The following is a 55082-nucleotide window of genomic DNA, read 5'->3' on the forward strand; positions in this document are numbered from 1 at the left end:
AGCGGTCCAGATGGCGGCGTTGTGCTGGCAGCCGCGCAGGCAAGCCTTGATGCCTATGTCGAGTCCAGCCACCGCCTGGGCCGCGACATCACCCGATCGGCTCTCTTTGCTGCCCTGCATGTCGAGGGCGTCCAGAATGTCGTCCTGACGTCGCCGGCGGCCGACATCGTCATTTCGCGGACCCAGGCACCCTACTGCACCGGCACGACGGTCAATTACGCGGGGACGGCCGAATGACTTATCCGTCGCTGCTGCCCCCCGGCTCTACCGCGCTGGAAAAGGCCGTGGAACAGGTCGCCGCCGGCCTGCTCGATATCCCGACGCCGATCCGCGACGTCTGGTCGCCCGGCACCTGCCCCATCGGACTGCTGCCCTGGCTCGCCTGGGGCCTGTCCCTCGACAACTGGTCGTCCGATTGGGCCGACGCCATCAAGCGCGAGCGCGTGCGCAAGGCGATTCCGATCGCGCGACAGAAGGGCACCGCCGCATCCGTTCGCGCTGTCGTGCAGAGTTTCGGGGGATCGGTTGCGATCCGCGAATGGTGGCAGATGGTGCCGAAGGCCGATCCGCACACCTTCAGCCTGGTCCTCAACCTTGACCAGAATGGCGCACCGGCATCGGCGGCCTTTGTCGATCAGGTCATCGCCGAAGTCGGCCGCGCCAAGCCGGTGCGCAGCCACTTCACCTTCACCCAGGGCATCACCGCCAAGGCCAGCGTCGGCCTTGTCGCTGCGGTGCGCCCGACCATCTATGCCCGCCTGTCCTGCACGGCGCCGGCGGCCTGACCGGAGGAATCATGGCCCTTACCGCTATCGTCACCAATGCCGGCCGTGCCGCGCTGGTAAATGCCGCCAACACCGGCACCGCGCCAGTCACCATCGCGCAGGTCGGCCTGACCGCAACCGCCGTCGTTCCCGGCGTGGGCATCACGGCCCTGCCCGGTGAATATAAACGCGTGGCCACGATCTCCGGCGATGTCGTGGCGGACGACACCATCCACCTGATCGTCCGCGACGAAAGCGCCGACCTTTTCACCGTCCGCAGCTTCGCCCTCTATCTGGCCGATGGCACCCTGTTTGCCATTTACGGGCAGGCGGACGTTATCTTGGAGAAGTCGGCGCAGGCCATCATGCTGCTCGCGATCGACGTGCAGTTCGCGGACGTCGCTGCCGCCATGCTAACCTTCGGCGACACCAATTTCCTCAACCCGCCCGCCACGACGGAACGGCAGGGCGTTGTGGAACTGGCGACCGTCGCGGAGGCGCAGGCCGGTATCGATGCCCTGCGCGCCCTCACGCCTATTGCCGCCAAAGCCGCAATCCTGGGTTGGCTGCTCGCGCAGGACGGTTCCGGCAGCGGCCTCGACGCCGATCTGCTCGACGGGCAGGACGGCAGCTATTATTCCAACATCCCGCAGCGTCTCGGCTACACGCCCGCAAATCGGGCGGGCGACACCTTCACCGGCAACGTGGCGATCTCCAAAACCGGCAGTCAGGAACTGCATTTTTCGGGTACCGGCAACTACAAGTGGCGGGCCATCGGGACCAATCTTGCGGGAAGTGGCGGCAATTTTCACCTTCAATATACGACGGACAATTTCGGTTCTTCGTTCGTCAGTGGGTTGATGCTGACCCCTGCTGGCATGGCGTCATCGCAGGGGCAGGGCGTCTTTTGGGGCCCGAACAATGATGGCGCGGGTTCGGGCCTCGACGCCGATCTGCTCGATGGGCAGGACGGGAGCTTTTACACGAATATCCCGCAGCGTCTCGGCTTTACCCCTGTCCAGCAAGGCGGTGGCGTCGGGCAGATGGTGAACACCGTCAAGATCGGATGGAGCGGCACGCGCCTCAAAGCGACCGTGGACGTCAGCGATCAGGGGAACTTCGTTTTCGACACGCACATCGCCGATGTCTGGCGCGCGTCCAATGATGGCGCGGGTTCCGGTCTCGATGCCGACCTGCTCGACGGACAGGATAGCGGCTATTACACCAATATCGTCGGTCGCCTCGGATACAGCCCGGCCAATCGCGCGGGCGATACGTTCACCGGCCGCGTCTATCTGGATGCGAAAGCGACTGGATCGTCCGGCATGGCCAATGCAGCGGGCGGTCTCGGTGAAGTCGAGATAAGGGGCAACGGCGTCGGCGCGGCGATGATGACCTTTCACCGTCCCGGCTCCTTCGCAGCCTATCTGGGCATCGATACGGACAATGTCTTGGCCTACGGGGGCTGGAGTCTCGGCGCGACGCGGAACGTAATCTGGCACAGCGGCAATGATGGCTCAGGGTCTGGACTGGACGCCGACCTTGTCGACGGCTGGCATCGCGATAGCATCCGCGACTGGAACAACCTGCTGAACAAGCCTTTCAACTGGTCCGGTCAGGGCGGCCAGCCGCAATGGCTGTGGGGCAGCAACGACGGCAACGCCTACTATGTCTGGAATCCCGCAAATTTCAGCGTCAATTATGCCAATTCGGCGGGTAATGCCGACACCGTCGACGGCTATCACGCATCCGCCCTGCTGCCGACTGGCAATCTTGAAGCCTCCGGCTATTGCCGCCTGCCCAATGGCCTGATTTTGCAGTGGGGAACTGTCACCTGCAACCCTGACTCCTATGGATCGGTGAACTTCCCGATCCAGTTCCCCACGGCCTGCTTCCACATCCATTCGGGCGTGGCAACGGAACTGGGCAACGGGAACGCGCAAGCGAATGGCCCTCTTCCCTACGCAGCGAACCAAAATAGCGCCAGTTTTTGGAATGCCGCTCCACAGGCCACTGCCTGGTGGATGGCTGTCGGCAAATAAGGAGAGTATCGTGCCCCTCTTTTACAGCGCATCCGCTGGTGGATTTCTCGACGATGAGGTCCATGTCAGCATCCCCGAAGATGCACGGCCCGTCGCGGTCGAGGTCCATCGTGACCTGATCGCTGCCGCCTCTAGCGGTTCGATCATAGTGCCGGACAGCAATGGCGATCCGATGGCAGTGCCCCTTCCACCGCCAGGGGCTTCCGAATTGCTGCGCCAGATGCGCACCAGGCGCGACCGTTTGCTGAATGAGTCCGACTTCACGCAGATGCCCGATAGCCCGCTGACCGCTTCGGCGCGCGAGGAATGGCGGGTTTACCGGCAAGCCCTGCGTGACCTTCCCGAAACCGTGGCGGACCTGTCCGCCATCGAGTGGCCTTCCACCCCCTCCAACTGATCGAGGATCATTATGACCGAACTGACGACCAAAATCGGGGCCTTCGAGGCGGAAACGCGCTCGGTGCCTGTCACCTTCGCCAGCGGCGAAATCAAGCACGAACGGCGGGTCAATGCCGTCCTGAAGGACGACGGCAGCTATGATCGGGCCGCTACCAAGGAGCGCGTTGCAGAAGTGGCGCTTGGCGTCGCGCAAAAGATCGGCCTTGGCGTCATCTCCGTGCCGCCGCCGGACCCGGAAATGCCCGCTGTCGAATCGACAGCCGAATAAAGACCGGCGGCGGCTATAAACGCCGCCGCTCCCCCTTTGCGGAGGGGGCTTGGGATGTCCCCACATCTCCAAACCGCGAGCCTGCACTCGCACTCTCAGGGCGGCGCGCCCGCCCGTTTTTGAGTTCCCTCCGTGGCCTAGCCGCGTCGGGACATCTTGCAGGATTTCCTACATGTCTACCCCTTTTGTTCCCGTTCGCCCGGTTTCTCCCGTCGCCGGATATATCGGCGGAAAACGCAACCTTTCCCGGCGGATATGCGCCATCATCGATAGCATCCCGCACAGCAGCTATGCCGAACCCTTCGTGGGCATGGGCGGCATCTTCCTGCGCCGCACGCGTCGCCCGCGCGCCGAAGCGATCAACGATATTTCCGGCGACGTCGTGACGCTGTTCCGCTGCCTTGCGGAGCATTATCCCTATCTGGTCGACATGCTGCGGTTCCGCGTGGCGAGCCGCGCCGAATTTGAGCGGCTGCTGGGGCAGGATCCTGACCGCCTTACGGATCTCCAGCGGGCGGTTCGCTTTCTCTACGTCCAGCGCCTCGCCTTCGGCGGCAAGGTGGCGGGCAGGGGCTTCGGGGTGGATGCGTCCGCACCGGCGCGGTTCGACGTCGGCAAGATCGAGCCGATGCTGGCCGACGTCCATGATCGGCTGCAATCGGTAGTCATCGAGCGCCTGCCCTATTCGGATTTCATCCGTCGTTATGACCGGGCAGGGGCGCTGTTCTATCTCGACCCGCCCTATTGGGCCTGCGAACGCGACTATGGCCCCGGCGTTTTCAGCCGCGCTGATTTCGCCGCGCTGGCCGAGCAGCTGGCTGGGATCAAGGGCCGGTTCCTGATGTCGCTCAATGACAATGAAGGGGTGCGCGAAACCTTCGCCGCCTTCTCGATCGCCGCGATCGACACGACCTACAGTGTCGGCGGCAAGCCCACCAAGGCAGGGGAAGTTCTGATCAGCAATTTCCCGCTGCCCGCGAATGATTGCTAACCGCAACGGCTCCCGCATTCGCCTACTGGCTGCACTCAGCGCCGCCGAAATGAAATCGTCCCGATTGCAGGTGCCGACTGATTTAGTGCGTCTAACGTCATCTTGCTCGGCAAAGGCATTGGATGATTGCGCCTAGCAACTTAAAAGTGCGCCTTCTAAAAAAGGTGCTTGGTGAAAATCAGGATATTGGAGACATTTGATGGCACGAGACAAGCGACCACCTACCTCTCCACTCCGCCAACTCGACTATAAACTCACTACATTAGGCAAGGTTCTGCCGCCATCTGACATGGAGCATCTAATCATAACCGTTGAGGATTTGATTTTCATACGAGGATTAGTGCGCGAGCATGAATTAGATAACCCTCCCGTCTTGAGATCGATCAGCACCCCTTTACGGCGATTACTCCTAGATGGAGACTTGAACAAAGCCGCGAATATCGTCGAATGGCGCGAACAATTCACTGTCAATGCACGCGTCATGAATTACGATGATCCAAATCCATTGGTCATCGTAAATTGTGGAAATTGTCCTTGGGGTGAGGCATATATTCCGTCGATGGGTAGTCTTTTAGGATCGACTACCACCATACAGCGGCAAGATGTGGATTATTCTTTTCACGAAGACGTGCAATTGAGCCTCAATGACTTTCTCAAAACTCTGGCGTTTGTCATCACCGGAACGAAGGTTAAGCGCGCGGAGGTCATTTCCTATATCGCGAACAAGAAGGCTGCTCATGTCAGCCCAAACCGGGACAGACCAGCACATTGGGTACTCGACCATGCATGGCAGGGTCTTAGCGTGACGCGCGTTGACGATAGTGGGCACGCTGAAAGGATAAACACCGTATACCTAGAATTAGCAGGCATCGCGGCTGCCATTGCTGACAGCACGTCGATAGGACGGTTTATCAGTTACTTGGCTGATTGCCTTCAAAGTGCCGAGCCATTTGCGGGAGAGGAAGTCGCCAAAACAGTAAGTATCACCTTGCCTGTTGAACCAACTCGGCTGCGAGATCGAGATAGGTGAGCATTACTACGAAGTGATCATTTCTACCCCGCTCTGCCGTTCAATGTCTGGGCTGTTCGGCAGCAGATATCAGCAATCGCCTGCATTTGTAGAGGCCGCCTCTACAAATGCAGGCCAGCGAAACACAGGAAGCTGCACGCCATGGTCCGCCCATGGCGCAATCTCAAGATCATGAACAGCTGACCGGGCAGGTCATCCAGCTAGGCACCATCGCATCGGTCGACCATGCCAACGCGACCTGCACCGTCGAAACGGGCGACATCACGACCGGCGATCTGCCATGGATCGCCCAACGCGCCGGCGGTGTCCGCAGCTGGTCGCCCCCGACTGTCGGGGAACAGTGCGTCATCCTCTCCCCCGAAGGCGACATGGCAAGCGCCTTTGTCGTGCTGGGCCTCTATTCCGACGCCTGCCCGCCGCCGTCCACCAATCCGGACATCGTCCATCTGGAATTCGCAGACGGCGCGGTCATCGCCTATGACCAGGCCGCGCATGCGCTGGCCGTTACCCTGCCGGATGGTGGGACCGCGACGATCGACGCACCCGGCGGCGCCACCATCAACGGCGATGTGACGATCAACGGCAACGTCAATGTCGCGGGCACCGTGGATGCGTCTGACGACGTCCTGGGCGGCGGCAAGAGCCTCAAGAGCCACAAGCATAGTGGCGTCCAGGCCGGCGGAGCGCAGACGGGAGCGCCCGTCTGATGGCTGGCATGGCGCGCATCAGCGGGGCGGTTCTCGACGGCCTCGACCATATCAGGCAATCGGTGGCCGACATCCTGGGCACGCCGATGGGATCGCGCGTCGGTCGCCGTGAATATGGCTCGCTGCTGCCTGAACTGATCGACCAGCCCATGACGCAGGCGAACATCCTGCGCCTTTACGCTGCGACCGCTGTCGCGCTCTCGCGTTGGGAAAACCGCATCCGCCTGCGCCGCGTCGGCCTGGTCACGGGCGCTCGCCCAGGCTCCGCCACCATCACGATCGATGCGACCCGCACCGACGCCGGCGTCTCCAACGCCCTCGTCCGCCTCTCCATTCCCCTTTCCGTCTAGCCCCCTCTTTCCAACCAAGGAGCCGATCATGGCCTTCAAACATGGGATCACGCTTACCGAAATCAGCGAGGGCGCCCGTACCCTGACCGCTGTTTCCACCGCCATCATCGGCCTGGTCGCGACGGCTGCTGATGCCGACGCCGACACCTTCCCGCTGAACCGCGCCGTCCGCATCACCGATATCGAAACTGCGATCGGCAAGGCGGGGGTCGATGGCACCCTTGCCGTTGCCCTGCGCGCTATTGCGGACCAGGCCCGCCCCGTCGTCATAATCGTCCGCGTCGAGGAAGGCACTGACGCTGCCGGCACCGCCGCCAATGTTATCGGCGCTACTGATGCCGATGGGCAGAAGACCGGCATGCAGGCGTTGCTGGCCGCGCAGGCGCAGCTGGGCGTGAAGCCGAAGATTGTCGGCGCGCCCGGCCTGGAAACCCAGGCGGTCATTGCTGCCTTGGTCGTCATCGCCCAGAAACTGCGCGGCTTTGCCTATGCCCGCCTTGTCGGCGAGACAACGGCCGACGCGATCCTGTTCCGCGCCAATTTCAGCGCGCGCGAACTGATGCTGCTCTATCCCGACTTCCTGGCATTCGATACCGCATCGGCCGCCAACATCGCCAGCTTTGCCGCTGCGCGCGCTATGGGCCTCCGCGCCCGGATCGATGAGGAAGTGGGGCCGCACAAAACCCTATCCAATTACGAGGTCCAGGGCGTCGTCGGTCTGACCAAGGACATCTATTGGGATATCGAGGACGCGAGCAGCGAGGCGGGCCAGCTGAATGCCAAGGAAATCACGGCACTGATCCGCACCGACAGCGGCTATCGCTTCTGGGGCAACCGGACCACGGCGCCGGCGGAAAGCCAGTTCGTCTTCGAAAGCACGACCCGCGTCGCCCAGCTGATCGCGGACACCGTCGTCAACGGTATGATCTGGGCGATCGACAAGCCGATCACGCCGGCGCTTGCCCGCGACATTGTAGAGACGATCAACGGCTTCTTCCTTCAGCTGAAGGCCGCAGGCGTGATCCTGGGCGCCAATGCCCGCTTTGACGAAGCCGGCAACAGCACCGCCAGCCTGAAGGCCGGCAAGCTGCGGATCGACTATGACTTTACGGTCCCGCCGCCGCTGGAAGAGCTCGGTTTCAACCAGCGCATTACCGACAGCTATTTCGCGGACTTCGCGAGCCTGCTGACCGGCAACAGCTGACCGGCCCGCCTCTCTCCCCTCATTTGCATAGGAGCAAGCCATGGGACTGCCCAGCGTCCTCAAGAACATGATGCTTTTCAACGAAGGCCAGAATTACATGGGGGAGGTCAAGACCGTGACCTTGCCCCCGCTCACCCGCAAGATCGAGGAATGGCGCGGCGGCGGCATGCCTGGTGCCATCGGCATCGACATGGGCATGGACGGCTTGCTGGAAATGGCCTCCACCTTCGGCGGTCCCATGCGCGACATCCTGCGCCAGTTTGGCGTCCTGCTGGTCAACGGCGTCTATCTGCGCTGGGTCGGCTTCCACCAGAAGGACGACACCGGCGCGACCGACACGGTCGAGGTGATCGTGCGCGGGCGCCACAACGAAGTCGACATGGGCGACCAAGAAGTGGGCGAGGTCGGCGAATTCAAGGTCACGACCACGCTCGCCTATTTCAAGCTGGTTTGGAATGGCCGCACCGAGATCGAATATGATCCGCTGAACGGCGTCTTCATCGTCAATGGCGTCGACCTGATGGCGCAGCAGCGCGCTTCCCTCGGCATGTTCTGATCCCAACTGCCCGGCGCGTCGCGTCGGGCAACCTCTCTCCCCATCATCACCGGGAATTTCTCATGAGCGACACCAACGCACCCCTGTTCCGCACCGTCACGCTCGACACGCCGATCGAGCGCGGCGAACAGACGATCGCCACCCTCCAGCTGCGCAAGCCCAAGTCGGGCGAACTGCGCGGCCTCTCCCTGGTCGACCTGGGCCAGCTGAAGGTCGATGCCCTGACCAAGCTGCTGCCCCGCATTTCAACCCCGCCCATTTCCGAAGCCGAAGCCAGCAATCTCGACCCGGCGGACCTGCTCGCATGCGGCGCGGAAATCGGTGGTTTTTTGTTGCAGAAGTCGCAGCGCATGGATGCCCTCGATCAGTAGATGACGCGATGGCGGATGTGGCGGTCATCTTTCATTGGCCGCCGCAATCCATGGACGACATGCATCTGTCCGAACTCATGGCCTGGCGCGATCAGGCCGCGAAACGCTCCAAGCCCCCCGAAACACCGAAGACCAAGAAGCGCTGATGGCTGACAAGAACCTTCGATTGCAGGTCATCCTTGAAGGGCTGGACCGCGTTACCGCGCCGCTGAAACAGATCACCGGCGCGTCGGCCACCGCGCGCCGCGACCTGGCGGAAACGCAAAAGCAGCTGAAATCCCTCAACGCCCTGCAAAAGCAGGTCAGCAACTACAAGGTGAAGGAAAGCCGGTTCGCGGACGATACCCGCAACTATGAGGCGGCCCAGCAGCGCGTCGCCGCCCTGCGCGACCAGATCGCCGCGACCGAAGGCCCGACGAAGAAGCTGCGGATGGAATTCGAGAAGGCCGAACGCCATACCGCCCAGCTGGCGGCGCGGCTCGACGCCGGCGGCACCGAACTTCAGCAGCTGTCCGCCAAGCTGTCGGCCGCCGGCATCGACGTCGCGGACCTGGCTGGGCATGAAGGCAGGCTGGCGAACCGCGTCCATGATGCCAACCAGGCCTTGCGCCAGCAGACGGCCCAGCTGGAGAAGGTCGAGCAGGCGAAGCGCAATTCAGAAAAGCTGAACGACATCAGCGGCAAGGCGACGGGCGTTGGCCTGGGCATGATCGCCGCCGGCACCGCCGCCGCTGTCCCGGTCGTCGCCGCGACCAAACAGGCCATGTCCCTCGAAAGCGCGATGGCGGACGTCTCCAAGGTCACCAACATGGCCGCGCCCGCGATCGAACGCATGTCCACCGACTTCCTCGACCTGAGCGAACGCATCCCCATGGCGGCGAACGAACTCGCCACCATCGCCGCCGCTGCGGGCGCCGCCGGCGTCGGCATGGACAAATTCGGCAAGCCCATGCGCGACCAGCGCGAGCAGCTGTTGCAATTCACCAACGACGCGGCCGAAATGGGCGTGGCCTTCGACATGACCGCCGATATCGCCGGCGAGACGATGGCGAAGTGGCGCACCGCCTTCGAACTGCCCCAGGCCGGCGTGGTCGCCCTGGGCGACCGCGTCAACGCCCTGACCAACACCTTCGGCGGTAAGGCGGCGAACGTCACCGACATCATCACCCGCATCGGCCCGCTGGGGAAGGTCGCCGGCCTCGCCGCGCCCCAGATCGCCGCCCTCGGATCGACGCTGGACAGCATCGGCGTCCCCAGCGAGGTCGCCGCCACCGGCATCAAGAACACGATGCTGGCACTGACCAAGGGCAACGCCGCCACCAAATCGCAGATCGCCGCCTATAAGCAGCTGGGCCTTGAAGCCACCGACGTCGGCAAACGGATGCAGACGGACGCCGCCGGCACGATTATCGACGTGATGGAGCGGATCGGCAAGCTGGACGCGGACAAGCAATCGGGCATCCTGACCCAGCTGTTCGGTTCAGAAAGCGTCGCGGCGATCGCGCCGATGCTGACCAACCTCGATGGGCTGAAGCGGCGCCTAGAACTGGTGGGCAACGCCGACGCCGTCGCGGGATCGATGCACGGCGAATTCCTGAACCGCATCGCGACGACCGAAGGTGCGACGGGCCTCGCCACCAACGCCCTATCCGGCCTCAACATCACCATGGGCAAGGCGTTGCTGCCCATCGTCGTCCAGCTGGCCGGCTATGTGAAGTCGGTCGCCAGTTCGATGCGCGGATGGGCGCAGGAACATTCCGTCCTCGCGAAAGGCATCATGATCTTCATGGGCGCTGGCGCGGCGCTGCTGATCCTGCTCGGCGGCCTAGCATTGGGCTTCGCAGCCCTGACCGCCGCCGCCGCGCCGCTGGGCATCGCTCTGGGACCGTTGCTGCTGATCGTTGCCGCCGTGGCGGCCGTCGCGGCTGCGGCCCATCTGATCTATGACAATTGGGGCGCGATCACGGCCTGGTTCTCCGCCCTGTGGGAAAACATCAAGGCCATGGTTGGCGGCGCGATCAATTTCCTGATCGCAGCCTTCCTGAAATTCACGCCATTGGGCCTACTGATCAGCGCCTTCGCACCGGCGCTGGCCTTCCTGCGGTCACTGAATTTCACCGAAATCGGCCGCAATTTGATCCAGGGCCTCATCAACGGCTTCGTTGGCATGCTCGGCGCGCTCAAATCTACCGTCGTCGGCGCCGCCAGTTCGGTAGCCAATTGGTTCAAGGCGAAGCTGGGCATCCATTCGCCCTCGCGCGTCTTCGAAGGCCTGGGCGGCTTCGTCATGGCAGGGCTGGACCAGGGCCTGGCGAATAATACGTCCGGGCCGCTCTCCCGTATCACGCAGCTGTCCGGCAAGATGACCAGCGCGCTCGCCGCCGGCGCCGTCGCGCCCGTCCTGGCCGCCGCTTCCCCTGCGATGGCACAATCCGCCGCGGCTTCCCCCGCGACGGCCGCCGCCGCCGCGCCGGCGACCTACAATATCAACATCACCGCTGGCCCCGGCGCATCCGCCACCGATATCGCCGAAGAGGTTCGCAAGGCCCTCGAAGCGATCGAGCGCGAGCGGCGCGGGCGTGGCTTTGGGGACGACTGATGCACCTGATGGCCCTTGGCATGTTCCTTTTTCAGATCTCGACGCTGGCCTATGACGAACTCCAGCGGAAGACGGACTGGCGTTTCGCGATGGCAAGCCGCGTTGGGACGCGCGACGCCGCTCAGTTCCTGGGTGTGGGCGACGAAACGGTCAGCCTATCCGGTTCGGTCTATGCGGAAATCACCGATGGCACGGTATCGCTCGACACCCTGCGAGAGATGGGCGACGCCGGCGAAGCCTTGCCCCTGGTCAGCGGCGCCGGCATCGTCTTCGGCAATTTCATCATCCGCTCGATCGATGAGCGCCATGCCGTGCTGATGGCCGATGGCCGCGCCCAGCGCATCGACTTCGGTATTGATCTTTGGCGGGTGGATGACCCCGCCACCGCCCAGGCCGCCGAATGACCGACGGGATCATCAATATCCCCGATTGGCGGGTGACGCTGGACGGCAAGGACTTGACCGACAAGATGCGTCCGCGCCTGGTGTCGCTGAGCCTGTCGGAAAAGCGGGGCGACGAAGCCGACCAGCTGGATATCGTGCTGGACGATAGCGACGGCATGCTGGCGATCCCGAAGGAAGGGGCAACCTTGCAAGTCCAGCTGGGCTGGAAACAGGGCCGCGACGTCACCGTGGGCCTGGTCGACAAGGGCAGTTTCAAGGTGGACGATGTCACCCATAGCGGCCCGCCCGATCAGATCAGGATACGCGCCCGCGCCGCCGACTTCACTAGCGCGATCCGGAACCGCCGGGAACAGAGCTGGAAGAATACGACGCTGGGTGCCGTGCTGAAGGATGTCGCGGGACGGAATGGCCTCACGCTGAAGGTGGCGGCCGACCTGGCGTCGATCGCGCTGCCGTCGGTCACGCAGAACCGGGAAAGCGATATCGCCTTCCTGAAGCGCCTGGGCAGCGAAAACGACGCGGTCGCCACCATCAAGGACAAGCATCTGATTTTCGCGCGCAAGGGCGCCGGCACGACCACCAGCGGCAAAGCCTTGCCGACGCTCGACATCAGCCGCCGCGATGGCGACGGCCACAGCTGGTCGCGGCAGAAGCGGGACGGCCAGGAGGGCGTGACGGCAAGCTGGCACGACAAGAAGGGCGCAAAGCGGAAATCCTTCACTGTGGGCAAGGAAGACGGCGCGAAGAAGCTGCGCAAGGTCTATCCCGACGAGGCGTCCGCGAAGCGCGCCGCCGTGGCGGAGCGGGATCGGCTGAAACGGGCGCCGGCCACGCTGGATATGAAATTGGCGCTGGGCCGGCCCGACGCTTTCCCCGAAACGCGGGTGAAGGCATCGGGCTTCAAGGATGAAATCAACGCGACGACCTGGTTGATCGCGGAAGTCACGCATCGCCTCGATAATAGCGGCGGCTATGGCACCGATCTGCGCATGGAGACGGCACCCTGACTTCAGTTCAGAAGGCCGTCTTCCACCAAACGCGCGTAAGCTGCCCTGATAGAATTTTCCTCGAAGGTATTCCGCTTCCGTTCATTCCATCCGCGCATCTCTTCGATGATACGCTCAACAGGGAAGTGCTTCTCATGATGAGCCAGCCAATGAACCGACGACAGCAATTCAAGCCCATAAGGACTTTCATACCCTTGGACCAGTTTACTAAGCTGATCCACAAGTTCGTCTGCGCCATCAGCAGTATATTTCAAGTAATCGTCCGCAACAGCAACGCCAGATGGTGTTACATGTGCCCGACGATCTTCTGTTAGAAAACCGCTGATCATTCCGCTCTTTTCAAAGCTGATCAACGCCTTCTTCAATACGTCGGAATACGGCCCGAATAGATTCCTTTCGAACTTAAGGCCAAAGTTTACGCCAAGCGCTTGGAGAAAATAGACGATCTTCTGAAGTGATATTCTATCAAACGCCCCATCAAAAAACTTTTCCAACTCTGCCAAACTTCGCAAAAGCATGGCCCGTGGATAGGTCATCGAAAGATGCGCTTTGTCGGAATACTCAGGGAGATCAGCTTCTTCTTTGGGCGCGAATATGATGGTTTCGACATCTTCAAGTTCGCCCATCTTCTCCACGATCAGCGGCCGCACGTCGGCCCAATCTAGGCCGCCGTTACCGCAGCCTAGAGGCGGCAATGCGATCGAAGTGATCCCGAACTTCCGGATTTCATCAACGAGCGCTTCAAGGCCGTCCTCTATGTAGGAAAGCTCTGACTTAGCGCGCCAATGCTTCTTCGTCGGGAAATTCACAAGATATCGCGGCCCATCCGTCGCAAACAGCTGATGCGTATCGAAGATCAAGATCGTGCCTGGCTTCAAGCGTTTGCTATCACATGCCTGCTTGTAAACCTTGAAATTTTCAGGCCACCGCTGCTTGAATTCCAGCGCTACGCCCTTGCCCATGACCCCGACGCAATTGACCGTGTTCACCAATGCCTGCACCGGCTCAGCGAACATATCTCCGCTTTTGAAGGTTAGTGACATCAGAAGTAGCACCCAGGCTTGGCATAGACAGGGATGCGCCACCTAGACGCATCGACCTCCTGCTGCAATTGATCTCTCACGGCCACAGACTTAGCAATTATGCAGGCCACATGCGATAGGGGAACGGCACCCCGCACCAGAAATTCGGCCATCCGCTTTTGCGCGCGATTTTGCCGCTCTGGCGGCGAGTCCTTATTCAAAAAATATCGGCAAACGCCGCCATAGCCTATCTCTGGGATGAGCGCGCACATCGGGTCTTCGTCAAAAACATCCCAATGAACGTGCGTTTCTAACTCCGCGAGGTCGATCTTGACGACGGGTATCGGTGCCATGCTGTTCAGCGGAAAATTGCTGAAGCAATATTGCAAGCCGCTGCCAATGAAACTGTCGACACCACAGACGATGAAGGCTCGATCATTGTCATGGGCCATGCCGAGGGGGTCGCCAGTAGGGGAGCGGAGCGGAACATTGCCCCGATAGATGGTGTGGGTGAACGACGTGATCGGTGAGAAGTAAAAGGGAACATAATCGTTCACCACTCCGCCGATCGGGATTTCGAACTCGTTCATGCCGCGCCTGTTGACGATCTCTTGAAAAGAAGCCTGGTGACAAAGCTGCGGGGTAGGATGGTTCTTGGCCCTGATTTCTCCGTCGCGCAAAAACAGCGCTAGGTCTTGCGATTGAACCTGCCGAAAAACGAACCTTGGCACTTTTTCACCTACAGCAAATCAGGTTTTTCTAACGATTGCGACGACGCGGCCCAGCACATGCAGTTCGTTGTCATATGCCAATTCGTCGCGGACATTCTGGTTGTCGCTCATGATTTTGACGGAGCCATCAGCCATCTGACGCAGGCGCTTGACCATCCCGCTGTTGCCATAGGCGCACGCCCAAATTTTGTCCGCAAGGTGCAGCGTCTGTTCGGATGCATCGATCAGCAGGAGGTCACTGTCGAGTATCGTGGGTGCCATCGAGTCCCCTATACCTTGTGCGAAATATAGGTGGTCAGGCGAAGCGCCGGTGTAAATTTTGATCCAATCGCGCGAGAAATGGCGGACCGTTGTCGTGACCGGAACCTCCAACTCGGTTGCACCCATGCCATAGCGCAGGTCGATTTCGCGAACCGGCACCAAGCCAAGCTCACCGGCGATGACGTCAGTTGAAGGAAGGGAGACATAACCTTCAGCAGGATCATCTGTTTCGCCGGTCAAATATGCAGGCGTGGTTTGCAGCGCTTGGGCGATCTGGTGGAGGTGTTTCGATCCCTGCGCGCCGTTCTTGATCAGATGATTGATGCTAGGTTGTTTGATGCCGACGCGCCGCGCTAATTCCGCCTGCGACATGCCCAAAGTCTCAAGCCGGGACCGAATGCGACTGCCAAAATCCATGACGCGACACCCTATAGACTCGTCTATAGACGGAAAGTTAGATTTGTCTATTGACTGACCTATAGATGCGTCTATAGATGGCTCTATGAACAACAAACTCTCCTTATCTCAGATGCTTGCGTTAGCAGTCCAACGCGGGATCGCGCCGTTAGGCAGCGTTACTCTGTCCCCGTTCCAGGCACTTCAGCTTGCTGTTGATCTAGCCGGCGGTCAGTCCGCCATGGGCCGCATCTGCAAAAAGACGCAGCCTACAGTCTGGAAATGGCTTCAGACATCAAAGCGCCTGCCGCCCGAACATGTGCTTGCCGTGGAGGCTGACACTGGCGTCTCCCGCCACCTTCTTCGCCCCGACATTTACCCCCTTTCGCTGCCCACCGAAGGCATCGACCCCGGTGAAGAATGCGGGGGCATCATACCGGCTCTGTCTGTGCCCGTCCCTTGCGATCGGGTCGTCAAATTGCAACGAAAGGACATCGACTGATGCCCGTTATCACCATGCCCGCGCGAATGCGCGCCAAGTCTTTCTCGCATGCCGAACATCTGGAAATCGGTTTGCTCAACGCGCTGTTCGATGCTGGTCATCCGATAAGCGTCACCGATCTGGAAACGAAGCTGCGCTGCACCCGACGCGATCTCTTCCGGGCCATCACCTCCCAATATCGCCACGGCAATATCCGCAAGGGACAGCCCATCGAACTCACCAACTCCGGCCATATCGCCGTAGCAGCTGGACGCCATGCTGGCGCCATAGCGGTGGCGGCATGAACAGGCCCGAATATCGCCTGCGCGGCCAATTTGCTTCCCGTCACACCTACATGGTGCCGGAAGAATTGGCATCGCTGCAGCGCGCCGAACCCGCTTCGGCTCCCCAGCTGCCGTGCTGGTATAGCGTCGCCTTATTCCTGTTCATGAGCAGCGCCACCATCTTCGCCATGTGCGCCATGGGGCGGGCTGGGGCATGACCAAGGTCCGTGCCCCTCTATCCTTTTCCCTCGCCATCACGACGGCCGTCGCCCTCATTGGCTGGGACCAAGCCGCCGCGCTCACGCGCCGCGCCAAGCGCACCGTGCGCCATTGGAGCGAAAGCGACCGCAAGGGGACGCCGACGCTTGACCAGGCCATCGCCCTTGATCGCGCCTATATGGAGGCCGGCGGCGATTTCCCGCCCATTCTGCAAAGCTATGCCCGCCAGCTGGACGTTACGCTGGGCCAGTCCCTGGCCTGTCGCGCGGCGCTTGCCCAGGCAATCACAGATCTATCGAAAGAGACGGCCGACGCCATCGGCAGCAGCATCCCTGTGATGCAGCCAGGTGTCTCCGACACGGCCGTCCATCGCGCCATTGCCGAAACCGAGGACGTCGCCAGCGCCGCGACCCGCCTTCTTGGTCGGCTGAAGTCTTTCGTGAACGGCAATGGAGCCGGTCAGCGAGCAGCAGGGGAAGCATGATGACCAATGGCCGGGGGCCGAAACTCAATAATGGCGGGGGCGCGCCTCGCATGCCGTCGGTGCAATGCCCCGGCTGCGGCGAACGGGCCTTTGCCCGATCGACAACCGGCAAGGCCACGCTGCTCTACCGCGAGGTCTATTATCATTGCCGGAACGTCGAGCGCTGCGGTTGCCAGTTTGTCGTCAGCATGGCGACGCTGCGGGCGACCGTGCCCAGCCGGATGCCGCAACCGCTGGCCCCGCTGCCTATGACCCAATGGCGTCATGCGGACAACGACCGCGCCGCCAATGACGATGGCGGGCCGCCCAGCGAACCCGCCGCCGACGCCATAACCATCTGATCTAGCGGGTCGCACCGCCTCGATCGCCACCCAATCCACCCGGCGGACCCCGCCGCCGGGAACGCCCTTTCCTTGCCTTCGAAAGTCCCATTCTCGCCATGTCCATGCGTGACGATATCCGCCGCGAATTGCTGCCCAGGCTGAAAGCCGATTTCCAGTGGAAGACCGATAAGGGATCGTGGCTGCGTCGTGGCAAGTGCCCCGACTGCGGCGCCTTCGAGGTCTATACGAACGCCGAAAGCCCCTGGGTGCTGAAGTGCAACCGGCAGGAAAAATGCGGGTGGGAAGAGACGGTTCGCGACCGCTATCCCGAAATCTTCGACATCTGGTCGAACCGCTACCAGAAGACGCGAGAGAACCCCCATGCGGCGGCCGACGCCTATCTGACCGACGCCCGCAAGCTCAACCTGATGGGCATGCGCGATGCCTATACGCAGGAGTGGTTTCAGGATCAAAAGCGCGGCATCGGCTCCGCCACCGTGCGTTTCCCGCTCCCCGGTGGCAGCTGGTGGGAACGGCTGATCGATCAGCCTGGCCGTTTCGAGAAGAAGGCCAATTTCGCCTACGGCAAGCCCTACAAGGGGCAGGCGTGGCAACGGCCTGACGTCTCGATCGAGGACATGGCCGATGCGGACAGCATCTGGATTGCCGAAGGCATCTTCAATGCCTGGGCGCTGGAGCAGGCCGGCCAGCGCGCCGTCTCCGCCATGTCGTGCAACAACTATCCCGAAGAATTCCTGAAACGGCTTCGGGCGCATATTGCGACATCGGACAACCCCCTGCGCTCGCCCAGGCTGGTTTTCGCCTATGACGCCGGCGGCGCTGGCACCAGCGCGAGCCGGCAACATGTGAAGCTGGCGAAAGACCAGGGATGGCAGGCGAGCGCCGCCCAGCCCTGCGGCGAAGACGAAACCGGCAAGGTGCTGGATTGGAACGACCTGCTGGGCCTCGAACGGCTGACCGCCGACCATCGCGCCGAATATCTGTGGTTCGGCAAGGTGCTGTTGGCGAAAGACGCCCAGGAAAAGGCCTTCCTGATCTGGGAAAAGCACCGCTGGACCAGCTTCCATTTCACCTTCGGCAACCGGACCTATTGGTGCGCGATCGACGTCGCCGTGGTGCAGGAGAAGATTGACGAATATCGCAAAAGCCGCACCCGCGAACTGAAGGACATCGACGCCAGCGTAGAGGCGGAAATCCGCATGCAGGCCTCGCGCGAGGCCCTGATGGTCGAGGAAATCGCCAACTGCGCCTTCCGCGTCCTCTACCGCCAGCGCGACGACGCCACGGACGAAACCAAATTCTTCCTCAACATATCCTTCCCCAGCGGCAAGCGCCCGTCCGTGAAGGGCGATTTCACCGCCGCCCAACTGCGCAAGGCCTCGAATTTCGAAGACCGCCTCTTCGCCTTCGGTGGCGTCTGGACCGGCAGCGCACACCAGCTGACCCGTATCCTGCAACAGCAGACGCCCGACCTGCCCGACGTCCGCCCGCTGGGCTTCACCGGCTATTGCCGCGACGCGAAGGCCTATGTCTTCGGCCAGTTCGCCGTCTCCGGTGGCCGCGTCTATCGGCCCAACGACAATGAATTTTTCCAAATCGGCAAGCAGGCGCTGAAGCTGGGCACATCCGAACGGCTGCTGGATATCGAATACGACGCGGACCAGCTGGACACCAACTGGCTTGCTGATCTGTGGACCGCCTACGGCCCCAAGGGCATCACCTGCCTGACCTTCTACTTCGCTTCGCTTTTTGCAGAGCAAGTCCGCGGCGAGATGAAATCCTTCCCCTTCCTCGAAATGCATGGCCTGCCAGGCACCGGCAAGACGACCCTGATCGAATTCCTGTGGAAGCTGATGGGCCGCGAGAATTACGAGGGCTTCGACCCCGCCAAGGCAACGCCGGCGGCGATGGCGCGCAACCTGGGCAAGGTCGGCAACCTGCCCGTCGTGCTGATCGAGGGCGACCGCCGCGAGGAAGCCAGCCACGCCCGCAAGTTCGAATGGGAGGAACTTAAGACCGCCTATAACGGGCGCACCGTCCGCGCGCGCGGCGTGAAGAACGGCGGCATGGAGACATTCGAACCGCCTTTCAGGGGCGCGGTCGTCATCGAGCAGAACGAACCCGTCAATGCGAGCCGCGCGGTGCTGGAGCGCATCATGTCGCTCGGCTTCGATATGTCGAACTTCACCAATGAGACGAAGGCGGCGGCCGAACGGCTTGAACAATGGCCCGTCGAAAAGATTTCCGGCTTCATCGTCCATGCCGCCCGCCGCGAACAGGACATCATGGCCCGGTTCCGCCGGGCTTTCGCCCGATATGAAGCCGAACTGCTGGGCATGCCGGCGATCCGCACCAACCGCCTCGCCAAGACCCACGGCCAGCTGCTCGCCTTCCTCGACGCGATCCGCGCGATCGTCCCCATCAATGACAACCAGCAGGCCGAAACCGCCCGCTTCATCGTCCAGATGGCGAGCGACCGTCAGCTGGCCGTCAACAGCGAAGACCCGATCGTCAGCCTCTTCTGGGAGCGGTTCGACTATCTGGAAGAGAACGAAACCAAGGGTGCCAGCACAGGCAGGATCAACCACCATCGTCGCGCGGACGAAGGCCTGATCGCGGTTCGCCTGAACGAAATGGAGGCCCGCTGCGCCGAAAAGCGGCTCCAGCTGCCCACCCATTCCGAACTGATCCGCGCCCTCAAAACCTCGAAATCCCGCCGCTTCATCGAACAGGCGACGGTCAATTCCATCAACGACAACGTCGGCGCCGTCCGCTGCTGGGTCTTCCATGACCCGTCGCGCGCGGTCGCCAAGCACTCCTGACAGCGAAAGGACGATCCATGCGAAACGCTCCCTCTCTTCTTGTCATGCTGGCCGAAACCGAACCGGCGGCCCGCCCCATCGTCATGCCCTGGGAATATGTCGCCATGCGGCGCCGTGCCGCCGGAATGACGATCGAACAGGTGGCAAAGCCATACTGGCGCCGCCCCGAACACCAGGCCGAAGTCGAACGGAATATCCGCGAACTCGAAACCGTTGGCTATCGGATGCAGCGCCATTTCTTCGGCGCCGATATGTCCCGGGCCTATAGCTTCAACCTCGACGTCTATCGCCAGCTTTGCGACACCCCGCCGGATCAGCACCCCCGCCTGTGCCTGGCATGCGGGTGGGATCAGTGGACGACCCAATACGACACCTACGGCGACGACGTCACCTGGTCGGAAGCTGATCCCGACCTTTGCACCCGCTGCGAGCAGCTGGAACGCAAAAAGGTCATCGGCTGATGCGTCGCCCCGTCCCGATCCACGCGATGACGTGCAGCTGCGGCCGATGCCGACCGCTGGCCGAACGCCTCGCTGAAGCCCCGACGCGCGCCCGCGCGGTCATCGCCGCCGGCGCGATCGGCGCCGGCGTCCTCCTCGCCCATTTCGGCCCGCTGATCGTGGCCACCATCACGAACTGAAAGGAATTCCTATGTCCGAAGGCAATGCAGCAACTGAACAACTCCGCCTTTTCATCGAGCGCATCGAGCGTCTGGAAGAAGAAAAGAAGGGCATCGCGGACGACATCAAGGACGTCTACCTGGAAGCGAAAGCCAATGGCTATGACACCAAGGCGATGCGGAGCATCGTCCAGATCCGCAAGCTGGAGCGCCACGCGCGGCTTGAACATGAGTCGATCGTTGACACCTACAAGAACGCTTTGGGGATCGAGTGATGGTCAGGGGCCTGATCCGCACCCTATTCATCATCGCCGCCCTACTGGCGATCCCGTTCATCATCGCCGGCGCTCTCGCGAGCACAAAGGGAGAAAGCCGTTGAATCGCTCGCCGCTGCTGCTGACACCTGCGGAGGCGGCGGAGCGCCTTCATATCAGTGACAAGACCTTGCGCCGACTCCGACAGCAGGGTCATATTCGTTACGTTGCCATCACCGACCGCAAAATCCGTTACCGACCGGAGGATTGCGACGCCTACGTGGCGAACCGCATCCGCGAGGATCATCAATGTCCGTCTACAAGCCGAAAAACTCGACCATCTACCTCTACGACTTCCAACATCGTGGTCGGAGATTTCACGGCTCGACGGGCCAGAAAACGAAGCGCGAGGCGGAAAGGGTAGAAACCCGCAAGCGGGCTGAAGCGGCCCTCGACATCAAACATCGGAAGCCGATCACGATGGACGAGGCCGCCGGCCTATACGAAGCAAAGTTGCGCAAGGAGGAGCGTTGGAGCACTTCCACCGAAAGCTGGCTCGATAACTTCGTCAATTCGATCGGCGCACGGTCGTTCATGTCGGACATCGACCATACCGACATTGGTGCCTATTTCCGGCAGCGCGCCGCGCTGGTCGAGGGCACCAGCGTCAATCGGGAAATCGACGTCGCCCGCGCCTTCTGGCGGGCGACCGATCGCGCGAAATTTGACGTCGGTGAAATGCCGGATTGGGGCGCGATGCGCTATGCCGTGAAGGAACATGATCCCCGCGAACTCCAGTTCGATGAGGAAGATCGCCTGCTGTCCACCATCCGGCAGGATTATCAACCATTCGTGAAATTCGCGCTGCTGTCGGGCTGGCGCGTTTCCGAGGTGCGGACCTTGCTTTGGTCCGATCTGGACTTGCCGGCGAAGGTGGCCTGGCGAACTGTCAAAGGCGGAAATCGCATCAAACGCCCGCTGACCACTGATATGATCGTCCTGATCGCCACGCAGCCGCAAGCCTGTCCCCAGGTCTTCACCTATGAATGCCAGCAAAGCCGCCAGAAGCGCCGCAAGGGCCAGCGCTATCCCATTTCGAAGGATGGTTGGCGGAAAGTCTGGGGCGAGGCTCTGACGGCCGCCGAAATCGAAAATTTCCGCTTCCACGATCTGCGCCACACGCGCGGGACACGCATCCTCCGTAAGACCGGCAACCTGGCCGCCGCACAAAAGGCTCTGGCACACAGGAATATTCGCACGACGCTGCGCTACGCCCATGCGTTCGATGACGACGTGCGAAAGGCACTCGAGGCTTCAGAGTCCCGAACTATTCCCGAAGTGGATGCAGCAGAAACCAAGAAAACCGCGTAAATCCGGCTCTCTAAGGCGATTGCGAAATTTCCGTGTAAACGAGACGCTCTACCAACTGAGCTAATCGCCCGATGCCAGCATTGATCGCGGGCGTCCGGTGCGCGCCTATCTACGGCAATCCGGACGCCGGTCAAGCGGGGAAGAGGCGATAATCGTCATGCGCAAAGGAAACGGCGGCTGGCGGTGAACCAGCGGGTCAGGGCTTCGGCCGTGTGATCGGCCAGCGCGATGAAGACGCGTCGTCCATCGTGCGGGTCGGCCTGCCGGTCGACAAAGCCCTTTTCGGTCAGTGTCCTGATCCAGCGCAGCGCGGTGGTGGGCGGCACCGCTGATGCGATGCACAGGCTGGATACCGACACCCGCTCATGCTCCAGCCGCGCGGCCAGCAAATCCAGCAGCATGTCCCAGGCGGGGTCGGCGAACAGGTCGGCGGGCAGGAAATCGTCGCGCAACCGGCGCGCGCGCAGCAGGTCGCGCACCTGCGCCGCCTCCAAGGTTGCGGCTTCGGCCGACTTGTCCGCGCTGCCGATCGGTTCCAGCGCGGGCATGCCGATATAGTCGCTTGGTTCGTCCGATATGCGCGGGCCAAGGTCGAAGGATGGCGTCGCGTGACGAGGCCGCAGGGTCAGTGCCTCCAGCGTGCGGGCGAGGCGGCTTACCTCGTCGCTCAACTGCTGGAGCTGCAGCCCTTCACTCTCCCGATTCACCTCATGAAGCGAGCGGGACGGCGTCTGGCGCGCGGCGGCCAGCAACGCGGCGGCCAGATCCGTATGTCCCGGCCGGCAAAGCAACTGGGTCCGCTCGCTGCGCAGGCAGGCATAAGCGAGATCGATCGTGTCCAGATCGGCGACCAATATGACCGGCATGTCATTCTGCAGCGCCAATGTCTCTATCTGCACTAGCAGCCGCTCAACCATCGGATCGGGCGATGGGCAAAAGCACAGGATGATGTCGCAGCCGATCTGCACGTCGAGCCGGTTCGATGCCTGATCCAGCGATACCGTGCCCAGCAGGCGAAGCCCCGCCGCCCGGCTCAGCAGCGCGGCATCGTCGTTATAGATATCGTCGGCCAGGATGAGCAGCCCGGGCCGCTCGTCCCGCGTGCCGAAGGGTTGGTCCGGCGATGCGCCAAAACCGATCTCTTCATGATCCAAACCCACGCCGAAAATCTCCATCCTGTTTGTTTCAGCTTATCGTAACGCCGTCGTTACGCAGCCAGACCATTCTCCACTATGGAGATTTAAGCCGCGCATCGCGCCCATCAGCGCGCCTGTAAACGGGTCTTTTCCCGAAATCGCCGTAACGGACACCAAAATGGAGCCATGATCGCCGCCGAAATGGCGGCAATGGCGTTCGTTCGATTCTTCATCCGATATGGATCAGCTTTTGCGCATTTTTGCTCAGACGGCGGTGCGCCGGGCAAAGTCGATATAGAGCGCGCGCAGCCGCATCGCGATCGGGCCGGGCTTGCCGCCGCCGATTTCCTGACCGTCGATCCGCACCACCGACTGGCAGAGCGTGGATGCACTCGTGATGAAGGCTTCCTTCGCCGCCAATGCCTCGGCGACGGTGAAGGGACGGCGGATGATCCCGATGCCGCTTTCCTCCGCCAGCGCCGTCAGCGCTGCGCCGGTGCAGCCCGCCAGCACCGCCTGGCTGTATGGCCGGGTGACGACGCCGTCCTCCGTCACGATGAAGGCGGTGGACGATGCGCCTTCCGTGACGAACCCATCCTCCACCATCCACGCCTCCTGCGCGCCCGCCTCGGCAGCGGCGCGCTTCGCCATGGCCTGGGCGAGCAAGCCGACGCTCTTGATGTCGCGGCGGGCCCAGCGCAGGTCCGGCATGGTCGCCACCGCGATGCCGTCGCGCGCGGCGGGCACGTCGAGGAAATGCTTGGCCTGGGCGAACATCACCAGCGTCGGCCGGATATCGGGGGAGGGCAGGAAATCGCGGGTCGCATCGGCGCCGCGCGTGATCTGGAGATAGACCAGCCCTTCGGTCAGCCCGTTGCGCGCCACCAATTCCTTCTGCGCCGCCTCGATCTCCGCCAGGGACAGCGGCAGGGCGATGCCGATCGCGCTGGTCGACCGTTCCAGCCGGGCGAGATGGGACGCGCTGTCGACCAGCTTGCCGTCGATCACGGCTGCGACCTCGTAAATGCCGTCCGCGAACAGGAAGCCGCGATCCAGTACGGAGACGCGGGCTTGCTCGATCGGCAGGAAGCTCCCGTTCAGATAGGCGATGGACATGAAGCTGTTCCTTGTCTGGGGGCGGCCGATCTGGCCCGGCGGCGTTGCCGGGTCAAGCCGCCTGCCCGCGCAGCGCCTTCTGCCGCCGCCGCTGCACCGACGATCCGATGCCCATGGCTTCGCGATATTTGGCGACGGTCCGGCGGGCGATGTCCGTGCCCTTGGCGCGAAGCAGATCGACCAGCGTATCGTCGGACAATATGGCATCGGGCGTTTCCGCCGCGATCAGCGCCTTGATGTGGCTCTTGACCGCTTCGGCCGACACGGCGCCGTCGCCGCCGGACGCCGAAACGCCGCTCGTGAAGAAATATTTGAGTTCATAGAGGCCACGGGGGCAGGACAGATATTTGTTCGACGTCACGCGGCTGACGGTCGATTCATGCATCTGGATCGCATCCGCCACGGCCTTCAGCGTTAGCGGCTTCAGATGCGCCACGCCCTTGCGGAAGAAATCCTCCTGCTGTCGGACGATCTCGCTTGCGACCTTGATGATGGTCTTCTGCCGCTGATCGAGCGCCTTGACCAGCCAATTGGCGCTGGCGAGGCAATCGGCCAGCCAGGCCCTGGACGTCTTGTCCTGCGGACCGGAGGCCAGCTCGACATAATAATGTCGATTGATCAGCACGCGAGGCAGGGTGGCGCCGTTGATCTCGATCGACCAGCCCTCCCGCATCGGACGCACGAACAGGTCGGGCGTCACCGGCGCTGCGCTTTCGGTGGAGAAACGCAGGCCGGGCTTGGGGTCATATCCGCGCAGTTCGCGGATCATGTCCGCCATATCCTCTTCATCCACTCCGCAAATCCGGCGAAGCTGGGGCAGGGCGCCCCTGGCGAGCAAATCCAGATTGGCGAGCAGCTTGGCCATGCAGGGGTCGTGGCGATCCGCTTCCCGGGCCTGCAAGGCCAGGCATTCCGACAGCGACCGGGCGCCGACGCCGATCGGGTCGAAACCCTGGATCACCATCAGCACCTGCTCCACCTGACTGAGCGGAACGCCCATGCCATGGGCGGTCTCCAGCAGGTCGGCCTCCAGATAGCCGGCCTCGTCGATCTGCCCGATCAGCTGCGCCGCGATCATCAGGTCACTGCCCGACAGCGCGCTGCGCGCCTGGTCCATCAGATATTCCTGAAGGCCCTGCTCCGGATTGGCGAAACTGTCGAAATCGGGCGCTTCGCCGCTTCCGCCCGACAGAAGGTCGTTCCCGCCGGAACCGATGGCTCCGCCTGCCATCCGGTCGCCCGGCCCGTCGTCGATAAAGGTTTCCGCGCCATAATCGACGTCCAGCGGCGAATCCGCAGCGCCCAGACCCTGGCTGATCAACTGGTCGGCATCGCCCGTGGCGGCTGGCAGATCATGCTGTTCCACCGTCCGGTCCACGCCGTCGGCGGGAGGCGCCAAATCTTCGGGCCCTCCCGCTTCCAGCAGGGGATTCTTCTCCAGCTCGCCAGCGACGAACGCCTCGATCTCCAGATTGGACAGCGCCAGCAGCTTGATCGCCTGCTGCAGTTGCGGTGTCATGACCAGCGATTGGCTCTGTCGCAGGTCCAGACGGGGCGCGAGCGCCATCAGCCCTTCCCCTCGCCGAAGTCAGGAAGGGTCGGTCCGCCGCTCATGTCAGAGCGAGAAATTCTCGCCCAGATAGAGGCGCCGCACGTCGGCGTTGGCGACAAGCTCGGTCGGGCTGCCCGCGAAAAGCACATTGCCGTCATAGATGATGCAGGCGCGGTCCACGATCTCCAGCGTTTCGCGGACATTATGGTCGGTGATCAGTACGCCGATGCCGCGCGTCTTCAACTGCTTCACCAGATCGCGAATATCCGCGATGGACAGCGGATCGATGCCCGCGAAGGGTTCATCCAGCAGCACGATCGACGGATCGGCCGCCAGGGCGCGGGCGATCTCGCACCGCCGCCGCTCGCCGCCAGACAGCGCCATGGCGGAGGAATCGCGCAGCCGGGTCAGGCCGAACTCGTTCAGCAACTGTTCCAGCCGCGCCTGCCGCGCCGCCTTGTCCGGCTCCGCCAGTTCCAGCACCGCGCCGATATTCTGCGCGACCGTCAACCCCCGGAAGATCGAGGTTTCCTGCGGCAGGTAGCCCAGGCCCAATATGGACCGCCGATACATGGGGAGCCCGGTGATGTCCTGCCCATCCAGCACGATGCGGCCATGATCCGGCCGCACCAGCCCCATCACCGAATAGAAGCAGGTCGTCTTGCCCGCGCCATTGGGGCCGAGCAGGCCGACCACCTCGCCCTTGCCGACGGTCAGCGACACGTCGGCCAGCACCACGCGCTTGTCATAGCTTTTGGCGATGGAGATAACGGACAGGCCCTCTCCCACTTCCTGGGGGGGAAGGGGCGATGCCGGGGCTGACCGGTCCTGCATCATTACGTCGTCCATCACTTCATCCTTGCTGCCGAATGCTTATCGCAGGTTTAAGCCAATGTCCCGCGCGGCAATTGGCAAGCTTTGTGCATGGGATTGCCGCCGGGGCAAGGGGAAAATGGTTTTTCGCGCCTTTACAGCCTGTATCGCGCATCCTGTCGTGAGGGCCCGGAAATGACGATCCTGCGCGTCCCAGCCCCATGATTGTCCGCAGAAAACAGGCTTCTGGCGGCAGGCGATTATTTTATTCCTGTGTAACAATATTGTCCCCAAGGTGCCAACAAACCGTCATTCTCCCCGCCTAGTTGCTGCCGCCAACCGTGCAAGCCAGCACGGCACCTTAGGGGAATCCATCCATGATCGCTCACCCGTCCTCGCGGGGCCGGCTGCTTGCCGGCGCTGCACTGCTGTCGTTTTTCGCGGCCGCTCCCGCCTTTGCCCAGGCGCCTGCGGAGCCTGCGCCCGCCGAAGAGGCTGCTGCTTCCGGCAATTCCGAAATCATCGTGACCGGCGTGAAGGCGACCCGGTCGGCCACTGCGATCACGACGACCGAAATCCAGAAGATCCTGCCGGGCGTCGCGCCGTTCAAGGCGATCCAGACCCTGCCGGGCGTCATGTATGCGACGGCCGATCCCTGGGGCAACAATGAACAGAACGCCTCGCTGTTCATCCACGGCTTCAGCGGCCAGCAACTCGGCCACACGCTGGACGGCGTGCCGCTGGGCGACCAGAGCTACGGCAATTTCAACGGCCTCTCGCCGCAGCGCGCGATCATCTCGGAAAATGTCGGCAGCGTGGTCGTGGCGACCGGCGCGGCGGAACTGGGCATCGCGTCGACCAGCAACCTGGGCGGCGCGATCGAGAATTTCTCCAGCGATCCCCGCCAGCAAATGGGTGCGCAAATCAACCAGACGGTGGGCAGCTATGGGACGTCGCGCACCTTCCTGCGCCTCGACAGCGGCGAATTCGGCAATGGCAACAGCGGCTATGTGTCGGTACTGCGCCAGCGCGCCCGCGCCTGGGACTTCAACGGGCGGCAGGGCGGCTGGCAGGTCAATGCCAAGTTCGTGCATGACGACAGCAACGGCAAGCTGACCGGCTATTTCGCCTATTCCGACAAGCAGGAGCCGAACGAAGACGCAACCACCGTCTTCAAGAACCCGGCCAACGCGGCGCAGGCCTATCAGCCCTATGTCCGTCCCTTCTTCTATCCCGATTTCAACGCGGCGATCGCCTATCTCGACGCCAATGGCGCCGTTCCTGCCGCGCAGGCGCAGAATTACCGCAACTACTACAGCGCAGCGCTGCGCACGGATTATCTGGGCTATGTCAAATATCAGGCGCATCTTTCGGATGCCGTCGACTGGTCGACCCAGGTCTATTATCACCATAATGACGGCGCGGGCATCGTCGCCGGGCCGATTACCGTCGCATCGCTTCCCACCCTGTTCTCGCTCTACTTCCCGGGCCAGAATCTGAAGGCCGCGACCGGCAATTCGGGCTATGCCATCCGCACCACCGAATATCGGATCGATCGTGGCGGCGTGCTTTCCTCGCTCGATGCGACGCTGGGCGACCATGCCATTCAGGCAGGCATCTGGTATGAATATAACAGCTCGGCCGCCTATCGCCGCTGGTATGCGCTGGATGTGACCCGGCCGCAGGACTACAGCCCCTATGAACGGCCGACCAACCCGCTCTTCACCCAATATGGCAGCGAGATGCGGACCAATGTGCTGCAATTCCACCTGCAGGACAGTTGGCAGCTTACCCCCAGCCTGCTGATCCAGGGCGGCTTCAAGTCCAGTCTGCAATTCGCCAGCGGCACCTTCCCGGTGCAGCCGATCATCGGCTCGCTGCCCGGGTCGTCGAGCGCCTTGCCGGAGGGCGAGATCAACACCAAGCGCTGGTTCCTGCCGGCACTGGGCGCCAAGTGGAACATCACCGACAAGGAACAGCTCTACGTCAACGTCCAGAAAAACCTGCGCCAGTTCCAGCCTTATGGGGCGGGCGGCGTGACGCCGTGGAGCAGCGGCAGCCAGGCCGCCTTCGACAATCTCAAGAATAACGGCCGGCCCGAAACGAGCTGGGTCTATGAAATCGGCTTCCGCACCAGCCGCGAAATCGACACGGCTTTCCTTACCGGCATCGACGCGCAGGTGAACTATTATCATGTCGATTTCCGGGATCGCCTGATCGGCATCACGCCTGCTGCCGCGATCGGCGGCATTGGCGGCGGCGGCATTTCGGGTGGCACGCCGGCCGTGTTCAACGTCGGCGACGTCAAGACGGACGGGGTGGACGCCGCCGTGACGCTGCGCTTCGGCCAGATCTTCTCGCTCTACAACGCCTTGTCCTACAACCGATCCATCTATGACAGCGACTACAGCACCACCACCGGCCAGGCGACCGGCACGCGCATCGGCGGTATCGCGACGACAGGCGGGGTCGTGCCGACCGGCGGCAAGCTGATCCCGGTCAGCCCGAAATGGATGAACAAGACGGTCGCGACCCTCACCATCGGCAATTTCGATGCACAGCTGGTGGGCGATTATGTCGGCCGCCGTTACACGACCTTCACCAATGACGCCTGGGTCAAATCCTATTTCCAGGCCAGCGCCCGCCTCGCCTACCGACTGCCGGCCGACATGTTCGGCCTGCAGAAGGCGGAAATCAGCCTGAACGTCACCAACCTGTTCGACGAAAAGGGCGCATCGACCGTGCAGGCGAGCGCGAACACCAACAATTACAATGTCTATCCCATCCCGCCGCGCCAATGGTTCGGCACGCTGTCGGTGATGTTCTGATGACGGCCGCACCTTTCACCCGGCGGGATCTGCTCCGTTCGGGCGCCGATCTTGCGCTGCTGGGCGCGGCGATGAAGACGGGGGTGGCGGTCGCCGCCCCTGTCCCGGACCGCAGGCGCCCGCTTCTCCTGGCGCATCGCGGTTGTTCGGCGCTCCGGCCCGAACATACGCTTGCCGCCTATGCAAAGGCGATCGAGGACGGCGCCGACTTCATCGAGCCGGATCTGGTGGCGACGAAGGACGGCGTTCTCGTCGCGCGGCACGAAAACAACATTGCCGAAACGACCGATGTCGCCTCTCGCCCCGAATTCGCCAGCCGCAGGACGAGCAAGACGATCGACGGGGAACAGCAGGTCGGCTGGTTCACCGAGGATTTCACCCTGGCGGAACTCAAGACCCTGCGCGCCCGCGAGCGGTTGGGGCCGATGCGGCCGGAAAGCCGCGGCTTCGATGGCCAGTTCCAGATCGTCTCGCTGGAGGAAATCGCCGATTTCCTGGCCGCCGAGGCAGCCGCGCGAGGACGAAGCATCGGCCTCATTCCCGAAATCAAGCATTCCACCTATTTTGCCCGCTTGGGCCTGCCGCTGGAGCCGCGCCTCCTGGACCATATCGGCAAGAGCAGCTATCTGTCCCGCGCGCCGCTGATCATCCAGTCCTTTGAGACGCGCAATCTGAAAGAGCTGCGTCCCCGCCTCTCATCCTTCCCCCATGCCCGGTTGATGCAGCTTATTGGCGATCCGGCCGCGATGCCCGCCGACATCGCCGCGCAGGGCATGAAACGCACCTATGCAGACATCGTCGCACCCCAGGGTCTGAGCGAAATCGCGACCTATGCCGACTATCTGGCCCCGTCGACCCGCATGATCATTCCGCTGGTGCCCGATGGACGACTCGCCCGGCCGACAGGCCTGGTCGAAGCCGCGCACAGGGCGGGATTGCTGGTCGGCACCTGGACTTTCCGGCCGGAAAATCATTTTCTGGCTGCCGACTTCCGCAATGATCAGGGCGACAGCGCCCGCAACCCTGCCGGGAGCGTGGCGGAGATGCAGCGCTACCTTGCCCTTGGGCTTGATGCCTTTTTCACGGATGATCCCGCCTTGGGTCGCCAGGCCATCGATCAGGCCGGGGAATGGAAGAGCTGACGCATCAGGAATGCCGCCATCGATCGCTGATGATGAGAAGCGCGGCCTGTTCCCATGTTGCCAGGCAGCAACAATGCAGCAGAAATTATACGATCGTCTGGCAATGGCCGCTCTTTGTCACCGAACCGCCACAATCCGCTCCTAGGCGCCACATCGCCTGCGGTGAGAGACGATCAGGGGATCGACACGGCCGGGGTGAACAACGGCTATTCTGGGGGAAATCATCTTGTCCAAAACCTGCTACGGACGGTCAGTGCTGCTGCTGACTTCGGCATTTGGCGCGCTGTCGATCGCAGGGATCGCCCACGCGCAGGAGGCGGCGACTGACGGCGCGCTCGACGAGATCGTCGTGACCGCAGAACGTCGTTCCGAAAATCTGCAGAACGTCCCGGTTTCCGTCGGCGTGGTCCAGGGCGACCAGCTGCGCGGCCTCCAGTCCGGCGGCGGCGACATCCTTGAACTGGCGGCCCGCGTGCCCGGCCTCTACGCCGAAACCACCACCGGCCGCATCTTTCCGCGCTTCTACATCCGCGGTCTCGGCAATATCGACTTCTATCTCGGCGCCTCGCAGCCGGTGTCGATCATCCAGGACGATGTCGTCCTTGAACATGTCGTGCTGAAATCGAACCCCGTTTTCGACGTCAACCAGGTGGAAGTGCTGCGCGGCCCGCAGGGTTCGCTGTTCGGCCGCAATACCACGGCGGGCATCATCAAGTTCGACACGATCCGTCCGTCGATGGACTGGCAGGGCCGTGCCTCGGCCAGCTATGGCAGCTACAACACCGTCACCTTCGACGGCGGCATCGGTGGCCCCATCGTCGCCGACAAGCTCGCCTTCCGCGTTTCGGCGCTCTACCAGCATCGCGACGACTGGGTCGACAATGTCTATACCGGCGCCAGCGCCGACGGCACCGTCTCGCCCAAGAAGGACGCGATGGGCGGCTTCAACGAAAAGGACGTTCGCGTCCAGTTGCTCCTGACGCCCAATGACACGCTGTCGATGCTCACCAGCTTCCATTATCGCGACTATGACGGCACCTCGACCATCTTCCATCGCGGCGCGCTGGTGAAGGGATCGAACAGCGTCGCGGCCGAACCGCGCACGAAGATCGCCCTCGACGAAGCGCACAACAACCCGCAGGCCTACAAGACCTACGGCGCATCGGAAAATATCGCTCTGGACTTCGGCCCGGTGACCCTGACCTCGATCACCGCCTATGAAACGACAAAGGGTTACAGCCGGGGCGATACCGACGGCGGCGCGGCCGCCAATTTCCCCGTCGCGGGCGTCCCCAGCGGCTTCGGCCAGAGCCAGGGCAATGTCCGCGATCTCGACCAGTTGACGCAGGAGGTCCGCCTTGCCAGCAATGGCGACCATGCCCTGAAATGGCAGGTCGGCGGCATGGTATTCGACAGCCGCGACGTGACCGATTTCTACCAGCGCGCCTATTTCCTGACCACCGCCGCGCGCAATCCCAACAACTGGGTTCGCCTGCGCAACGTCAACACAAGCTGGGCGGTGTTCGGCCAGGCCAGCTATGAAATCGTGCCCGGCCTGACCCTGACGGCAGGCGGCCGGTATACCGAAGACGAGAAATCGACCCGCCTGGTCCGCGCCGCGGCCAATGCAGCGGGCGTCTCCACCTATGCGGGCCGTCGCTATGTGAAGCTGAAGGGCGACGAGCCGAGCTGGGACGTCAGCCTGCTCTACGCGTTCAGCCCCGAGGTCAGCCTCTACGCCCGCGTCGCGCGCGGCTTCCGTGGTCCGACCATCCAGGGCCGCTCTGCGGTGTTCAACAGCGACTTCACGACGGCGGATTCGGAAACGATCATGTCCTATGAAGGCGGCATCAAGACCAGCCTGCTGAACAACCGCGTCCGCTTCAACCTGACCGGTTTCGCCTGGAAGGTGAAGGACATCCAGCTCAACGGCAATGACGTCAACGGCAATGGCGTCCTGTTCAATGCCAGGGCGGCCAAGGCCTATGGCATGGAAGCCGATCTGGAAGCGCGTCCGTTCGAAAATCTGACGCTTTCGGCGGGTGTCAGCCTGCTGCATACGGAGATTGACGACCCCAATGCCGAAGCGCAGGTCTGCGCTCTCAACGGCGTGGTGGTCTGCACGGTCGAAAACCCGTTGCGCACCGTGGCGACGGCCTTCGGCCCGGTCTATCTGGCGAGGATCGACGGCAATCCGTTGCCCAACGCGCCCAAATATACGGCGAATATCGCGGCCCGCTATGATGTTCCGCTCGGCAATGGCGGCAAGGCCTTCGTCGCGACCGACTGGAATATCCAGGGCTATACCAATTTCGTCCTTTACCGGACGAAGGAGTTCTATTCGAAGGGCGACTTCGAAGGCGGCCTGAAGATCGGCTACACCGCGCCCGGCGGCAGATATGAGATCGCGGCTTTCGCCCGCAACATCACCAACGAGAAGAACCTCAAGGGCGTGATTGAAAACTATATGGCGGCGGTCTTCAACGAACCCCGCATCATCGGCGTGTCGCTGAGCGGCAAGCTGTAAGATAAAGTGCACCTGTCCGGGCACGCCCAGCGTGTCCGGGCGGGGTTCTTGCATATTGCGAAACCCGGACAGACGAGAATCAGCGTCAGGTGAGACCGTCAAGCCTGGCCGGCTCGCCTCTGCGCGGGCAGCGATGGCGATCATGGCGTCGGCCTGGCGGATGGGGGCGGGGATCGGCCGAAGCGGGATCGTCAGATCAGATCGAGATTCTTGAGATGGGTCCGCACCACATTGCGGCTAATGCCCAGCGCCGCGGCCGTCTTGATCTGATTTTCGCTCGACAGGCGAAACGCCTCGGTCACGGTGAACGCGACCAGCCGGTCTAGCAACTGATCATGGTCGCCCTTCAGCAGCCGGCCGATGAGGGGACGAACCGCCTCCTCCAGCGAGGCGGGATCGGCGCCCGGATCGCTGGCGCCCACAGGGTCGCCCAGCCCGAGATCGGCAGGCCGGATCCGGCCATCCTCACAGATCAGCGTGGCGCGGTGGATCGCATTTTCCAACTCGCGGATGTTGCCGGGCCAGCCATGCTGGAACAGCGCCTCTTCGGCCGCCGCGCTCAACTCCAGCCGGCTGGCGCCTGCTCGCTTCCCGTATTGCTCGAGGAAATGGCGCGCCAGCGGCAGGATGTCCGCTCGCCGTTCGCGTAGCGGGAGCAGGGGGATGGCCACGACCTGAAGGCGGTAGAAGAGGTCGGATCGAAAGCGGCTCTCATTCACCGCCTGCTGCAGTTCGACATTGGTGGCGGCGATCACCCGGACGTTGAGCGGCACCGCCTTGCGCGATCCCAGCCGGACGACTTCCCGCTCCTGCAGGACACGCAGCAGCTTCACCTGCAGCGGCAGCGACAGGTCGCCCAGTTCGTCGAGGAACAGTGTCCCGCCATTGGCGGCCTCGAACCAGCCGGGCCGCGCGACGTTCGCCCCGGTGAAGGCGCCCTTTTCATAGCCGAACAGTTCACCCTCGATCAGCGATTCGGAAAAGGCGCCGCAATTGACCGCGACGAAGGGCGCGTGCGCCCGATCGCTGAGGCTGTGGACATAGCGTGCGACCAGTTCCTTGCCGGTGCCGGTCTCGCCCATGATCAGCACATTGGCGTCGCTGGGCGCCACTCGTGCGATCAGTGGCAGGAGTGCGCGCGATCGCGGATCGTTGAAGATCAGGGCGCGGGCGCGGGGCCCGACGGCGTGATGCTGATCGCAGTCATAGGCCAGCAGGGGGCGGCCATCGTCATTCGCTGCTGCCACCAGACCGACGTCGGTCCGGCTTCCGGCGCTGCTATGCGAACTGTTCCTCATTGGTCCTCCATCTCAGGCTTGCCCAGGATAGCAGCATATTGTCTTCTGTTTTGGTAGAAAATAGACTTGCGAGCCTAGTTGAGCTTTCAACGCGGCGGTCAGAGCGGGCGCATCAGTTCCGCTCGCCGCACCATCACCACGCGCGATGCCTTCGCCGCGCGCCCTTCCTGACCACCCGATGCCGCTCGACGCCTCCGCTTGGCATGGCGTCGAATAATCTGCCCTTCGACAGGTTTTCCGATCCCTTCTCATGGATGTGCACGATCCTACACCATCGTTTGGATCGATGGGCCACGGCAGTCTAATGCGTCAGGGCTGGGGAACTTGCCACAAGACATGGCCTCAAGGCGGGAGAAGATATGACCACGCATCAACGGGCGGGATTTGCCACAGGGATCTCGCTGCTCCTGCCGATCACCTTGTCGGCAATGGCGATCGTGTTGCTGGCGCCCAATCTGCCGGCGTTGCTCCAGGAATTCGCCAGCGTTGAGCATCACGAATATTGGGTGCCGATGGTACTGACGGTGCCGGCGCTGTGCGTTGCGCTGTTTTCGCCGATGGCGGGAATATTGGGGGATCGGTTCGGTCGCAGGCGGCTGCTCCTGGCGGCTTTTCTCGTTTATGCGGTGGTGGGCATCGCGCCGGTCTTCCTGCGCGATCTTGGCTGGATCATCGTGTCACGCGTGGCGGTCGGCATGGCTGAAGCGATGATCATGGTGCTGAGCACGACGATGATCGGCGACTATTTCGAAGGCCCCGCGCGTGACCGCTGGCTGGCAGGGCAGACAGCCATGGCCTCGATATCCGCTCTTCTGTTCCTGAACGTCGGCGGTTTCCTGGGCCGGTTCGGCTGGCGCGCGCCATTCTGGGTCTATGGTTCGGCGCTGCTGATGTTCGTGCTGGTGCTGCTATTCACCTGGGAACCGGCACGGCGCGACTCCCCGGATGCGGAAATTGCCCAGCGCGACGCCAGTTCGGCCGGTTTCCCGTGGTTGCGAATGAGCGGGATCATTGCGATCACCGTGTTCGGGTCCGTGCTGTTCTACACCGCGCAGATCCAGTCCCCGATCGGTTTGACCCAGTTCGGCATCACCGATCCGGCGCGGATCGGCTTCCTCACTTCGCTCGCCAGCATCGGGGTGCCGGTGGGCACATATGTCTATTCGCGCGTGGGATCGAAGCTGCCGATCGCGAGTCTGCTGCTGATCGAGTTCACGCTGCTTGCGATCGGCTTCCTGCTGATGAGTCGCTCTGGTGCGCCGGCGGGCTTTCTTGCCGGGTGCTTCATCAACCAGTTCGGCGCCGGCATGCTGTTGCCCTCGCTGCTGGTTTGGGCGATCAGCGGACTGCCGTTCGAGGTCCGCAGCCGCGGCGCGGGATTGTGGACCGGCGCGTTCTCGGTCGGGCAATTCCTCTGCCCGGTGGTGGTGACGGTGGCGGGGAGCCACACGGGCGGATTGCGCGGGGCCTTCGGCGTCCTCGCCGCGGCGGCGCTGGTGGGCGCGGCGCTGAGCCTGTTCGCGCGGCTGCGCAAAGACTCGGCTATGGTCCATGCCTGAGCGGCTCGGCGACCGAAGGGGCGGCGCTCTTGCCGCCGGAGAGACCTTCGTTCAGGCCCTGACCACCGTCTGTTCGAGCACGCCGAAGGGAGAGCGTCCGTCGCGACACACCGCCTCCATGCGGACAGTGTCGCCGTAATGCATGAACTCGGTGATGGCCGCGCCTGTGTCGACGATTTCGATGCCCCGCCGTTCGGCGATGCAGGATGAGCCGACCTCCCGGAAATTGGGATTCGACACCGTGCCCGAGCCGATCACCGTTCCCGCGACGAGATTGCGGGTGCGGGCGGCATGGGCCACGAGCTCGTCGAAGCCATAGGCCATCTGTTCGCCATCGGCATTGCCGAACGGCTTGCCGTTCCAGTGGACGAACAGGTTCATCGCCGGGCGGCCTTTGCGCCAGGCCAGGCCGAGTTCTTCAGGCGTGACGGCAAAGGGGGCCATGCCGCAGGGCGGCTTGGCCTGGATCCAGCCGAAGCCCGACTTCATCTCCGGCCCGGCGAGCTTGCGCAGCGACCAGTCATTGATCTGGACGACGAGCTTGATGTGCCTGCCGGCCTCCTCGGCGGACGTGCCCATCGGCACGGCGTCGGTGATCACGCCGAATTCGCCCTCGAAATCGATGCCGAGTTCCTCGCTTGCCATCGGCACCTCGGCTAGGGGTGCGTGAAAGGTGTCCGAAACGCCCTGGTACATCAGCGGCCAGTCGGGCTTGAACGGCTCGATGCCGAGCGCTTTGTCCATCAGTTCGCCATGGCTGGGATAGACCGAGCCGTCGAGCCACTGCCAGGCGCGGGGCAGCGGGGCGAGCACATGGGCCAGGTCCAGCGCTTCGGGGAAGTTGGTGATCGCGGCCATCTCCGGCTCGATCATCTCCCAATTCTCCAGGGCTTCCTGCAGGCACCGGACCGGCGCAGCGGCGCAGTGCGCCGCATCGGGCGAAACGACGACCAGGCGGCCGTCGGCGGTTCCGTTGCGAAGCGTGGCAAGGCGCATGGTGGAAGGGTCTCCCGATTATCTCGACGTCGGATTATCGGACCGCGCAGACGAGGCCAAAGGCATTTGGTCGATACGCTCGCATCGATACAATGTGATGGTCGGTCGACGGAGCTAGCGGCATTGATCCGTGCTGCAATCATATCTTCGGAGTATTCGATGGCGATCTGGCTCAAGCGCGGAGCGAGCGCGGAAGCGAAGGCAGACGCGGACCGCAAGGTGCGCGATATTGTCGAGGCGGCACTGGCGGATATCGAGGCGCGCGGCGATGTGGCCGTGCGCGAGATGAGCGTCAAATTCGACGGCTGGGACAGAGAGGACTATCGCCTGAGCCAGGCCGAGATCGACGCGGCGGTCGACAGCCTTACCCCTCAGGAGCGCAAGGACATCGACTTCGCCCAGGCCCAGGTCAGGAACTTTGCGCAGGTCCAGCGCGATTCGATGAAGGACGTCGAGGTCGAGACTCTGCCCGGCGTCGTGCTTGGCCACAAGCACCTGCCCATCCAGAATGCCGGGTGCTACGTACCGGGTGGCAAATATCCTCTGCTCGCCTCGGCCCATATGAGCGTGATCACCGCCAGGATCGCCGGCGTGCCGCGCGTCATCACCTGCGCTCCGCCGTTCCAGGGCAAGCCGGCGCTGGCTATTGTCGCCGCGCAGGCGCTCGCCGGGGCCGATGCGATCTATGCGCTCGGGGGCATCCAGGCGATCGGGGCGATGGCCCTGGGTACCGGGACGATCGACCCTGTCGATATCCTTGTAGGTCCCGGCAACGCCTTCGTGGCCGAAGCCAAGCGTCAGCTCTACGGCCGCGTCGGCATCGACCTCTTCGCCGGTCCGACCGAGACCCTCATCATTGCCGACGAGCTTGGCTGCGACCCTGAAATGGCCGCGACCGACATCCTGGGACAGGTCGAGCACGGACCCGACAGCCCGGGCGTGCTGCTCACCAACAGCGAGAAATTCGCCCGCGAGACGATGGGAGAGATCGAGCGCCTGCTGAATATCCTTCCCACCGCCGACCATGCCCGCAAGGCGTGGGAGGCCTTCGGCGAGGTGATCGTGGCCGAAAGCTACGAGGAGATGGTCGACATCGCCGATGAGATCGCGAGCGAGCATGTCCAGGTGATGACCGCCGACCCAGACTACTTCCTGGCCAACATGACCAATTACGGCGCGTTGTTCCTGGGCAGCCGCACCAACGTGTCCTATGGCGACAAGGCTATCGGCACCAACCACACCCTGCCGACGAAGAAGGCGGCGCGCTATACCGGCGGCCTGTGGGTCGGCAAGTTCATCAAGACCTGTACCTACCAGAAGGTTCTGACCGACGAGGCAAGCACGCTCATCGGCGAATATTGCAGCCGCCTCTGTGCGCTTGAGGGCTTCGCTGGCCACGGTGAGCAGGCCAACATCCGCGTCCGCCGTTTCGGCGGCAGGAACGTGCCCTATGCGGGGCAGGTCGAACCAAGCGAACTGACACGGGCGTGAGGACCGGGGGCATGACCGCTCTCCCCCAGACTCCCAGCTTTCGCCTCGACCATCGCCGCGCCCTCGTCACCGGGGCGGGGCGCGGTATCGGCCTTGCTTGCGCCGCGGCGCTGGCGCAGGCGGGCGCGGTGGTCACGCTTGCCGCCCGTTCCGCTGGCGAGATCGGGGAAGCGGCCCAGGCCATTCGTGCCGCCGGTGGCACGGCGGAGGCGGCGGTGCTCGACGTCTCGGACCTTGCCGCCGTCGAGACCTTCTTCGCCGCGCGCGAGCCCTTCCACGTCCTTGTCAACAACGCCGGGACCAACCGGCCCAAGCCGATATGGGACGTGACCGAAGAGGATTATGACGCCGTCCTTGCCCTCAACCTCAAGGCCGCCTTCTTTGTCGCGCAGGCCTGCGCGAAACGGATGATCGAGACGGCAACGCACGGCAGCCTCATCCACATGGGGTCCCAGATGGGCCATGTCGGCGGACCCAACCGCAGCCTCTACTGCGCGTCGAAATGGGCGCTTGAGGGCATGAACAAGAGCTTTGCGCTCGACCTTGCCCCCCATGCCATCCGCTCCAACACCATCGCACCGACTTTCATCGAGACGCCGATGACCGCCCCGATGTTCGCCGATGCCGTGTTCAGGGCCAATGTCCTCACCAAGATCAAGCTCGGCCGCATCGGCCGGGTCGAGGACCTCATGGGAGCCGTCCTCTACCTCGCTTCCGACGCCTCCGCTTTCATGACCGGCACCAGCATGGTGGTCGATGCCGGTTGGACCGCCGACTAGGAAGAAATCCTCATGTTCGAATGCTTTTCCGAAACTGCATGTGGAATCCCGGCATGAACCTGGCCCTGGTCTGCGGCGGCAATGATCCCGAGCCGGGCAAGCGCCGCCGTCCGGTGCGCGGGTGCGGCATCGGCATGCGCGACTGCATGACCGACTGGCGGGCCCAAACCCTTGCGGAGATGCGCTGATGGCGGAGTTCACCTTTCATCACGGAGGAGTATCCGTACCCAGCCTTGACGAGGCTATCGAATGGTATGGACGCGTACTCGGCTTCGAACTGGAGAAGCGGTTCTGGATCGAGGCGGCGCGCAGCCACACCGCCATGGTGCGCAAGGGGCCGCTGCGATTCGAGCTGTTCGAGGTGGAGGGGGCGGCGTCGCTGCCTGAGGACCGACGCTCTCCGCTGCGCGACCTGCTGGTCCACGGCAACAAGCATGTGGCCTTCCGGGTCGAGGATATCGAGGCATTTCTGGCCGAGATGACGGAGAAGGGAGCCGACATCGCGTTTGTCGTGCGCGAAGCCTTCGGCAAGGGTTGTTTCATCCGCGACTGCGCGGGCAATTTGATCGAATTTGTCGAGGATGGCTCCCAGCAGCCGGGGCCGGGTGGTGGTCGCTTGACAGCGGCGACCGGCCCGGTGATCAGGGCTGGATGATCTTCGCTGAACCCAAGGTTGCAGCCGAGTTCGAGCGCTATGCCGACCGCGCAACGGCGGACGCGCGAGCTTGGCCCGGAGGGCTGGCGGTGCGCGACGAGTTTCCGATCGGAAGCGGCATCGAGCTGACGGCGAAATGGACTTGTGCAAAACCCAGCCTGTGAAAGACCCAGCATGATATATGAGATTGCAACGCTGACGATCGACCCTACGCGCAGCGCCGAGTTTGAGGCGGCGGTTGCTGCGGCGCGGCCCTTTTTCGAAGGCGCCACGGGTTTCCTCTCCTTCGCCCTGCAGCGGTCGATTGAGCATCCCGAGCGTTATCGGCTGGTGGTCGGCTGGGAAAGCGTCGAGGCGCACATGGTCGATTTCCGCGAAAGCCAGGGCTTCCAGCATTGGCGGGCCCTGGCCGGGCCATTCTTCGTCGAGCCCCCCAGCGTGGAGCATGTCGCTACGGTCATCTGATCACCGTGGCTCCAGCGCTCCTGGATATCGCCTCATTTTCGAAATAGCAGGGTCAGCAGGAACAGGATTGTCCGGAAATCCAGCAGCCTGAGCGCGGCGCGGGCCTCGCCCGGCGTGAGCTTGGCCACCATGGGCATGGCGCCGAAGATCTTGCCGCGCACGACCAGCGTGTTGCCGTCGCGCTCAAGCTTGCGGATCGCCATGAGTTCCTTGTCGTTGGCGTCGAGAATCCTCGCCACCGGGGGCTTGGCTGCATTGCTCACTGGACGGCCCTTCCGCAGACCTTGTCGTAGTCGATCCCCATGTCGTCCATCATCTGGATGGCCGTGGCGCGGCCCGCGCCGAACACGCCGCCCCCTGGGTGCATGAAGGGGCCGACAAGATAGAGACCCTCGATCCCGGGCACGCGCAAGCTTCCGAGGTCGGGAGTCGGGCGGTGGCCGGCGGACTGGTAGAAGAACGGCGCGCAGCCGTGGATGTCGCCGCGCACGAAGCTGGCCGGGCTGTCGCGCTCGTGGTCGATCGGCGAGCGGATGAGGCGGCCGGTGATGTTCTCGTCGGTGAGGTTGACGTAGAACTTGCGATACTGGGCGAGAGCCTTGTCGGCGATCTCCTCCTTGCGTTCGTCCCACGAGGCGGGGCCGCCCGGCCAGAGATTATAGGGGGCGAAGTTGACGCCGTAGAACAGGCCGGCTCCTTCAGGGGCGCGGGAAGGATCGAAGATCGTGTTGTCGCCACCCGCGACGAGACGCGAGCTGACCTCCCCCCGGCGCAGCTTGTCATATTCGAGGCTCATGTCGCGCACAGTGTAGAAATCCATCAGCTCGGTCATCATCGCGTTGCAGTCGTTGCCGACCTTGAGCCGAAGCCGCTCCTTGAGCGTCATATGGGTGAGATTGATCGAGAAAGTCGATTGGGTCACGCGCTCGGCCCGCTGGAGCACGGGTTCGGGCGTTTCGCCCACGAACTTGCGCAGGACGTGGGGATGAATCGCGCCGATCACACCGTCCCTGGCCATGAAGGTCTCGCCGTCCACGAGTTCGAGGCCGACAGCCTTGCCGCCTGAGACGATGACGCGCCTGACCTCGGCATTGCAGCGCACCTCGCCGCCGAAATGCTCGATCGCGCGGACGAGGGCGTGGGAGAGCTGGCCGGAGCCTCCTTTGGGCATCGAGCAGCCATAGCTGTGGACGATGCCGGGCATGACGAAGGCGCCCATGCCGGTGCCGAGCTCGTCCGGCATCTGCAGGTTCTCGGTCACCATGCGGACGATGTGGAGCTTGAGCAGTTCGCTGTCGAAATAGGCGTCGACAATGTCGAGCGCGGTACGCTGCATCAGGTCGAGGAGGAAGCGGCCCTCGTCGGACTGGTCCATCATCGCCACGAAAGCGCCCATCGGGAAGGGCGGGCTGTAGAGACCGCTGACCAGCATGGGCAGTGCGGTCTGGCTCATCTGGACGAACCGGCGGTAGGCTTCCGCGTCCTTCGGGCCGCAGATCCGCGCCAGTTCCTCGCAGGTCTTGTCGAGATCCTTGTAGGAGCGGATGACCGTGCCATCATCCCAGATGCTCACATGGATCAGGTCGGGGTAGATATATTCCAGGCCGAACCTCGACAGCAGCCCCAGCTCGTCCTCCCGCAGCATCGGGTTGCCCTGGATCATGATGTGCACGTTCGAATGTTCGTCGTGCCAGAAGCCGGGGTGAAGCAATTCGCGGGTGGAAACGCCGCCGCCATAATGGGGTTTGCGTTCGAGGACGAGCACCTTCTTGCCCGCCTTGGCCATGTAGGCGGCGGCGACGAGGCCATTGTGGCCCGCGCCCATGACGACGATGTCGTAAGGGCTCATTTCAATGTTCTCCGGACAGGAAGGAGCGGAAGCCCGCGAGGCCCGGAACATGGCTGGCGCAGCCACCATCGGCCACCAGCACCTGACCGGTGACGTGGCGGGCCGCATCCGAAACGAGGAATCCCACGACCTCGGCAATGTCCTCGGCCTCGCCGAGCTGATCTCGCAGGGTTTCATCCTCGACCGTCCGGCGCAGGGCAGGGGGAAAGGCCTCGCGCAGGGCCGGGGTCATGGTCATGCCGGGGGCGACCGCGTTGCAGCGTATGCCGGCCTTGCCGTGGCTGGCGGCGATGGCGCGGGTCAACTGGATGATCGCGGCCTTGGACGAGGAATAGGCCGACTGGATCAGATGGCCCTGCACGGCGAGGTTGCTGACCATGTTGACGATATTGCCGCGGGTGCCGCGCAGATGGGGCAGGGCGGCGCGGCAGGCGATCATCGTGCCGCGCACGTTGACGGCGTAGGTCCGGTCCCAGAGGGCCGTCGCCATGTGCTCTATGTCACCGTCGGCCCGGGCGATATCGGGGCCGAGCAGGGCGGCGTTGTTGTGGAGCACGTCGATACGGCCGAACCTTGCGACAACCTCGGCGATCATCGCCTCGATCGAGGCTTCGCTCTCAAGGTCGAGGGACACGGCGATGGCACCGGGAATTCCGGCGGCCAAGGAGCGAGCCGGATCCAACGCGATATCGGCGATCGCCACGCTGGCGCCGCGCCGCGCGAGCAGCCGTGCGGTGGCCGAGCCGATGCCCCCGGCGCCGCCGGTCACGATCGCCACCTTGCCGTCAAGACGAATGGCATCTTCGGCCATCATGCTCTCCCAATTCGTTGACCTTCCCGGCAGGCGGCATAATGTATCCGCGAACAGAGGGAAGACGGCACTTTTTTGTGCCCAGGGCACATCATGACCAACGGGTGCAGCGATACTCCGGACCGTCCGGGCCTGGCCAGCCTGGCCCAGGAAATGGCACGGCACGGCACGGCGCGGGACGCCCCGGTGCGTGAGGTCATGGGCCTGCTGGGCGACCGCTGGTCGACCCTGATCCTGCTGGTGCTCGCCACGGGCGAGCTGCGCCAGGCCGAACTCAGGCGGCTGCTGGCGACGCTCTCGGCCGAGCAGGCAATTTCACAGCGGATATTGACCCTGAAGCTGCGCGCGCTCGAACGCGACGGCTTCGTGGCGCGCAGCGTAAGCGCCGACGTGCCGCCGAAGGTGAGCTATGCGCTTACCGGGCTGGGCGCGGCGCTGCACGGAGAGACGCGACGGCTGATTTACTGGGTGAACGCGAACGAGGAGGCGATCCGCATGGCGCGTGCAGCCTTCGACGCGGCTGACGACTAGAGCGATTTCACTTTGAGTGGAAATCGCTCAGTCTTTTGAGGCCGCATTTTCCCAGCCGTCGACCGTAAACGGTCAACTTGAAAATACGCTAGGGGAGAGGCGCGCAGGTCATCCCCGGACGTGGTTCATCCGATATTCGACCTTGATCCAGTGCGATCGATCGCGACGGGTTCGCGGGACGCGATGACCGAGCGCATCTAGCCGGGCGAGATCGTGCACAAGGGCGATCACACCGTAAACCACCAACGGGCCCCTTGAGGGGGGGAGGAGGGAGATTTTCAAGATGGAATGGTGCGCGACGCAGTCCGGAGCGATCCGGTCTCAGTATCTGAGAATTCCCATTTGGATGGGAATTTATAGGGAAATTCGTGTTTTCGCGGCGGTGATCTGCGCCGACCACAGTCGTAACGTGCTGGAGCGATAGATATTTTCGGCGACCGCTTTCGAGAAAATGGGAATGCGGCTGGGAATAGCTGCCATCCCCCATGACGACGCTTGCGCCGCTGTTAGCTGTACGGCATTATCCCTTGTGAGGCATTTGCGCGCCGAAGCAACTGCCCTGATCTGTATGATGTCAGGAGGCGCGCATGAGTGATGATCCCGCGAAATTGAGAAGGGCCAGCGGACGCCCGTTTCAGCATGAAGATGACTTGAGACTCCTGCTCCATGTGGAGATCGGGCGCGTTGTCACGGGCCTGAGCGTGAATAGCGTCTGTGAAAAGCTTCCTTTCTGGGATTCGCAGGGCCGACGGTTTCACAAGGCAACGCTCAAGCGGCGCTATTATCAGCGTAAGGCTCTGCTGCAGCCGGCCCGCCTGCCTGATGGCGTGATTGTCGCTAGCCCCTTGGGAGAAGCGGTCGAGCGGCATCTGGCAGAGGTAAGATCGGTATTCGCACCGCGAAAATAAGCTCTTTTTCCGCACAAGGAATCAGGCTTAATCAGTCTGTCTCTTTCATTCGAGGAGACACTACATGCCTAATCCATCTACTGAATCACTCCGGGCGGATCATGATCGCCCAGGCTCGTCACCAGGCCCGATCGGCGACAATCAGCCGTTCCGTGTAGAGATGATACCGACCTCAGCTCTGCGGGTGCTGGAAAGCATCCGCCTCTACTCGAATGACGAGCGACGCTATCTCAAGCGTATCGTCAAGCGCTTCGGCATCCAGCAGCCAATTGTCGCCGATGACCGCGGCGAGGTGATCATCGGTCAGGCGCTGTTCCTAGCGGCGCAGGAAATCGGACTAACCGAGGTGCCGGTGATACGGCTCAAGGCGATCGGCCAACTCGAAGCCCAGGCGCTCTCCGTCGCCTATGCCCGGCTTGGCGAGATTGGTAAGCCAGACCAGGCTAAGATCGGTGAAATCATGCTCCGCTGCGAAGTGGAGCTGGGGTACGACATCAGTGATTTCGGCTACGAGGTCGCGCAGGTCGACCTGATGCTCGACATGGGCACGGACGAACCGGAAGAGGTTCCCGTCGCGCTAGAGAAGCAGGCTGTTTCAACACTCGGTGATCTATGGATCATGAACGGCCATCGCCTGATCTGCGGCGATGCCCTTGATGGCCGGATCTATGATCAACTGATGGAGGGCGAGAAGGCCCATGCGGTCTTTACCGATCCGCCCTATGGCTGCGGCATTGATGGATTTGTGTCGGGCAAGGGCCGCCACCGTGAATTCGTCATGGGGTCAGGCGATATGTCGGGGGACGAGCTGTTCCGCTTCTTTACCGGGTTCAACACGGCCATGGCGAGATATCTTGCGTCCGGCGCAGTCGTTTACGAGGCAATAGACTGGCGCAGCCTCCACACGTTGCTCGATGCCACCAGGGACATATTGGGGCCGCTGGTCAATCTCGCGGTCTGGACGAAGGATCGCCCGGGGCAGGGCAGTTTCCTGCGTTCGCAGCACGAGCTCATTCTGATCTTCAAGACCAAGGGCAAGATGCGCAACAATGTGATGCTGGGGAAATATGGCCGCTCCCGCACCAATGTCTGGTCCTACCCATCTGCGCTTACCGCCAGCAAAGGGAGTGACGAGGGCAATATTCTGGCTGAGCACCCGACCCCCAAGCCCGTGCGCTTGGTGGCCGATGCGCTTCTCGACACCACCAAGCGAGGCGACATTGTGCTCGATCCCTTCTCAGGCTCGGGCACGAGCTTGGTCGCGGCCGAGAAGATCGGCCGCCGTGCGCGGCTGATTGAATTGGATCCGCTCTATGTCGATCTTGCCGTGCGGCGGTGGCAGGCATGGACTGGCGGGACCGCGACCCATGCCGAAACCGGCGAAACCTTCGACGAGCGCGCGGCGCGGGCGAATGCCCTTATCGCGGTGGCAGAGTGAGGGGGCCCGAGATGGCAAAGGCACCAAAAAGGCCGAAGAAAAAGCCCAGCGGCGATTATGCGATCGGCTACGCCCGCCCCCCGCAGCACAGCCGGGTCAAGCCCGGGCAGGTGCTCAACCCTCATGGCCGGAATGGTAAAAAGGCAAGCGAGCCCGACGCCTTCGACAAGGTTCGCCAGAGGCGCAGTCGTGTCACCATCGATGGCGAGGTTGTGATGATCCCCAGCGATGAGGCCTTCTACCTGCTGCAAATGACCAAGGCGATGGCGGGCGACAAGGCTGCGGCCAAGATCGTGGCACAGGAGCTGGCGGCGAGGCGCAGGCTCAGTGCAGCGTCGCTGTCTCCAGCTGAGACGGCGCAGGCGGAGGCCGAGGAAGAGCAAAAGCGAGCGCTTGCGGCGCGCTTGGTGCAATTGCTTGAAGACAAGGCGGCCGCCAAACGGGAAAGCGTGCCGCGCATGGTATATCGCGACGGCAAGCTTGTTCCTATCGATCCTCAGGAGGGCAGTCTTTCTAGCGAAGGGTAGGACTTAGCGCATTGGTTTTGGAAGAGGAACTGGCGATGCCGGACATGCTGCTGTAGCGATGCTCCATGGATTGGTATTTTCTCGTCAAGACGCTGCACATCATCAGTGCGACGATCGTGTTCGGAACAGGCATCGGCATCGCCAATTTCATGTTCTTCGGCGCGCGAAGCCGGGTCCCGGCTGAGCGCGTCTTTGCCGCCCGGATGACAGTGAAGGCTGATTTCCTCTTCACCCTGCCGTCTGTCATCATCCAGCCCGTCAGCGGCGCATGGCTCATATGGCAGGGCGGATTCTTGTGGAATGATTACTGGCTGATAGTGACCTATTGCTTTTATCTGCTAGCGGCGATCTGCTGGATTCCGGTTGTCCTAATCCAGCTCCGCATGAAAGGATTGCTGGAACGGCAATCGCGCGGCGAAACATTCGATGCAGTGGCCTATGCCAAACTCTTCCGGCTGTGGTTTACGCTGGGTTGGCCGGCTTTTGGCGGTCTTATCATCATCTTCTGGCTCATGGTGACCAAGCCGACATGGTAGCGCGCGTCCTCATCATTGGCGGCTATGGCAATTTCGGCAGCTATATTGCGCGCCGCCTGGCAGGGGACCGGGCCATTCGCCTTCTGATCGGTGGACGTTCGGCGGCAAAGGCGAAAGCGTTCGCCACCTCGCTTGACGCGAGCAATGCGACAGAGGGCCATGCCATCGATATTGATGGTAATCTGGCTGAGGCGCTTGCCCGGATCGCGCCCGACATTGTCATCCACACGACGGGTCCATTTCAATCACAGGATCACCGCGTCGCCAAGGCGTGTGTCGCGCAGGGCAGTCATTATCTCGATCTGGCCGACGCACGAACATTTGTGGCGACCATCGATCAGCTTGATACCGATGCGAAGGCAAAGGATGTGTTGGTGGTGAGTGGCGCAAGTTCGGTGCCCTGTCTCACCGCCGCCGTGATTGATGCCTATCTGCCAGCATTCGCGCGCCTGGGCGCGGTCGATTACGGCATCAGCGCGGCTCAACACACCAACCGTGGCCTGGCCACGACTTCAGCCGTGCTGAGCTATGTCGGCAAGCCGATGACGATGCTTCGCGAGGGTGTGATGAAAACGGTCTACGGATGGGAAGAGACGCATGCCGTGCGCTATCCCGATCTTGGCTGTCGCCTGTTCGGAAATTGCGACATCCCTGACCTCGAACTATTCCCGAGGCGCTATCCGACATTGAGATCGATGCGGTTCTCTGCGGGTCATGAACTGAAATTTCTCCATGTCGGCACGCGTATGCTTGGTCTGCTGGTGCGGCTGGGGATGATCGGATCGCTGAGCGATCACGCGGAAAACCTACTCAAGCTCGCCTTCGTCTTTGACCGCTTTGGGTCTGGGCGTAGCGGCTTTCACATGTTCCTGACCGGGGCTGGCCATGACGGCGAGCCGCTGACACGCCGCTTCTGGATCGTCGCGCGATCAGGGCATGGCCCTTATATCCCCTGCATGCCGGCAATCCTGCTCGCGCAGCAGTTGGCGAGGGGAGCGGTTGCCCGACGCGGCGCAATGCCCTGCATCGACCTCATTGATCTTGATAGCTATCTGGCGGCGCTGGAGGGGCTCGACATCTCTGTGTATCGGGATGATGCCGATGCCTGAAGTTTCGGAACGGGCCTTCAGCTACCGAGACGACCCCCGCGTGCCGGATTTTGACGACAACAAAGCCTTGTTCGTGTTCGATGGCATTTGCGTTCTTTGTTCCGGCGGAGCGAGCTGGATCATGCGCCATGACCGCGATGCCCGCGTCAACTTTACCCCCGGGCAGGAGAAACTGGGCCAGTCGCTTTATGCTCATTATGACATCGAGATGGATGAGAGCTATTTGTTGATCGCAAACGGGCACGCCTACACCGCTTCACGCGGTTATCTGGAGTTATGCCGAATTCTCGGCGGTTGGTGGCGGCTGTTCCAGATTTTTGCGCTCATGCCCGAGCGATTGCGTGATCGGCTTTATGCCATAGTTGCTCGCAACCGCTATCGCTGGTTCGGTAAGGTCGACTATTGCGAGTTGCTGACTCAGGACCAGAGAAGACGGCTGCTTTAGAAATGCACCCACCGGAGACATGCTCCTTCCTCCATTGAAGCGTTTTTCCAATCTGCGGCGATTTTCGCGTTTCAGGTTTGCCGCTCGAATTTCATGGTTGAGAACCTCGGTTCCTTATGGCCGGTTGAGGAGTGGCAGGTTCGGAGAGCGAAAGCGGCAAAGCTGCCCTCCTTGTTGCCCATGCCTTGGGGCAGATGTCGACCCAAACTGCGACGTTTGAGTGCATCATGATGAACGTCAGCATGTGCCGGAACCGGCCTTTCGCTCCCTTGGAAGCTGCCGAGTGGCAAGACACCCATCTCGATCGAAGATCCCCATTGGCGCCGGTACAGCTTACCGACGGATTGATCACAGGCGTCGGAGTTTTTGGTTGCAACTGATAGAAAGCGGCCAGGCCGCTTCGCGGCGCACCTCGGGGAACTGGACATTCGTTCATCGCCCGCGCCGTCCAGTGGGTCACTTCGTGCGGCGGCGTTTCTGCGTGAGGGCGGACAATCTCTGCCACGCGCTTGGGTGGCACCGACGTCTTGCCGGGCGGATTGGACTTGTAACGCAACAGGCCTTCCACGCCTTCGCGCATGAAGCGTTCCGGTCCACGTCACCCGCAGGATCGAGACAGCAGAAGTTGGGCAATGAAAAGGACAACTTGGCTTGCCGTCGAATCTCTATTGTTTATGTAGAGATTGTTCGTAAGGGAGCGGTCGGTCATCGTTCCCGGGCATGCTTGCCTGAACCGACCCGCGGCTTTTGAAGGGGTGCAGCTTGCTCCGCGTCAACAACGGCTAAAGCGCGCGATGCTAAGGCGACCACGCCAGGGATCGTGTTCTCCCCCCAGGAGAATGAACGATGCACGGATATTGCACATATTTTCGCTTGAGGCTGGCCCACTGCCGGAGGCCTCCAGGTGCGCGTCCGCGACAGGAGCGCATCCACCCTGCTGACCTGATCAGGCCCATCTGATCGATTTCGCGGTGCGCGACGCGCTTCGCCTGTGATCGACAAGCGCTCCGCCGCGCTGGCCGAAAGATGAATCATGGCCGCGAACGATAGACACGCCGCCGATCAGGGCGGGGCGCGCCCCTTCACCTATCCCGTTTCCTTGCAACAGGCGGCCGCCGCCATCTTCGGCATCACCCCGCTGGGCGAACAAATCCGGCGTGGTTCCGCCCCGACCATCAATCCAAACCGTAAAACCGACAGGGAAAATCAGTGAAAACTAACAGCCGAACAAAGGGCTCGTTCCGCCAGAAATTATTCTTGTCCGTTGCCATCATTGGAGCGGTCGGGTCCGGCCCGGCCTATGCTGACGAGGCGCCTGCGGCCGCCGCAGCGGATGCGGCTTCGTTCGATGCCGTTGAAAGCGAGGCGGCGATCACCGTCACCGCCCGCCGCCGGGAGGAAGATGCGCAGGACGTACCGATCGCGCTTAACGTGTTCGGCGCGGACACGCTCGACAAGACCGGAAACTTTACGCTGGGACAAGTGCAGCAGCTGGTGCCCAGCCTCCAGATATTCAGCTTCAATCCTCGCAATACGAATATCAATATCCGCGGGTTAGGGGCCAATGTCGCGCTGACCAATGACGGGCTGGAAAATGGCGTCGGCTTCTATCTCGACAATGTCTATTATGGGCGCCCCGGCCAGTCGCAGTTCGACCTCGTCGACCTTCAGCAGATCGAAGTGCTGCGTGGCCCGCAGGGCACGTTGTTCGGCAAGAACACGACCGCTGGCGCGATCAACATCACCAGTCGGGAGCCCAGCTTCAACCCCGAAGCGCAGGGGGAGATAAGCCTGGGCGACTATGGCTATCACCAGCTGCGCGCGTCGGTGTCCGCGCCGATCATTTCCGATCGGGTGGCCTTTCGCCTATCGCTCGCCGACACTCACCGCGATGGCTTCCTGACCAATCTGCACGATGGTTCGAAGGCGCAGGACTACGACAACTTCTCGATCCGCGGGCAACTGCTGGTCAAGCCGACCGATATCCTGTCCGTGCGGCTGATCGGCGACTATTCGCACCAGAAGCAGCATTATGCGCTCAACATTCCCGTTGCCTATTTTGGGACCTTCGACGGCGGCGCGACGATCTCCAACAACATCTTCGACCGCGCCTCGCGCGCCGGATACACGCTGTTGCCCGCAGATCCTTTCGCGCGCGAGGGGGATTCCGACAGCCATTATCAGGCTTTCATGAAAAGCTATGGCGCATCGGGTCAGATCGACTGGGATCTGGGCCGGGTGGCGCTGACATCCATTACCGCCTATCGCTGGTGGGACTGGGACCCGGCCAACGATGGCGACAGCACCGGCCTGCCGGTGACGACTAAGGCCCAGCAGGCGAATCGCCAGCGCCAGTTCAGCCAGGAAGTGCGGCTTGGCTCGACCGGCAGCAATGTCGTCGACTGGACTGTGGGCGCCTATTATTTCTGGCAGACGATCCGTGGCTATGGCGCGTCGGCCTACGGTGCGGCCGCGCCCAACTGGTTCGTTCCGGTCGCCAACCCGGTCGTCTCCAATGCGGCGCTCAATGGCTTTGAAACCCGCAGCTATTCGGAACCGGTCACGAAAAGCTATGCCCTGTTCGGGCAGGCAAGCTGGAACATCAGCGACGAACTCAGCCTGACCGGCGGTCTGCGCTACACGCATGAGGACAAGAAGGGCGTCTATCGCCAGTCCTGGGTGGCCGGGGCCGATCTGTCGGCGCCGTCCAGCGCAGAAGCAGCAGCGGCGACGGCGATCCGCAATCAGTTCAACCCTCAGACCAGCTACGCCGCCGCACTCCGGGACGACAGCGTGTCGGGGCTAGCGACGCTCAGCTGGAAGATCGCGCCCGACGCCCTCGTCTATGGCAGTTATTCGCGTGGCAGCAAGTCAGGCGGACTCAACCTCACCAACATTCCGAATGGCGCGGCGCCGGAAGTGAAGCCGGAGACGGTCGACAGTTTCGAACTCGGCTTCAAGAGCGCCTGGCTGGATCGCAGCCTGACCTTCAACGCCGCCGCCTTCTGGACCGAGGTCAGCGACTATCAGACGGCGATCACCCAACCGAACATCCTTGGCACCTTCGTCCAATATATTTCCAACATTCCCAAGGTGCGGTCGCGCGGGATCGAAGGCGACCTCAGCTATGCGCCCAGCAAATGGATCAACCTGACCGCATCGGCATCCTATGTCGAGGCGACCTATCGCGACTACAGGAACGCCCCGCAGGCGCCGGAACGCAGCGCCGCGCTGGTGCCGACGCAGGACCTGACCGGTGTGCAACTGGGCGGTATTCCCAAGTTCACCTACTCGCTGGGCGCGGATGTGGCGCAGCCGATCGGCGGCCATGGGATCGAGATTTACGGCCATGCCGATTTCTCGCACCGTTCCAGCTTCAACACCTCGTCCAGCAACAGCCGCTATGCGCAGGTGCCGGGCTACGGGCTGCTCAACGCCCGCATTGGCCTGCGCGCTGACAACGGCCTGTGGGACATCAGCGTCTGGGCGCGCAACCTGACCGACAGGCAATATTTCCAGGCGCTCAATCCTGGCGCGTTCGGACTCGTCACCGGTACGATCGGCGACCCGCGCACGATTGGGGTCACCCTCAAGACCAGATTGTGAGGTTCTGATGGCCACCGCATATTCCTACGCCGCGTCGCGCTCCTCCGCTCGGACGACACCGCAGGATAAAAATCGCACGAGTGGCTGGCGATTGGCGGGCTTTGCCTCGCTGTTCGTGCCCATCACGGCGGCGCAGATGCCCTTGGCGGTTCATCTTCCGGCGATCTACGCTCAGCAGTTCGGGCTGTCGCTAGCGGTGATCGGCGCGATCTTCCTGGGCGAACGGCTATGGGGTGCAGTGGCCGACCCGTTGATTGGCGCGCTGAGCGACCGCACCCATGGGCGTTTCGGCCGACGCCGGCCATGGATCGTTGCCGGGGCAGCGCTGTTCGGGGTGTCCGGCGCGGCGCTGTTCTTCCCTGCCTCCTCCTTGGTATCGCCGCTCTATCTCACGGCCAGCCTGTTCCTTTTCTATCTCGGTTGGTCGATGGTGCAGATACCCTATTTGGCCTGGTCGGGCGAGCTGGATAGCGGCTATCATGGACGTACGCGGATTGCGACGTTCCAGACCGTCGCCGGCTCCGCATCGTTGCTGGTGGTGCTGATCCTGCCGACGATCATCGACCAGATCAATCCGGAGGATGGCGCCCTCAAGCTCGCGGCGATGGGCAGCGTCGTGCTTGTCAGCCTCATCGTCTCGCTGGCGGTGACGCTGCGCAGCCAGGCCGAGGCGCCCGCAGCGCCGTCAACAAGCGCGCGCTTATCGTTCCGTCAAACGCTGGGCGCGCTGTTCGGTCACCCGCTGCTACGCCGGGTGCTGCTGTCCGACTTCGCGGTCACGACGGGACAGAGCATCCGCAGCGCCCTGATCGTTCTTTTCGTGACGCACTATATGGGCCTGCCCCACTGGGCGAGTGGCCTCTTCCTCTTCCAGTTCGTCTTTGGCATCGCCGCCGCTCCGATCTGGGCGCAGATCGGCTATCGCATCGGCAAGCATCGCGCCGCCGTCGCGGGGGAACTGGCGCAGGCCGCAATCAATGTCGGGCTGCTGCTCGTCGTGCCGGGCCAGATCGGCCTGTTGCTGGCGCTGACCCTCGCTCAGGGGCTGACGCAAGGGTCGGGCAATCTGATGCTGCGGTCCATGGTGGCCGACATTGCCGACGAACACCGACTGCGCACGGGTGAAGACCGGACAGCCCTGTTCTTCTCGGCTTTCAGCCTGTCGACCAAGGCGGGGATGGCAGCCGCCGTCGGCATCGCCCTGCCGCTCGTTGGCTGGCTCGGCTTCGATCCCAGGGTTGCGAGCAACACGACCGAGGCGCTGCACGGCCTGCTCGCCGTCTTCGCCCTCGGCCCCGCCGTCGCCCACCTCCTTTCCGCCTGGCTGATCCACGGCTTCCCGCTGGATGAGGCCGCCCATACCGAAATTCGCCGCGCGCTGGATGAACGCGACCACGCTGCCCAGCCTGCCGAATAACCCCGCCACCGTTATCCCCAAGGAGACGTGACATGACTGACCAGATCCACAATTTCATCAACGCTAAGGATGCCGAAAGCCCCCTCGATATCGTGCCGGTCGCTGGCCGCATCGGGGCGGAAATCCGCGGTGTCGCTCTGTCGGGCGAGCTTGATCCCGTAACGCTCGCCGCGATCCGCGCGGCGCTGGTGCGGCACAAGGTCATCTTCTTCCGCGATCAGGACGAACTGACCGATCAGCGGCATGAGGAATTCGCCGCGCTGCTGGGCGATCCGGTCGCGCATCCCACCGTGCCGGTCGCGGAAGGATCGCGCTACCTGCTCGAACTCGACTCCAAAGAAGGCTACGCCGCCTCGAGCTGGCACACCGACGTGACCTTCGTCGAAGCCTATCCGCAGGCATCGATCCTGCGCGCCATCACCGTTCCTCAGGCGGGCGGCGATACGCTCTGGGCCAATGGCGCGACGGCTTATGAGGAATTGCCCGAAGCGTTGAAAACGCTGGTCGACGGACTGTGGGCGGTGCATTCCAACAAATATGACTATGCCGCTGCGCTCGGCAGCAAGGATGCCCAGCGGTCGGAAGAATATAGCAAGATATTTGCGTCGACCGTTTACGAGACGGAACATCCGGTAGTGCGCATCCACCCCGAAACGGGCGAGCGCAGCCTGCTTCTGGGCCATTTCGTGAAGCAGTTCGTCGGCCTTAACCCTGCGGATTCGCAGCGGCTGTTTTCCGTGCTGCAGGATCATATCACCAAGCCCGAAAATACGGTTCGCTGGCGCTGGCGGGCGGGCGATGTCGCCATCTGGGACAACCGGTCGACCCAGCATCGCGCCATCGCCGACTTCGGCTTCCAGCGCCGGACGCTCCGTCGTGCCACGGTGGCGGGCGATGTGCCGGTGGCGATCGACGGTCGCCGTAGTAAATCAGTCAAGGTCGAAAAGGCCGTTCAAGCCATCGCTGCCTGATGATCGTCGATGCCGGGGGCAGCTTGCTGTCCCCGGCATTCTTTCATCTGGCGACGCGAGCCAGTTACGGATTGTCGAATGAAAAAATTTTCGAAAACAGCCATCCTTCTCGGCCTCGCCGCCCTGTCCTGCGGCGGCATGGCAGAGGCGCGGACTGCTCCCGTTGCGTCAAGCGCGTCCAGGTCCGCTCCCGCTCCGCACCGTCCCAATTTCCTGCTGATCGTTGCGGACGACCTGGGCTGGTCCGACCTCGGCTCCTTCGGCGGAGAGATTGCAACGCCTAATCTGGACGCGATCGCGACGGCGGGCGTCCGCTTCACCGGGTTCCACTCCGCGCCGACCTGTTCGCCGACGCGATCGATGTTGTTGAGCGGCGTCGATAACCACCAGGCGGGCCTTGGCAGCATGGCCGAAACGCTTCAACCCGGTCAGGTCGGGCAGCCGGGCTATGAGGGATATCTGAACGACCGGGTCGCTTCGATCGCCGAATTGCTTCATCAAGGCGGCTATCGCACGCTCATGTCAGGCAAATGGCATCTTGGCCTGACGCCTGATCGCGGCCCGGCGGCGCGTGGGTTCGAACGATCCTATGCCCTG

General features: G+C 62.7%; 60 protein-coding genes and 1 pseudogene (2 of these 61 only partly in view). 49 read left to right on the plus strand and 12 right to left on the minus strand.

Annotated features, from left to right (window positions below):
* The 16 genes and pseudogenes from MRBLMC3_RS06525 to MRBLMC3_RS06600 form a co-directional block, all read left to right on the plus strand.
* Window positions 1-237, plus strand: partial view of a baseplate assembly protein gene (locus MRBLMC3_RS06525; protein ID WP_363826856.1) — the 3' portion only. 657 nt of this gene lie to the left of the window's left edge; 237 of the gene's 894 nt are visible here — the last part of the coding sequence; its start codon lies beyond the left edge, outside the window; its stop codon occupies window positions 235-237.
* Complete coding sequence (locus MRBLMC3_RS06530; protein ID WP_363826859.1) at window positions 234-785, plus strand: phage tail protein I; 552 nt, start codon at window positions 234-236, stop codon at window positions 783-785. Before MRBLMC3_RS06525 ends, MRBLMC3_RS06530 begins: the two co-directional genes overlap by 4 nt.
* 11 nt (window positions 786-796) lie before the next feature.
* Window positions 797-2806: a gp53-like domain-containing protein gene (locus MRBLMC3_RS06535; protein ID WP_363826863.1), complete on the plus strand. Its 2010-nt coding sequence runs from the start codon at window positions 797-799 to the stop codon at window positions 2804-2806.
* A gap of 10 nt (window positions 2807-2816) precedes the next feature.
* Entirely contained in the window at window positions 2817-3203 is a 387-nt protein-coding gene (locus MRBLMC3_RS06540; RefSeq protein ID WP_363826866.1) for a tail fiber assembly protein, read from the plus strand.
* 12 nt (window positions 3204-3215) lie between these two features.
* On the plus strand, window positions 3216-3473 hold the full coding sequence (locus tag MRBLMC3_RS06545) for a hypothetical protein (protein WP_363826869.1): 258 nt from the start codon (window positions 3216-3218) through the stop codon (window positions 3471-3473).
* Window positions 3474-3645: 172 nt separating this feature from the next.
* The gene (locus MRBLMC3_RS06550) at window positions 3646-4464 is read left to right on the plus strand and encodes a DNA adenine methylase (protein WP_363826872.1); all 819 of its coding nucleotides are present in this window, start codon (window positions 3646-3648) and stop codon (window positions 4462-4464) included.
* Between the two features lie 199 nt (window positions 4465-4663).
* Entirely contained in the window at window positions 4664-5494 is an 831-nt protein-coding gene (locus tag MRBLMC3_RS06555) for a hypothetical protein (protein ID WP_363826875.1), read from the plus strand.
* 152 nt (window positions 5495-5646) lie between these two features.
* Window positions 5647-6171: pseudogene (locus MRBLMC3_RS06560) on the plus strand (phage baseplate assembly protein V); the annotation flags it as partial.
* A gap of 29 nt (window positions 6172-6200) precedes the next feature.
* On the plus strand, window positions 6201-6551 hold the full coding sequence (locus tag MRBLMC3_RS06565) for a GPW/gp25 family protein (protein ID WP_363826880.1): 351 nt from the start codon (window positions 6201-6203) through the stop codon (window positions 6549-6551).
* Between the two features lie 25 nt (window positions 6552-6576).
* Window positions 6577-7755 carry a phage tail sheath subtilisin-like domain-containing protein gene (locus tag MRBLMC3_RS06570; RefSeq protein WP_363827023.1) on the plus strand — a complete coding sequence of 393 codons (1179 nt, stop codon included), beginning with the start codon at window positions 6577-6579 and terminating at the stop codon, window positions 7753-7755.
* 40 nt (window positions 7756-7795) lie between these two features.
* Window positions 7796-8311, plus strand: a complete 516-nt coding sequence (locus tag MRBLMC3_RS06575) for a phage major tail tube protein (protein WP_363826882.1) — start codon at window positions 7796-7798, stop codon at window positions 8309-8311.
* Window positions 8312-8373: 62 nt separating this feature from the next.
* Window positions 8374-8682 (plus strand): phage tail assembly protein, encoded by a 309-nt coding sequence (locus MRBLMC3_RS06580; protein WP_363826885.1) that lies wholly within the window; start codon window positions 8374-8376, stop codon window positions 8680-8682.
* 8 nt (window positions 8683-8690) lie between these two features.
* Complete coding sequence (locus MRBLMC3_RS06585; RefSeq protein WP_363826886.1) at window positions 8691-8828, plus strand: GpE family phage tail protein; 138 nt, start codon at window positions 8691-8693, stop codon at window positions 8826-8828.
* The gene (locus tag MRBLMC3_RS06590) at window positions 8828-11281 is read left to right on the plus strand and encodes a phage tail tape measure protein (protein WP_363826889.1); all 2454 of its coding nucleotides are present in this window, start codon (window positions 8828-8830) and stop codon (window positions 11279-11281) included. Before MRBLMC3_RS06585 ends, MRBLMC3_RS06590 begins: the two co-directional genes overlap by 1 nt.
* Window positions 11281-11685 (plus strand): phage tail protein, encoded by a 405-nt coding sequence (locus MRBLMC3_RS06595; protein WP_363826891.1) that lies wholly within the window; start codon window positions 11281-11283, stop codon window positions 11683-11685. The genes MRBLMC3_RS06590 and MRBLMC3_RS06595 overlap by 1 nt, the downstream gene beginning before the upstream one ends.
* Entirely contained in the window at window positions 11682-12692 is a 1011-nt protein-coding gene (locus tag MRBLMC3_RS06600) for a contractile injection system protein, VgrG/Pvc8 family (RefSeq protein WP_363826894.1), read from the plus strand. The genes MRBLMC3_RS06595 and MRBLMC3_RS06600 overlap by 4 nt, the downstream gene beginning before the upstream one ends.
* Before the next feature lie 2 nt (window positions 12693-12694).
* Here the strand turns inward: MRBLMC3_RS06600 and darG are convergent, their stop codons facing one another.
* Genes darG through MRBLMC3_RS06615 form a run of 3 tightly spaced genes read right to left on the minus strand, consistent with a single transcriptional unit; the run spans window position 12695 to window position 15123 of the window.
* Window positions 12695-13735: a type II toxin-antitoxin system antitoxin DNA ADP-ribosyl glycohydrolase DarG gene (darG, locus tag MRBLMC3_RS06605; protein ID WP_422663743.1), complete on the minus strand. Its 1041-nt coding sequence runs from the start codon at window positions 13733-13735 to the stop codon at window positions 12695-12697.
* Window positions 13735-14445, minus strand: coding sequence for a DarT ssDNA thymidine ADP-ribosyltransferase family protein (locus tag MRBLMC3_RS06610; protein ID WP_363826900.1), 711 nt, complete (start codon window positions 14443-14445; stop codon window positions 13735-13737). The genes darG and MRBLMC3_RS06610 overlap by 1 nt, the downstream gene beginning before the upstream one ends.
* Window positions 14446-14463: 18 nt before the next feature.
* The gene (locus tag MRBLMC3_RS06615) at window positions 14464-15123 is read right to left on the minus strand and encodes an XRE family transcriptional regulator (RefSeq protein WP_363826903.1); all 660 of its coding nucleotides are present in this window, start codon (window positions 15121-15123) and stop codon (window positions 14464-14466) included.
* A 112-nt stretch (window positions 15124-15235) separates the two neighbouring features.
* On the opposite strand from MRBLMC3_RS06615, the gene MRBLMC3_RS06620 reads away from it, so the two are divergent.
* From MRBLMC3_RS06620 to MRBLMC3_RS06670, 11 genes are all read left to right on the plus strand, one after another.
* Window positions 15236-15604, plus strand: coding sequence for a transcriptional regulator (locus MRBLMC3_RS06620; RefSeq protein WP_414714631.1), 369 nt, complete (start codon window positions 15236-15238; stop codon window positions 15602-15604).
* Window positions 15604-15888, plus strand: a complete 285-nt coding sequence (locus MRBLMC3_RS06625; protein ID WP_363826908.1) for a hypothetical protein — start codon at window positions 15604-15606, stop codon at window positions 15886-15888. The genes MRBLMC3_RS06620 and MRBLMC3_RS06625 overlap by 1 nt, the downstream gene beginning before the upstream one ends.
* On the plus strand, window positions 15885-16085 hold the full coding sequence (locus MRBLMC3_RS06630) for a hypothetical protein (protein WP_363826911.1): 201 nt from the start codon (window positions 15885-15887) through the stop codon (window positions 16083-16085). The genes MRBLMC3_RS06625 and MRBLMC3_RS06630 overlap by 4 nt, the downstream gene beginning before the upstream one ends.
* Window positions 16082-16570, plus strand: coding sequence for a hypothetical protein (locus MRBLMC3_RS06635; protein WP_363826914.1), 489 nt, complete (start codon window positions 16082-16084; stop codon window positions 16568-16570). The genes MRBLMC3_RS06630 and MRBLMC3_RS06635 overlap by 4 nt, the downstream gene beginning before the upstream one ends.
* On the plus strand, window positions 16567-16911 hold the full coding sequence (locus tag MRBLMC3_RS06640) for an ogr/Delta-like zinc finger family protein (protein WP_363826917.1): 345 nt from the start codon (window positions 16567-16569) through the stop codon (window positions 16909-16911). The genes MRBLMC3_RS06635 and MRBLMC3_RS06640 overlap by 4 nt, the downstream gene beginning before the upstream one ends.
* A gap of 104 nt (window positions 16912-17015) precedes the next feature.
* On the plus strand, window positions 17016-19736 hold the full coding sequence (locus tag MRBLMC3_RS06645; RefSeq protein ID WP_363826919.1) for a toprim domain-containing protein: 2721 nt from the start codon (window positions 17016-17018) through the stop codon (window positions 19734-19736).
* A gap of 44 nt (window positions 19737-19780) precedes the next feature.
* Window positions 19781-20197: a hypothetical protein gene (locus MRBLMC3_RS06650; protein ID WP_363826922.1), complete on the plus strand. Its 417-nt coding sequence runs from the start codon at window positions 19781-19783 to the stop codon at window positions 20195-20197.
* Window positions 20197-20376, plus strand: coding sequence for a hypothetical protein (locus tag MRBLMC3_RS06655; protein WP_363826924.1), 180 nt, complete (start codon window positions 20197-20199; stop codon window positions 20374-20376). The genes MRBLMC3_RS06650 and MRBLMC3_RS06655 overlap by 1 nt, the downstream gene beginning before the upstream one ends.
* Before the next feature lie 11 nt (window positions 20377-20387).
* Entirely contained in the window at window positions 20388-20630 is a 243-nt protein-coding gene (locus MRBLMC3_RS06660; RefSeq protein ID WP_363826926.1) for a DUF2312 domain-containing protein, read from the plus strand.
* Complete coding sequence (locus tag MRBLMC3_RS06665) at window positions 20584-21033, plus strand: helix-turn-helix domain-containing protein (protein ID WP_363827025.1); 450 nt, start codon at window positions 20584-20586, stop codon at window positions 21031-21033. The genes MRBLMC3_RS06660 and MRBLMC3_RS06665 overlap by 47 nt, the downstream gene beginning before the upstream one ends.
* Entirely contained in the window at window positions 20919-21980 is a 1062-nt protein-coding gene (locus tag MRBLMC3_RS06670; protein WP_363826928.1) for a tyrosine-type recombinase/integrase, read from the plus strand. The genes MRBLMC3_RS06665 and MRBLMC3_RS06670 overlap by 115 nt, the downstream gene beginning before the upstream one ends.
* A 155-nt stretch (window positions 21981-22135) precedes the next feature.
* Here MRBLMC3_RS06670 and MRBLMC3_RS06675 read toward each other — a convergent pair whose 3' ends face one another.
* From MRBLMC3_RS06675 to lptB, 4 genes are all read right to left on the minus strand, one after another.
* Window positions 22136-23140 carry a MarR family transcriptional regulator gene (locus MRBLMC3_RS06675; protein WP_363826930.1) on the minus strand — a complete coding sequence of 335 codons (1005 nt, stop codon included), beginning with the start codon at window positions 23138-23140 and terminating at the stop codon, window positions 22136-22138.
* Between the two features lie 240 nt (window positions 23141-23380).
* Entirely contained in the window at window positions 23381-24232 is an 852-nt protein-coding gene (locus MRBLMC3_RS06680; protein ID WP_363826932.1) for a D-amino-acid transaminase, read from the minus strand.
* A 52-nt stretch (window positions 24233-24284) separates the two neighbouring features.
* Complete coding sequence (rpoN, locus tag MRBLMC3_RS06685; RefSeq protein WP_363826935.1) at window positions 24285-25799, minus strand: RNA polymerase factor sigma-54; 1515 nt, start codon at window positions 25797-25799, stop codon at window positions 24285-24287.
* Between the two features lie 48 nt (window positions 25800-25847).
* Complete coding sequence (lptB, locus tag MRBLMC3_RS06690) at window positions 25848-26633, minus strand: LPS export ABC transporter ATP-binding protein (RefSeq protein ID WP_363738344.1); 786 nt, start codon at window positions 26631-26633, stop codon at window positions 25848-25850.
* Window positions 26634-26974: 341 nt separating this feature from the next.
* Between lptB and MRBLMC3_RS06695 the strand changes: the two genes are divergently transcribed.
* From MRBLMC3_RS06695 to MRBLMC3_RS06705, 3 genes are all read left to right on the plus strand, one after another.
* Window positions 26975-29425, plus strand: coding sequence for a TonB-dependent receptor (locus tag MRBLMC3_RS06695; protein WP_363826938.1), 2451 nt, complete (start codon window positions 26975-26977; stop codon window positions 29423-29425).
* Entirely contained in the window at window positions 29425-30567 is a 1143-nt protein-coding gene (locus MRBLMC3_RS06700) for a glycerophosphodiester phosphodiesterase (protein WP_363826941.1), read from the plus strand. Before MRBLMC3_RS06695 ends, MRBLMC3_RS06700 begins: the two co-directional genes overlap by 1 nt.
* 226 nt (window positions 30568-30793) lie before the next feature.
* On the plus strand, window positions 30794-33094 hold the full coding sequence (locus MRBLMC3_RS06705) for a TonB-dependent receptor (protein ID WP_363826944.1): 2301 nt from the start codon (window positions 30794-30796) through the stop codon (window positions 33092-33094).
* A gap of 191 nt (window positions 33095-33285) precedes the next feature.
* Here the strand turns inward: MRBLMC3_RS06705 and MRBLMC3_RS06710 are convergent, their stop codons facing one another.
* On the minus strand, window positions 33286-34392 hold the full coding sequence (locus tag MRBLMC3_RS06710) for a sigma-54 interaction domain-containing protein (protein WP_363826947.1): 1107 nt from the start codon (window positions 34390-34392) through the stop codon (window positions 33286-33288).
* Window positions 34393-34751: 359 nt separating this feature from the next.
* Between MRBLMC3_RS06710 and MRBLMC3_RS06715 the strand changes: the two genes are divergently transcribed.
* Window positions 34752-35951: an MFS transporter gene (locus tag MRBLMC3_RS06715; protein ID WP_363826949.1), complete on the plus strand. Its 1200-nt coding sequence runs from the start codon at window positions 34752-34754 to the stop codon at window positions 35949-35951.
* A 51-nt stretch (window positions 35952-36002) separates the two neighbouring features.
* Here MRBLMC3_RS06715 and MRBLMC3_RS06720 read toward each other — a convergent pair whose 3' ends face one another.
* Window positions 36003-36947 (minus strand): fumarylacetoacetate hydrolase family protein, encoded by a 945-nt coding sequence (locus tag MRBLMC3_RS06720; RefSeq protein ID WP_363826951.1) that lies wholly within the window; start codon window positions 36945-36947, stop codon window positions 36003-36005.
* Between the two features lie 159 nt (window positions 36948-37106).
* Between MRBLMC3_RS06720 and hisD the strand changes: the two genes are divergently transcribed.
* The 6 genes from hisD to MRBLMC3_RS06750 are packed head-to-tail and all read left to right on the plus strand — an operon-like array spanning window position 37107 to window position 40337.
* Window positions 37107-38438, plus strand: a complete 1332-nt coding sequence (gene hisD, locus MRBLMC3_RS06725; RefSeq protein ID WP_363738358.1) for a histidinol dehydrogenase — start codon at window positions 37107-37109, stop codon at window positions 38436-38438.
* 11 nt (window positions 38439-38449) lie between these two features.
* Entirely contained in the window at window positions 38450-39217 is a 768-nt protein-coding gene (locus tag MRBLMC3_RS06730) for an SDR family NAD(P)-dependent oxidoreductase (protein ID WP_363826953.1), read from the plus strand.
* Window positions 39218-39270: 53 nt separating this feature from the next.
* The gene (locus tag MRBLMC3_RS06735; RefSeq protein ID WP_363826956.1) at window positions 39271-39405 is read left to right on the plus strand and encodes a hypothetical protein; all 135 of its coding nucleotides are present in this window, start codon (window positions 39271-39273) and stop codon (window positions 39403-39405) included.
* Window positions 39405-39872 (plus strand): VOC family protein, encoded by a 468-nt coding sequence (locus MRBLMC3_RS06740; protein ID WP_363826959.1) that lies wholly within the window; start codon window positions 39405-39407, stop codon window positions 39870-39872. Before MRBLMC3_RS06735 ends, MRBLMC3_RS06740 begins: the two co-directional genes overlap by 1 nt.
* The gene (locus MRBLMC3_RS06745; RefSeq protein ID WP_363826962.1) at window positions 39869-40036 is read left to right on the plus strand and encodes a hypothetical protein; all 168 of its coding nucleotides are present in this window, start codon (window positions 39869-39871) and stop codon (window positions 40034-40036) included. The genes MRBLMC3_RS06740 and MRBLMC3_RS06745 overlap by 4 nt, the downstream gene beginning before the upstream one ends.
* A 10-nt stretch (window positions 40037-40046) precedes the next feature.
* Window positions 40047-40337: an antibiotic biosynthesis monooxygenase family protein gene (locus MRBLMC3_RS06750; protein WP_363738365.1), complete on the plus strand. Its 291-nt coding sequence runs from the start codon at window positions 40047-40049 to the stop codon at window positions 40335-40337.
* A gap of 32 nt (window positions 40338-40369) precedes the next feature.
* On the opposite strand, the gene MRBLMC3_RS06755 is transcribed toward MRBLMC3_RS06750, so the two are convergent.
* The 3 genes from MRBLMC3_RS06755 to MRBLMC3_RS06765 are packed head-to-tail and all read right to left on the minus strand — an operon-like array spanning window position 40370 to window position 43000.
* On the minus strand, window positions 40370-40600 hold the full coding sequence (locus tag MRBLMC3_RS06755) for a hypothetical protein (protein WP_363755395.1): 231 nt from the start codon (window positions 40598-40600) through the stop codon (window positions 40370-40372).
* On the minus strand, window positions 40597-42186 hold the full coding sequence (locus MRBLMC3_RS06760) for a phytoene desaturase family protein (RefSeq protein WP_363738369.1): 1590 nt from the start codon (window positions 42184-42186) through the stop codon (window positions 40597-40599). The genes MRBLMC3_RS06755 and MRBLMC3_RS06760 overlap by 4 nt, the downstream gene beginning before the upstream one ends.
* 1 nt (window position 42187) lies before the next feature.
* On the minus strand, window positions 42188-43000 hold the full coding sequence (locus MRBLMC3_RS06765; protein WP_363826964.1) for an SDR family NAD(P)-dependent oxidoreductase: 813 nt from the start codon (window positions 42998-43000) through the stop codon (window positions 42188-42190).
* A 90-nt stretch (window positions 43001-43090) separates the two neighbouring features.
* Between MRBLMC3_RS06765 and MRBLMC3_RS06770 the strand changes: the two genes are divergently transcribed.
* The 12 genes from MRBLMC3_RS06770 to MRBLMC3_RS06825 form a co-directional block, all read left to right on the plus strand.
* Window positions 43091-43528 carry a winged helix-turn-helix transcriptional regulator gene (locus MRBLMC3_RS06770; RefSeq protein WP_363738373.1) on the plus strand — a complete coding sequence of 146 codons (438 nt, stop codon included), beginning with the start codon at window positions 43091-43093 and terminating at the stop codon, window positions 43526-43528.
* Window positions 43529-44115: 587 nt separating this feature from the next.
* Window positions 44116-44436, plus strand: coding sequence for a hypothetical protein (locus tag MRBLMC3_RS06775; protein ID WP_363826967.1), 321 nt, complete (start codon window positions 44116-44118; stop codon window positions 44434-44436).
* 160 nt (window positions 44437-44596) lie between these two features.
* Window positions 44597-45874, plus strand: coding sequence for a DNA modification methylase (locus tag MRBLMC3_RS06780; RefSeq protein ID WP_363826969.1), 1278 nt, complete (start codon window positions 44597-44599; stop codon window positions 45872-45874).
* 11 nt (window positions 45875-45885) lie between these two features.
* Window positions 45886-46401, plus strand: a complete 516-nt coding sequence (locus tag MRBLMC3_RS06785) for a DUF5681 domain-containing protein (protein WP_363826971.1) — start codon at window positions 45886-45888, stop codon at window positions 46399-46401.
* Between the two features lie 65 nt (window positions 46402-46466).
* Complete coding sequence (locus MRBLMC3_RS06790; RefSeq protein WP_363826974.1) at window positions 46467-46937, plus strand: DUF2269 family protein; 471 nt, start codon at window positions 46467-46469, stop codon at window positions 46935-46937.
* Window positions 46931-48046 (plus strand): saccharopine dehydrogenase family protein, encoded by a 1116-nt coding sequence (locus tag MRBLMC3_RS06795; RefSeq protein WP_363826976.1) that lies wholly within the window; start codon window positions 46931-46933, stop codon window positions 48044-48046. The genes MRBLMC3_RS06790 and MRBLMC3_RS06795 overlap by 7 nt, the downstream gene beginning before the upstream one ends.
* Window positions 48039-48491, plus strand: a complete 453-nt coding sequence (locus MRBLMC3_RS06800) for a thiol-disulfide oxidoreductase DCC family protein (protein WP_363826979.1) — start codon at window positions 48039-48041, stop codon at window positions 48489-48491. Before MRBLMC3_RS06795 ends, MRBLMC3_RS06800 begins: the two co-directional genes overlap by 8 nt.
* A gap of 1033 nt (window positions 48492-49524) precedes the next feature.
* Window positions 49525-49704 (plus strand): hypothetical protein, encoded by a 180-nt coding sequence (locus MRBLMC3_RS06805; protein ID WP_363826982.1) that lies wholly within the window; start codon window positions 49525-49527, stop codon window positions 49702-49704.
* 44 nt (window positions 49705-49748) lie between these two features.
* Window positions 49749-52097 (plus strand): TonB-dependent receptor, encoded by a 2349-nt coding sequence (locus MRBLMC3_RS06810; protein ID WP_363826984.1) that lies wholly within the window; start codon window positions 49749-49751, stop codon window positions 52095-52097.
* A 7-nt stretch (window positions 52098-52104) separates the two neighbouring features.
* Complete coding sequence (locus MRBLMC3_RS06815; protein WP_363826987.1) at window positions 52105-53514, plus strand: MFS transporter; 1410 nt, start codon at window positions 52105-52107, stop codon at window positions 53512-53514.
* A 32-nt stretch (window positions 53515-53546) separates the two neighbouring features.
* Window positions 53547-54485, plus strand: a complete 939-nt coding sequence (locus tag MRBLMC3_RS06820; protein WP_363826990.1) for a TauD/TfdA dioxygenase family protein — start codon at window positions 53547-53549, stop codon at window positions 54483-54485.
* A gap of 78 nt (window positions 54486-54563) precedes the next feature.
* A protein-coding gene (locus MRBLMC3_RS06825) for an arylsulfatase (RefSeq protein ID WP_363826993.1) crosses the window boundary here: on the plus strand, window positions 54564-55082 show its 5' portion. Its footprint extends 1209 nt past the window's final position; only the first 519 of its 1728 coding nucleotides appear in the window; it begins with the start codon at window positions 54564-54566; its stop codon lies beyond the right edge, outside the window.

Source organism: Sphingobium sp. LMC3-1-1.1 (assembly GCF_040676285.1).
Taxonomy (GTDB): Bacteria; Pseudomonadota; Alphaproteobacteria; order Sphingomonadales; family Sphingomonadaceae; genus Sphingobium.

Excerpts from the sequence above, each read along its gene's own strand:
- MRBLMC3_RS06530 (WP_363826859.1), top strand. The coding sequence starts at position 234 with ATGACTTATCCGTCGCTGCTGCCCCCCGGCTCTACCGCGCTGGAAAAG.
- MRBLMC3_RS06535 (WP_363826863.1), top strand. The coding sequence starts at position 797 with ATGGCCCTTACCGCTATCGTCACCAATGCCGGCCGTGCCGCGCTGGTA.
- MRBLMC3_RS06545 (WP_363826869.1), top strand. The coding sequence starts at position 3,216 with ATGACCGAACTGACGACCAAAATCGGGGCCTTCGAGGCGGAAACGCGC.
- MRBLMC3_RS06550 (WP_363826872.1), top strand. The coding sequence starts at position 3,646 with ATGTCTACCCCTTTTGTTCCCGTTCGCCCGGTTTCTCCCGTCGCCGGA.
- MRBLMC3_RS06555 (WP_363826875.1), top strand. The coding sequence starts at position 4,664 with ATGGCACGAGACAAGCGACCACCTACCTCTCCACTCCGCCAACTCGAC.
- MRBLMC3_RS06565 (WP_363826880.1), top strand. The coding sequence starts at position 6,201 with ATGGCTGGCATGGCGCGCATCAGCGGGGCGGTTCTCGACGGCCTCGAC.
- MRBLMC3_RS06575 (WP_363826882.1), top strand. The coding sequence starts at position 7,796 with ATGGGACTGCCCAGCGTCCTCAAGAACATGATGCTTTTCAACGAAGGC.
- MRBLMC3_RS06580 (WP_363826885.1), top strand. The coding sequence starts at position 8,374 with ATGAGCGACACCAACGCACCCCTGTTCCGCACCGTCACGCTCGACACG.
- MRBLMC3_RS06585 (WP_363826886.1), top strand. The coding sequence starts at position 8,691 with ATGGCGGATGTGGCGGTCATCTTTCATTGGCCGCCGCAATCCATGGAC.
- MRBLMC3_RS06590 (WP_363826889.1), top strand. The coding sequence starts at position 8,828 with ATGGCTGACAAGAACCTTCGATTGCAGGTCATCCTTGAAGGGCTGGAC.
- MRBLMC3_RS06595 (WP_363826891.1), top strand. The coding sequence starts at position 11,281 with ATGCACCTGATGGCCCTTGGCATGTTCCTTTTTCAGATCTCGACGCTG.
- MRBLMC3_RS06600 (WP_363826894.1), top strand. The coding sequence starts at position 11,682 with ATGACCGACGGGATCATCAATATCCCCGATTGGCGGGTGACGCTGGAC.
- darG (WP_422663743.1), bottom strand. The coding sequence starts at position 13,735 with ATGTCACTAACCTTCAAAAGCGGAGATATGTTCGCTGAGCCGGTGCAG.
- MRBLMC3_RS06615 (WP_363826903.1), bottom strand. The coding sequence starts at position 15,123 with ATGGATTTTGGCAGTCGCATTCGGTCCCGGCTTGAGACTTTGGGCATG.
- MRBLMC3_RS06620 (WP_414714631.1), top strand. The coding sequence starts at position 15,236 with ATGCTTGCGTTAGCAGTCCAACGCGGGATCGCGCCGTTAGGCAGCGTT.
- MRBLMC3_RS06625 (WP_363826908.1), top strand. The coding sequence starts at position 15,604 with ATGCCCGTTATCACCATGCCCGCGCGAATGCGCGCCAAGTCTTTCTCG.
- MRBLMC3_RS06630 (WP_363826911.1), top strand. The coding sequence starts at position 15,885 with ATGAACAGGCCCGAATATCGCCTGCGCGGCCAATTTGCTTCCCGTCAC.
- MRBLMC3_RS06635 (WP_363826914.1), top strand. The coding sequence starts at position 16,082 with ATGACCAAGGTCCGTGCCCCTCTATCCTTTTCCCTCGCCATCACGACG.
- MRBLMC3_RS06640 (WP_363826917.1), top strand. The coding sequence starts at position 16,567 with ATGATGACCAATGGCCGGGGGCCGAAACTCAATAATGGCGGGGGCGCG.
- MRBLMC3_RS06645 (WP_363826919.1), top strand. The coding sequence starts at position 17,016 with ATGCGTGACGATATCCGCCGCGAATTGCTGCCCAGGCTGAAAGCCGAT.
- MRBLMC3_RS06650 (WP_363826922.1), top strand. The coding sequence starts at position 19,781 with ATGCTGGCCGAAACCGAACCGGCGGCCCGCCCCATCGTCATGCCCTGG.
- MRBLMC3_RS06655 (WP_363826924.1), top strand. The coding sequence starts at position 20,197 with ATGCGTCGCCCCGTCCCGATCCACGCGATGACGTGCAGCTGCGGCCGA.
- MRBLMC3_RS06660 (WP_363826926.1), top strand. The coding sequence starts at position 20,388 with ATGTCCGAAGGCAATGCAGCAACTGAACAACTCCGCCTTTTCATCGAG.
- MRBLMC3_RS06665 (WP_363827025.1), top strand. The coding sequence starts at position 20,584 with ATGAGTCGATCGTTGACACCTACAAGAACGCTTTGGGGATCGAGTGAT.
- MRBLMC3_RS06670 (WP_363826928.1), top strand. The coding sequence starts at position 20,919 with ATGTCCGTCTACAAGCCGAAAAACTCGACCATCTACCTCTACGACTTC.
- MRBLMC3_RS06680 (WP_363826932.1), bottom strand. The coding sequence starts at position 24,232 with ATGTCCATCGCCTATCTGAACGGGAGCTTCCTGCCGATCGAGCAAGCC.
- rpoN (WP_363826935.1), bottom strand. The coding sequence starts at position 25,799 with ATGGCGCTCGCGCCCCGTCTGGACCTGCGACAGAGCCAATCGCTGGTC.
- lptB (WP_363738344.1), bottom strand. The coding sequence starts at position 26,633 with ATGGACGACGTAATGATGCAGGACCGGTCAGCCCCGGCATCGCCCCTT.
- MRBLMC3_RS06695 (WP_363826938.1), top strand. The coding sequence starts at position 26,975 with ATGATCGCTCACCCGTCCTCGCGGGGCCGGCTGCTTGCCGGCGCTGCA.
- MRBLMC3_RS06700 (WP_363826941.1), top strand. The coding sequence starts at position 29,425 with ATGACGGCCGCACCTTTCACCCGGCGGGATCTGCTCCGTTCGGGCGCC.
- MRBLMC3_RS06710 (WP_363826947.1), bottom strand. The coding sequence starts at position 34,392 with ATGAGGAACAGTTCGCATAGCAGCGCCGGAAGCCGGACCGACGTCGGT.
- MRBLMC3_RS06715 (WP_363826949.1), top strand. The coding sequence starts at position 34,752 with ATGACCACGCATCAACGGGCGGGATTTGCCACAGGGATCTCGCTGCTC.
- MRBLMC3_RS06720 (WP_363826951.1), bottom strand. The coding sequence starts at position 36,947 with ATGCGCCTTGCCACGCTTCGCAACGGAACCGCCGACGGCCGCCTGGTC.
- hisD (WP_363738358.1), top strand. The coding sequence starts at position 37,107 with ATGGCGATCTGGCTCAAGCGCGGAGCGAGCGCGGAAGCGAAGGCAGAC.
- MRBLMC3_RS06730 (WP_363826953.1), top strand. The coding sequence starts at position 38,450 with ATGACCGCTCTCCCCCAGACTCCCAGCTTTCGCCTCGACCATCGCCGC.
- MRBLMC3_RS06735 (WP_363826956.1), top strand. The coding sequence starts at position 39,271 with ATGAACCTGGCCCTGGTCTGCGGCGGCAATGATCCCGAGCCGGGCAAG.
- MRBLMC3_RS06740 (WP_363826959.1), top strand. The coding sequence starts at position 39,405 with ATGGCGGAGTTCACCTTTCATCACGGAGGAGTATCCGTACCCAGCCTT.
- MRBLMC3_RS06745 (WP_363826962.1), top strand. The coding sequence starts at position 39,869 with ATGATCTTCGCTGAACCCAAGGTTGCAGCCGAGTTCGAGCGCTATGCC.
- MRBLMC3_RS06750 (WP_363738365.1), top strand. The coding sequence starts at position 40,047 with ATGATATATGAGATTGCAACGCTGACGATCGACCCTACGCGCAGCGCC.
- MRBLMC3_RS06760 (WP_363738369.1), bottom strand. The coding sequence starts at position 42,186 with ATGAGCCCTTACGACATCGTCGTCATGGGCGCGGGCCACAATGGCCTC.
- MRBLMC3_RS06765 (WP_363826964.1), bottom strand. The coding sequence starts at position 43,000 with ATGATGGCCGAAGATGCCATTCGTCTTGACGGCAAGGTGGCGATCGTG.
- MRBLMC3_RS06770 (WP_363738373.1), top strand. The coding sequence starts at position 43,091 with ATGACCAACGGGTGCAGCGATACTCCGGACCGTCCGGGCCTGGCCAGC.
- MRBLMC3_RS06775 (WP_363826967.1), top strand. The coding sequence starts at position 44,116 with ATGAGTGATGATCCCGCGAAATTGAGAAGGGCCAGCGGACGCCCGTTT.
- MRBLMC3_RS06780 (WP_363826969.1), top strand. The coding sequence starts at position 44,597 with ATGATACCGACCTCAGCTCTGCGGGTGCTGGAAAGCATCCGCCTCTAC.
- MRBLMC3_RS06785 (WP_363826971.1), top strand. The coding sequence starts at position 45,886 with ATGGCAAAGGCACCAAAAAGGCCGAAGAAAAAGCCCAGCGGCGATTAT.
- MRBLMC3_RS06790 (WP_363826974.1), top strand. The coding sequence starts at position 46,467 with ATGGATTGGTATTTTCTCGTCAAGACGCTGCACATCATCAGTGCGACG.
- MRBLMC3_RS06795 (WP_363826976.1), top strand. The coding sequence starts at position 46,931 with ATGGTAGCGCGCGTCCTCATCATTGGCGGCTATGGCAATTTCGGCAGC.
- MRBLMC3_RS06800 (WP_363826979.1), top strand. The coding sequence starts at position 48,039 with ATGCCTGAAGTTTCGGAACGGGCCTTCAGCTACCGAGACGACCCCCGC.
- MRBLMC3_RS06805 (WP_363826982.1), top strand. The coding sequence starts at position 49,525 with ATGGCCGCGAACGATAGACACGCCGCCGATCAGGGCGGGGCGCGCCCC.
- MRBLMC3_RS06815 (WP_363826987.1), top strand. The coding sequence starts at position 52,105 with ATGGCCACCGCATATTCCTACGCCGCGTCGCGCTCCTCCGCTCGGACG.
- MRBLMC3_RS06820 (WP_363826990.1), top strand. The coding sequence starts at position 53,547 with ATGACTGACCAGATCCACAATTTCATCAACGCTAAGGATGCCGAAAGC.